Raw genomic sequence first — 57,671 nt, 5'->3', positions numbered from 1 at the left:
TGCATGCTCGACCACCGGCGCATAAGCTTTTACAGCGCCTTCCTTGCCGCCGAATTTGCCTTCCAGATAGGCGCGTCGGTCCATGCCTTCGGCGGGCATATCTGGGTTTAGCTGAAATGGATGCCATTCAATTGTGAACGGGTGATCCGGAAACTGTTCCAGCGCCTTATCCAGATTTGTCTTACCGATGTAGCACCACGGGCAGATCGGGTCTGAAATGATATCAAGTTTGACCATAGGCGGTCTCCCATTCGTCGCGCAGCACTTTGCGCATAAGTTTGTTGTTGGCCCCCCGAGGGAGTGTGTCGCGGGCTACCAGAAGGCGCGGCGTCTTGTAGGCGGCCAATCGCGCGGCGGTAAACGCGCGAAGTTCATCTTCGTCTATCACGTCCGTGGCTACGTAAAACCCCGCTATGATAAAAACACCTGTGCGTACCTGCACAGCACAGGCTGCGGCTTCGATGATAAGGGGATGTGCGGTCAGCGCGTCTTCGACTTCGATGGGGCTGACACGGTAGCCGCCGGCGTTCATCATATCATCGGCGCGCCCGGCATAAGTGATGGCGCCCTTGGCGTCCATCGTCGCCTGATCACCGGTCAGGAACCAATCGCCTTGATAGCGCGCGGTGGTCTCTTTGGGTTTATCTAAATACCCCAGCATCAGGCCGGGGTCGGACTTGTGCACGGCGATAGTACCGACCATGCCGCGAGGGACGGGCCCTTCAGGCCCCATCAGGGCAACATTACGTCCCGGTTGGACAAATCCAGCCGCACCCTGCGGTGCCGGAGTTTCGGGTGACGCAGAGATAAATGTCGAACATTCGGACATACCGAAGGCTTCGAATACGGGAGTTCCGGTTTTTTCTTGCCAATCATCGCGGACAGAGGAGGCCATGGTTTCGCCCGCTGAAAGGCCGTGACGCAGATGCGGAAGGGCCCCCACATCGGCACGCAAAAGTCTGCGATAGACGCCCGGTGCCGCGGCAAAAAGTGTAGCCTGATACTCTTTCATCAAGGCAGAAAGGTGATCTGGCGTCACATCTTGCCCTGGGATCAAAGCAGTTGCACCGATGGACCAGGGGTCCATCAGCCCGGTGCCCAACGTATAGGTCCAGTTGAATGCGCCCGCATGCAGCATCCGATCTGTTTCGTGCAACCCATACCAGCCGTCCAACATCATCTGGCGCGCCCAGATCGCGCGATGTGCGTGGACAACCGGAGTCGGGCGACCGCTCGTCCCCGACGTGTAGATGATGTACGCGGGTCGGTCGGGATCGCCGATCACAAAATCGGTCGGGTTCAACGTCCAGAACTTGCGAAGTTGTTCGTTGACCGTGTGTTTTTGGCGGAGTTCCAAGGCAGGCTGTATGGTCTGAGTAACCTCCTCGTACTCGCGTTCCGACAAGGCGCTCGATAGCGACACCGGGATGATCCCAGCAGCAATTGCGCCAAGAAATGCGATTGGAAATTCCGGCGTATTGCCAAGCTGTAATATGACCCGCTCACCAGGGTCCAACCTGTCCAACAACGCTGTCGCTGTCCCTAGTACCGCACGTTTCAGAAACTGATAGCTGAAGCTCTCACAATCGCCGCGCGCATGAACAATCTGCAGCGCGGTTTTTTCGCCCAAACGATCCGCGTGAGACAGCACATAGGCTGCCATGTTGAAATCGTCCGGCGCAGGCGGAAACCCGTCTGATTGTACAAGCGACTGCATCGTTCACCGCTACCGACACGGCACCTAGGTTGCAAGATGTCCGCAGGCTGCTTATGACAAAGCTATGGCAGACAGCGACCCCAAAAACCTTATTCGCATCGCTCACGAAAGCGGCGAACCCGGCGTCGCGCAGCCGCTTGATCTGGGTGCGCGCGTGCGTGAATTGCGCAAAGCGCGCAGTTGGACTTTGGAACAAGCCGCACAACAGGCCGGGTTGGCCCGCTCGACACTGTCGAAGATCGAGAACGGTCAAATGTCGCCAACGTATGACGCCCTCAAAAAACTTGCCGTGGGGTTGGAAATCTCTGTTCCGCAACTCTTTACACCGCCCTCAAAGGGGCAGGTGAATGGTCGTATGGCTGTGACCCGGAACGGCGAAGAGGCCGAGAAGGTGACGACAACCTACGAACATGCGCTTTTGGCCGAGACATTGACCACGAAGAAGATGCTGCCTTACCGCACCCGCGTCCGCGCGCGGAACGTCGAGGATTTCGATGGCTGGGTCCGCCACGACGGCGAAGAATTTCTTTATGTGCTGACCGGTCAGATCCGACTTTATACGGAGTTCTACGAACCCGTAGACCTCAAGCGTGGTGACAGCACCTACTATGACGCAGCGATGGGGCACAATGTGGTCTCGATCAGCGCTGAAGACGCGACGATCCTTTGGGTCACATCGCTGAGTTAGCCCTGCGGAAATAACCGCGGCAGAATCAATGCCGCTACGCCGACACCGACAATCTGCATGGCCACGAACATTGGAACATGAGCCGGATTGATACCCGCAAACGTATCACTGAACCCACGTGCAATCGTGACCGCAGGGTTGGCAAAGCTGGTTGAGGACGTGAACCAATAGGCACCTGTGATGTAAAGCGCGACAAGGCTTGGAACGGCGTCAGGGCGGCCTTTCAATCCGCCAAAGATGACAAAGAGCAGCCCAAATGTGGCCAACACTTCCGAGAACCACTGCCCCACACCGGTGCGGTCTGTTGTCGAAGCCTGTAGAATGCTCAGATCAAACATCACGTGGGTGGCCCAAACACCGAGGATGCCGCCGATAATCTGCACGATCACATAGGACGCCGCATCTTGGAGGCCAATCTTTTTGCGTAGCAAGAAGGCCAACGTCACAGCCGGATTGAAATGAGCACCCGATAAGGGACCTAGCGTGGTGATGATCACATAAAGAATGCAGCCTGTCGCTATCGCATTGGCAAGCAAGGCAATCGCGACATTCCCATCCGACAACGTCGCGCCCATGATGCCAGAGCCCACCACGCCGATCAGCAAAAACGCCGTTCCCAGACCCTCGGCCAATAGTCTCTGCATTTTTACACTCAATCCGATCAGGCCAACGGTGTTTACTCTTCATACCACCAAACATCTGGCTGCCAACCGGGCCAATCGCCGAAAATCGGGATGTAGTCCGGGTGTTTAAGTTCCCGAGCCTGCGCGATGCGACTGATGTTCCACTGATAGATTGGGATAACATAGCGGCCTGCGGTTAGCACGCGGTCCAACGCCTTAACTGCGGCAACAAAATCGTCCTGACTTTCCGAGGTCAGCAAACGTCCAATCATCGCATCCACGGCGGCGGATTGAACCCCCATCAGGTTGCGGCCTCCGACCTCATTGGCGCGTTCCGAACCATAATAGTTGTACTGCTCATTGCCGGGCGACAGCGATACGCCGCGCCGATAGTAGACCAAATCAAAATCATAGGCGTCGGTGCGTTCTTTGAACTGCGCACTATCGGCGACAGTCATTACAGCTGTTACTCCGATCCGGGCAAGTGATTCCGTGTAGAGATCTATGATCGACTGCATCTCGGTCGCGCCCTGATCCAGCAGGATTTCAAGCTTGAAATCATTGCCATCGGCATCGCGCATCACGCCATCCTGCACGGTCCAACCAGCGGCTTCGAACATCTCGAATGCGACAGCACTGCCAGCACGGTTGCGCTCTGACCCGTCACTGACAGGCAGCGCATAACCTTCGAGCGTGCCGGGGACCAGTTCATCGGCGAATGGTTCAAGAAATTCCGCAACGCGCCCTGTTGCTGGCCCGGCATCCATCCCCAGCGGGGAGTTTGACCAGTAAGACGTGATACGCGGCTGGGCAGAGCCTGTCATGGTTTCGTTAATGAACTCGAAATTAAACGCGTGGATCAATGCGTCCCGCACCCGCCAGTCTGCGAGATGCGCACGGCGGGTGTTCATCGCGAAACCTGTCATGCCAGACGGGCGTTGGTGTGCGATCTCTTCTTTGACGATTTCACCGCTTTGGACCGCAGGGAAATCATAGCGGGTATCCCAGCGCACGACGTTGAATTCGCGCGTGGCGTTGACTTCCCCTACTTTGAACGCCTCGAAGGCGGCGGTTTCATCGCCAAAAAACTCAAGCCGCACTTCGTCAAGATTGCCGGTGCCGACACGGAAAGGGACATCAGCGCCCCAATAGTCAGGGTTGCGGCGCAGCGAGACAAAGCGACCCGGTTCGAAATCATCAATGACGTAGGGTGCTGATGTGATCGGTACGATCTCGGTCGTGCTTTCTGCGAAGTCGACGCCATCCCATTGGGCCTTTTTCAGAATAGGACGCAAACCGGCCAACAAAGCCAACTCGCGATCTTCGACGTTAAAGGTGAAGCGAACCGCTCGGTCGCCTGTCTGTTCCAGGCTTTCAACCTTGGACCAGAAACCCAGATAGCGGGGATGGCCAATGGTGCCCAAAGTTTCGTAGGACCATATCACATCTTCGATGGTCACAGGGCTACCATCCGAAAAAGTCGCATCCTCGCGCAGCGTAAATTCGACCCAACCGCGGTCCGGTCCCGTCTCAATCGATCTCGGCCAAAACGCCATAAAGTGAGAATGGTTCGTCCAATGAGCGGCCCATAAAGCTCTCGCCGACGAAAAATCTCAGCTGCCACGGAACCGACCCTTTGCGGATGAACGGGTTGAGGCTGTCAAAGCTACCGACCTCTGCTGTGACGATCCGGCCGCCTTTGGGCGCGTCCGGGTTGGCGTAGGGCAGGGACACAAAATCGGGTGGTAGGGCGGGGTCGCCATACATAGCTATGCCATGCTGGGGTTCGGCCTGCACGAACGCTCCTGTAAAAACCAGTGCCAACGCGGTTGTGATTATGCGTGTTCTTCTGCCGACCGGACGTGTCATTTTGATGCCCCTTTTTCTGCTCAGGTCATTATTATGACCAAACCGTAAAGAGGGTTACCAACCTTTTCAAACTTTTAGCTTGGAGGCGGGCGAGGGATTGCTTATAACAGGGGCACTGCTCGATAGGTTTCTTGCCTGTATGAAACCTGCCTCAATAACTTTACGCCCGCCTTGTGCGGGCGTTTTTTTTATGGCTCACGGACGCGTCGTCTGGTTTTTGCAGTTGCAGCATATAAGGTGAGTCGCAACGCAAGAGAATCGGAGCCAAACCATGTCCCTGTCAGGAAAAACCGCCGTTATCACCGGATCAAACTCAGGCATCGGCCTTGGGGTTGCCCGCGAATTGGCCAAGGCAGGTGCGAATGTGGTGCTGAATTCATTCACGGACCGCGACGAAGATCACGCGCTCGCAGCTGAAATCACCAAAGAGACCGGGGTTGAAGCGAAATATGTCGCCGCTGATATGTCCAAAGGTGATGATTGCCGTCGCCTGATCGCAGATGCGGGGCGTTGCGATATTCTGGTGAATAACGCCGGTATTCAGCATGTCGCCCCCGTACAGGATTTTCCGACCGGCAAATGGGACGCAATCATCGCAATCAACCTGACGTCAGCATTTCATACAACAGCGGCAGCTATTACCGGCATGCGCGCGCACGGTTATGGGCGTATTGTCAATATTGCCTCGGCGCATGGGCTCACCGCATCGCCCTACAAATCCGCCTATGTCGCAGCCAAACATGGCATCGTAGGCCTGACCAAAACCATCGGTCTGGAAACGGCCCAAGAGCCAATCACCTGCAATGCCGTCTGCCCCGGCTATGTGCTGACGCCACTGGTTGAGGCCCAGATCCCGGACACGATGAAAGAATACAACATGTCCCGCGAGGACGTGATCAAGAATGTCATGCTGGAACGCCAGCCATCCAAAGAGTTCGCAACGGTCGAGCAATTGGGCGGTACGGTCGCCTTTCTGGCCTCTGATGCAGCGGCGCAGATCACCGGGACGACGATCAGCGTTGATGGCGGTTGGACCGCACTATGAAAAAGATCAACCTCGCGCTGCAAGGGGCGGGGCGCATGGCGCCTTTACCTGGGGTGTGCTGTGCCGGTTGCTGCATGAGGATGATATCGAGATTGCCGCGATTTCAGGCACCTCGGCAGGGGCGTTGAACGCAGCGGCGCTCAAATCAGGCTGGGTGGCCAATGGCCGGGATGGAGCGATCGAGAACCTCGAATGGCTATGGGGTCAAATCGGCGGCGTGACCGACCCCAAGTTTGCCCCATGGATCAGTGCCGCGGCCCCAACAGCCGAGATTTGGGCAAAAGCGTTGAAGTATTCGCCTGCCTACACGGCCTTTGACATGACCACGCGGATGTTTTCGCCCTATGTCTATGGCCCGGCGATGCAGAACCCTTTGGCCAGCATCGTGCAGAAATTCCATTATGATGAAGTCTGCGCGCACGACGGGCCCGCGCTGCATATCTGCGCGACCAATGTTCGGTCCGGCAAAATCCGCGTGTTTACCGGTGATGAGATCATGCCAAAGGTCATCATGGCCTCGGCCTGTTTGCCCAGCCTGTTTCAGGCGGTGGAGTTTGAGGACCCCAAGACCGGCAAGGTCGAGGCGTTCTGGGATGGTGGATACACAGGCAACCCCGCCCTTTACCCATTGTTTGCCAATGAGTTACCGGACGATCTTCTGATCGTGAATATCAATCCGCTCTACCGTGAAGAACTGCCCATTGACAGTCAGTCTATCGAGAACCGGGTGAATGAGATCAGCTTCAACAGCTCGCTCCTGCGTGAGCTACGCGCGATTGAGTTTGTCAAACGGCTGCTTGCTGACGGTTCAATCAAACGCGGCACGATGAAAGATGTGCTGGTGCATATGATCGCGGATGATGCGTTGATGAATGACCTCAACGTCGCGACCAAGACGATCCCGACCGCTGTTATTATCCGACGTCTGAAAGAAGCGGGCGAGGCCGCCTGTGATACATTCTTGAAAAACCACAAACAGGACATCGGCAAGCGCAGTTCGGTTAACCTGACCGAGATGTTCAGCTAAGTAGCTTGACCGCAAGCGCCCACATCACAAGGCCGATCAGCACATCCAGAATACGCCATGCCCGTGCCGATTGCATAACCGGCGCAAGTAATCGCGCACCGTAACCGAGGCTGAAGAAGAAAACGAAGGATGACGTCACAGCGCCAATTCCAAATGCGGTTTTCTCAACCGGATCAACATATTGCGTCGAAACAGCACCAACGAGGCCAAGCGTGTCGAGATACACATGGGGGTTCAGCCAGGTAAATGCAGCGCCCGTCGCAAGCGTGGCCAACAACCCCGCGCTCTTGCCTGCCAGTTGCATGGCATACGCGCCTTGCCACGCCGCCCAAAGACGCAAGGCCCCATAAACAGTCAGGAATGCGGCACCGCCCCAGGCCATGATCTGCGGCAACATCGGATAAAGCGTTACGATATAGCCGAACCCAAGCACACCAGCGGTGATCAGCAGGGCGTCGGATGTTGCGCAAAGCAGACATAGCCAAAAGACATGCGTACGCATCAAACCCTGCCGCAAGACAAAGGCGTTTTGGGCACCAATGGCGAGGATCAGCGCAAACGCCGTGGCAAAACCGGTCAGTGCTGGGGTAATCATGTGCTATTCAGTTGGGTTTGTTACTTCCACGCCGTCTTTGCCGTTGGGATAGACAAGACCTGCCGAGATCACAAGCTTGGCCGCGTCCTCAACCGTCATGTCCAGCGGCATCACATCGCGCTGTGGCAGAAACAACAGGAACCCCGATGTGGGGTTCGGCGTAGTGGGCAGGAAGACGGTGACAAAGGGTTCACCATCATTCAGCTTGGCGTCAATCTCGCCCTTGGCGTTGATCGAGATAAAGGCGATCGCCCAGATGCCCTTACGCGGATATTCGACCAGACAAGCCTTATCAAAGGATGTTTCGCGTTGGGAAAAAACCGTTTCGGCGATTTGTTTGGCAGCATTATAGATCGAGCGTACAACGGGTGTTCGGTCGACAAGCCGCTCACCTATGCCCAGAAAAGACCTCCCAATCAGGCCTTTACCGACCCAACCGACCAGCATTGTGAAGATCAGGAAGATGACAACGCCGACACCACGGACATTGACTTCGATCTCATTGCCCGGCTCGCGCCCAAGCAGATCGTTCAGCAAGGCGGTCGGCTGATACGCATCGGGGATAAATGGCCAGACCCAGCTATCCACCCAGCCAACGACGGTCCAGATTAGCCAGATCGTCAGCCCAATAGGCGCGACAATAATCAGGCCTGCCAGAAAGTTACCACGCAATCGTGCGATGATACCTGGCTTGGTCCGTCGCTTGCTGTCGTCTGGTTTTGGGTCGATCATCATACTAATTTCACCGCTTGCATGGAGCACACTTATGTCTTGGTATGGACCGCAGCAAGCTATCTTGCGGAGATCGCGGGCTATTTTCCCATTGCGATGGCGATTTGAGCACCCAAACGGGCGTTATTGCGCACAAGTGCGATATTTGCGGTCAGTGATCGACCATCGGTCAGCTCAAAAATGCGTCCCAATAAGAATGGCGTCACGGCTTTGGCGCTAATCCCTTGAGTTTCGGCCTCTTGCAAAGCCTGATCGATGACGGGTTTGAGATCTTCTGCCGTTATCTGCGCATATGCAGGGATTGGGTTGGCAACCAGCTGGCCGCCTTGCAGCCCCATGGCCGTGCGTATGTGCTGCGCCTTGGCGATATCGGCAGCATCATCCATCCGCAAAGGGGATGGCATATGAGAGGTAGCCGACCAAAACGCAGGCAGAACATCCTGCCTATAGGCAATCACCGGGACGCCCAGCGTTTCCAACACTTCGAACGTCTTGGGCAAATCAAGAATTGCCTTTGCCCCCGCGCTGACGACTGTTACGGGCGTCTGGGCCAGTTCCCGCAAATCGGCAGAGATATCAAAGCTGTCCTCGGCACCCCGATGCACGCCACCAATGCCACCGGTGGCAAAGACATGAATGCCCGCCAGATGAGCTGCGATCATCGTTGCGGCCACGGTCGCTGCCCCGGTGCCGCCTGTTGCAATGCAGGCTGCCATGTCAGCCCGCGACAGTTTGGCTACGTTTTGGGCCTGACCGAGGGCCTCAAGTTGATCCGCCTCCAGCCCGATATGCAGCACGCCATACAGAACAGCGATGGTCGCCGGAGTTGCCCCTGCGCCGCGCACATCCTCTTCGACCAATCGCGCTGTCTCCACATTCTGCGGGAACGGCATGCCATGGGTGATAATCGTGCTTTCAAGCGCTACGATGGGCGCCCCTGCATCCCGGGCTCTAGCAACCTCGGCGCTGTAGTGGATGGGGATCATAGGGGCGTCTCTCCTGAAACATAGGTGGCGGCAGCATTCAGCGCGCGTGTCAGGGCGGCTTCGCGGTCCATTCCCTCGGCTTCTGATGCGATATGGGCAGCCATGAACGTGTCACCAGCCCCAGTTACGCGTGTGACCATCACCGCTGGCGGGATTTGTGTGATGATATCTGCGGCCGTGCCCTCTGATGCTGATTTTCCGCCATCGGTCACCAGCACGCGATGCGCGCCCCGCGTGATGAGTGCTGCGGCGGCTGTACCAGAATCCGGGAACGTGGTCTGACATAACAATCCGGCCTCTTCGAGGTTGACATAAAGCGTCGCTGACGGATGCCCCAGAAGGGCCAAAAGCCGTTCGGCCTTGCCCGGTGATGCGGGTGCCACGCGTAAATCAGCCGCTGCAAAAAGGGGCGAGGTCGCAATTGTCTGCAACAGCTCCTCGGTCAGGTTCCCGTCCAGCGCCACCGGTCCGGCAAAAGGCGCGGCCCGCGACCCCAAGCTGCCATCACCAAGGGCACGTAAAATCTTCTCTCCTGCGGCTTCGAGTGAATGCGCATCCGCAATTGCAGCCACAAGTCCATTTGCGCCTTCCACTGCCATATAGACATCAGTCGGCAAATCCTCTGACCGGTAAACATGCGCGCAGATCATACCCATGCGCAGGGCTTCGCCAATCAGCTCTTCGCCTTCGGTGTCTTGCCCGATTGCTGTGAGCAAGGCAGGGGTCATGCCAAAACGGCGCAGGGTCATCGCGATGTTCATGGCAACACCACCCGGTAGCCGGGTGATGCGACCCGGCACATCAGAACCAACGCGCATATGACTGGCAGAACGTCCGATGACGTCCCATAGAACGGAGCCGATGCAGATAATATCAGGTTGCTTGGTCATGTGCGCCTTCTGACCCAGCAAAAAGGCAAGGGCAAGTCTTAGTCGGGCACCGCAAAGGTCAGATTGGCCCAGAGCGTTTCCCAAGCGGCACCTGACCGCGCGGCAAGACGTTCACTTGGCACACGCAGGACCACCGCATCAACCATATAGGCGTGACCCGCTTTGACCGGGAACGTGGCGATCCCGTCCGCATCCGTCCGGTAAAGCGAGATCGTAACGCGGCTGTCGGGTGCCTTTTCGAAGACCTCGACTTGCGTATCGGGGCGCAAACCATTGCGGTAATACACCTGTACGCGCACACCATCTGTCAGATCATCTGTGTAAGGATTGGTCAGGGCGACAATCTCAGTCTCCAGCCCGACGCGTCGATCAGCGCCCTCGCTGTTGCCCACGCCAAACAGGGCCTTCGAATGGCGCGAATACACTTCGGAAAAGCCGTTCAGGATGATGCCGCGCGCTTCGTGTTGGCTGCGCACATCGCCAAAATCCTTATGATCAACAAACCTTTGAAAACGCTCCCAATCCTCATAGGTGACTGTAGAATGCTTCGCTTGATAGGCGGCGATGTTCAGCCCTTCAGTCACCGCTTCCTGTTGCAAGGCAGGCAGATCGCCGGGGCGCCCCTCAACGCGGGCGGCCTCTGTGCCTGCAAACAACACGAAATTCACAAACCGCTGTGGCAGAAACGCAAGTTTTGCCCCTGCAAACTCCTCCCCATTGACAATGTTTGCCTCCAAGTTAGTGTCCGCATCAACTTGGTATGCGGTCGGTTCAATCCAGAATTCATGGGCTGCAACAGGTGCCGCAATAAGGCTGAAAACGAGGGCGATGACGCGCATGAAAACTTCCTTCTTTGTTAGTGCAAGGGTGGCCTTTCTACGGGTCTTGTCAAGCGCGATGCTGCTGTGGGTCACGACCCTGTCAACAGCACAGGCCCATGAGGTGTTGCCTTCAATCGCGGACATGCGTGTCGTTGATGGCGATGTGACATTTGAGGTGCGCGCAAACCTTGAAAGCTTTGTTGCGGGCATCAACCTGTCCGAGACCGCAGATACAAATGAAAGCGCCCAAGCTGTCACCTATGATGAATTGCGAGCACTGCCGCCGGAGACACTGGCCGCGCAATTTGAGGCGTTTTGGCCGCAGATGGCGCAGGGGATCACGCTGACCGCAGATGGTACGTCGCTGGCGCCTGCACTGACATCGGTGAGTGTCGATCCGGTCGGCGATGTTGAGGTTGTACGCTCTTCACTCTTCATGTTCTCTGCCGTTTTGCCCGATGGAGCGGAGAATCTGCAAATGGGCTGGGCCTCTGAGTTTGGCGTTCTGGTTTTGCGCCAGATGGACGTGCCCGCACCTTATGACGGCTATCTTGAAGCCGGTGCCCTGTCTGATCCGTTCCCACTTGCTGGTGGGGGGCAGGCCACTGGGATGGAAACCTTTATTGACTACATCCCGGTGGGTTTCGATCACATTGTACCCAAAGGGCTCGATCACATTCTCTTTGTGCTTGGCTTGTTTTTTCTGGCCGCACGGTTGCGGCCACTGATTGTGCAGGTGTCGCTTTTCACGGTCGCGCACACGATCACGCTGGCGCTTGCCGCACTTGGTTATACCCAATTCGTCGATGATTTCACGCAAGCGCGCTTTGGTATCGCGTTCATTGATATTGTTGAGCCGCTAATCGCGCTGTCTATCGCTTACGTCGCCATCGAGAACATCTTTATGCGGCGGATCAGCCCGTGGCGCCCTTTTGTGATCTTCATTTTTGGCCTGCTTCACGGACTGGGTTTTGCCTCTGTGCTGGCCGAATTCGGATTGCCGGATGAGACATTTGTTGCAGCCTTGATTGGCTTTAACGTCGGGGTGGAAGTCGGCCAATTGGCTGTGATCGCGGTGATGTTCCTGTTTGTCTGGCAGGCTTTGCGGATTGACCGTGGTGAAAACGAAGTTGCACGCGGCATGGCGATGTATGGCGTCTTGTTCCTTGTTGGGCTTGGCCTGTTGGTGATGAATGCCGATGGGGTTTCGGGCCTGCTCGCCGCACCGCTCGGTGTGTTGGAAAATCCAGGTCTTTTACTTGCAGTCACGATGCCCGCAATGGCGCTTCTTTGCATCGCGTCGATCCAGCTACGCTATAACGATGATGCCTATCGCGATATCGTTGCTGTGCCAGCGTCGGTCTTTATTGCAGCCATTGGTGTGTATTGGTTCATCGAACGCGCATTCCTTTAAAACACTGGTTTGCGGCTGATTGGCCGCGCCGGTTTTTATCCGAGCAAAAAAACGGGGGTGCGGCGCCCCAAAGGCTTGCGCGATGCGCAAACCCCCGCTAAGAGGCGCGTACTAAATCCCGCAGGTGGGGGCGGGTGTGTTGGGGAGAAATCCCAAGACATCCACCGGTTGGCAAAACGCTGATCCCCCGCTGAGGCTTGAAACCGGAAAAGGAAAACGACATGGCTCTACCCGAGTTCACCATGCGTCAGCTGCTTGAAGCAGGCGTACACTTTGGCCACCAGACAGCGCGCTGGAACCCAAAGATGGATCAATACATTTACGGCTCCCGCAACGGCATCCACATCATGGACCTGACACAGACGGTTCCGATGCTGGACCAGGCCCTGCAGGTCATCCGTGACACCGTGGCCAAAGGCGGCCGCGTGCTGTTTGTCGGCACCAAGCGCCAGGCAGCCAAGCCGATCATGGACGCGGCCGAGAAATCCGCGCAGTTCTACATGAACCACCGCTGGTTGGGCGGCACACTGACAAACTGGCAAACAGTTTCGCAGTCGATCAACCGCCTGAAAGCAATTGATGAAGCGTCCGCTAACGGATTTGCTGGCCTGACCAAGAAAGAACGTCTTGGCATGGAGCGTGAGCAGGGCAAACTGCAGGCGTCTTTGGGCGGCATCCGCGAAATGGGCGGTGTGCCTGACCTGCTGTTCGTCATCGATTGCAATAAAGAAGACCTGGCTATCGCAGAAGCCAACAAACTGGGCATTCCGGTTGTGGCGATTGTTGACACCAACTGCTCACCTGCTGGCGTTGACTATGTCATCCCTGGCAACGACGACGCCGCACGCGCCATCGCGCTGTACACCGACCTGGCCGCCCGCGCAGCCCTTGACGGTATGACCGCTCAGATGGGCGCCGCAGGCATCGACATGGGCGAGATGGAAGAACTGGCAGAAGAAGTTGTAGCAGAAGCCGCCGCCGCCGAAGCTGAAGCTGCACCAGCTGAATAAGCGTCACAAAACTGTAGGGCAGGGGCGCTACGCCCCGCCTGAAACCCAAAATACCTCCAAAGGAGAAGTAACATGGCAATCACCGCTGCAATGGTGAAAGAGCTGCGCGATAGCACAGGCGCAGGCATGATGGACGCCAAGAAGGCGCTGACAGAAAACGACGGCGACATGGAAGCCGCTGTTGACTGGCTGCGCACCAAGGGTCTAGCAAAGGCTGCAAAGAAGTCCGGTCGTACAGCGGCAGAGGGCCTCGTGGCCGTTGCTGTCAAAGACGGCAAAGGTGTCGCGGTTGAAGTCAACTCTGAAACCGACTTTGTTGCGAAGAACGCTGACTTCCAGAAGATGGTTGCGGGTATCGCTGACGTTGCCTTGGGCACATCTGACATCGACGGTTTGAAAGCCGCTGACATGAACGGCAAGTCCGTTGAGCAGACAGTGACTGACGCTGTTGCGGTGATTGGTGAGAACATGTCCGTGCGTCGCATGGCAGCGCTGGAAGGGGCATCCGTTGTGAACTACGTGCACAACGCAGCAGCCCCCGGTATGGGCAACATCGGTGTTCTGGTTGCTATGACCGGCGACAACGAAGCCTTTGGCCGTCAGGTTGCAATGCACATCGCTGCCGCAAACCCTGCATCCTTGTCCGAAGCGGACCTCGACCCAGCCGTGGTCGAGAAGGAAAAGCAGGTTCAGATGGATATCGCCCGTGAAAGCGGCAAGCCAGAAGCCGTGATCGAAAAGATGATCGTTGGCCGCATGAAGAAATACATGGCCGAAGTCACATTGCTGAACCAGCAGTTCGTCGTGAACCCAGATCTGACAGTGGCCAAAGCTGCTGAAGAAGCTGGCGTTGAAATCACAGGCTACACACGTTTGGCCGTGGGCGAAGGCATCGAAAAAGTTGAAGAAGACTTTGCCGCAGAAGTGGCCAAGCTAAACGGCTAAGCCCCTTCCAACCAATGATGGCGGCCTGTTGCACACGCGACAGGCCGTTTTCATTTGGACGGCAAAACAACCAAGAACGAAAAACGGCCCGCATATTATACACACGCGCGGGCCGTTTTCCCTTTCAGGGGAGAAAAGGAACGACACCGAACCGGGAAGATGGTTGATGCCGCTACGATGGGCATGCCGGTCCAATTTCGGGACGAGGATCCGACACGTATCGTTTGTGCTGACGTGACAAGCAAACCTGCCACGCCAACTTCCGGTTGCCCGGACAAGGTCACAGAGCCTTGAAATTACAAGGAATACTAACCCCACGTTCCCAGGCCATAAGGCCACCACTCACGGAACATGGACAAAGTGGCATTTTACCCAACGTCATGAAAGTATGGGAAACCTGACCATTTGGAAAAATTTCAGTAAATATTACCTGACGTCTCACGCAATATGATTGCTTAGATCGCGTCCTGATCCATTACAAACATCTGGTTATAGAACGCCGCTTTCAATACAGCCTGTGCTGTGGTCTCGACATCCAATGCCTCACGGGCCAGCCTGAGGTGTTTTTCGACTGTGGCCGCGGTCAAATCCAGGAGTAGGGCGATATCCTGCGTGGTTTTCCCATCGCCAACCCATTGCAGCACCTCGCGTTGGCGCTTGGTCAGGCTACGCTCGCCCGAATAGGGCAGGGTCAGTAGTTTCAGGTGCATGACGTTGTTTAACACGATGATCTCCTCACCGTGCTTAGCCCAGGTCTGCTCGACCGCATCTTGCGTGAGCCCTGCCTGTGCCGTCAGTGCAATCGCCCCTTTTGTGCGTTCCGAGATTGATCGAAAACTTACGGTGTATCCTGCGGTCACATCCATCGACTTGTTGAATTCCATCACACGCCGTTCGCTGGCGGTCAGGTTGTCAACGCGGTTCATGTCCATCATCCAACGCCAGCTACAGGCCCCGTTATTTGCCAGCGCCCACCGCAGCATAGGGGCATGATAATAATACCCCTCATCAAAGAAAACCTTCATATATTCAGGGCTTTGCGTGGACAAAAGTACCCAATCTTGCGGATCACCAAGGCCTGTTGACGTGCGGTAGCGGGTAAAGCCATACATCAGACGATCAAACCCATAGGTCTCCATCTGGCGGGTATGGACATTCCACAGTTCCTCAACGGTACTGGCATTAGTCAGTCTCTCAAGATGGGACACCAGCGCGGTCATTTCGCCTCTCCGATGTAAGACAGGATCGCATCAATCGCGAGGGGATAGCCCGCAGCACCAAAACCGCAGATCTGACCGACAGCAACAGGGGCGATGTAGGATGTCTGCCGGAATACTTCCCGGGCGTGGATGTTCGACAAATGCAGTTCGACGACTGGCACCATGATGCTGGATATAGCATCCATCAGCGCGACAGACGTATGCGTATAGGCACCTGCGTTCAGGATGATGCCTGCGTGCGTACCGCGTGCGGCATGCAACATATCAATCAGCTCACCCTCGTGGTTGCTTTGGGCGAACGTGACATCAACCCCCAGTGCCGCCGCCTTGGTCTGACAAAGGGCCTCAATATCCGCAAGGGTTGTTGGCCCATAGACTTCGGGCTGGCGTGTCCCCAGCAAATTCAGGTTGGGGCCGTTCAAAATGAGTATCGAGCAAGTCATGGCCTGTCTCTAACAGCTTTAACCAGCTGGTCAAAATGGATTATGAGGCGGATGCGATGCGGAGTGTTGCAGGGTCCAATAGCGTAACATGTTTGTTGGTTTGCAAGCGCGCGATATCATCAGCGTAAAGCCGGTTCAGATGCGCGCGCTCCCAGGCATCCCAGGGATCAAAACGTCCGTTCTCAGCACTACGGGGGTAGCGGTTCTGAATGTCGATGCGCTGTTCGACAAGGCTGGGCAGGCCTTCGGTCAGCGCCAACAGCTCAAGCTGCTCCATCGCGCGAGCCGAGGCTGACGGTCTTTGGCTGTCATCCCTTGGAGAGTCGAATTTTTGAACATCAATGGTGTTGCCAACCAGTTGTTGCAAGAGGGCAGGTGCCATATCGCTATGGGCGACAAAATCTTCAAAACGCCAGACGTAGATATGCGCGTCCGGAAAGTGCTTGGTCACCACGTTGATCACACCGTTCCAGCCCGGCATGTGATTGAAAACACGCCGAGCACATATTTCGCGAAGATACGAGTGGTGGCCCGGCGGGCTTTAAAGATCGGCAGTACTCGACATAGGCTGCAGCAAAGAAGTCTGCGTAATTTCGTACGGCAAAGTAAATTTCTTTCACTGGAAAGGGGAGCTCTCGGGCGAAGGCAGAGATGAACTCTTGCCTGAATTCATAAAGCCGACCGAATTTGACGCAGTTGCCGCAATGGCCAGCAAAGTTTTCATCGGACAGGATCAGACGATCAGGTGGCATTTCATGAATAGGTGCAAAGTATTCTGTCTTCATCCTTTTCAAAGTGTCGTCATCAATAGGTGTCGGACGCGGCAGACCCAATCGCCAAATGGCGTTTCTTTGGCAGGGTTCCGTAAACTGCTTTCGCAGTTTACGATGCGGCAGATAGAGCACCCCACCTTTTTGTAGTTTCCCATTGTTGCGCTGCAGTAACTTTTGCAAAAAAGTCGAACCGGTCTTGTGAAAACCCCCATGCAGAACGGTATATGGTTCAGCCATTTTTCTGCTTCTCAAGCCATGCCGCGCCGTTATCTATGCTCGCGATCTGTGCCCGAAATTCTGGCCAGCCTTCACGCTCTTTCAATTCCTGTATCTTGGCGATATGCCATTCGCAGGCTTTCGCATATAGACCCGCCAATACAGGATCAGCGATCAGACGGCCGAACTCTGCCTTTGCGGTAAGCAAATGCGAAAGGATCGAGTCGTCATATTCGTAGTTGGCGTTCATGGCCTGCCAGTAATCAATGCCCTGATCGTCCTCGGTATGGTTGGTGCGCCCGCGATCGCGTTTGACAAGGAAGCTATCAATCGAACGTACAGCGTAGTGATGCAAGCGCGCAAACTTGTGTGAGAATTTATGATGCGCAGACCAGCCCCCGCGCAGGTATCGCGGTGGCATATTTTGCCCACCGGCATCGACCCATTTCAAATCTTTTGGATCCTCGGCGATCAGCGGACGGTGGATCTTGATGCGTGTGAATTTTTCGTTGTTACACATGATTGTTTTCAAACCAGATGAACGCTGATTGGGAAACTTATTCTCTGGTGCTGCCCAGAGAAACTGTTCAGTCACAAACCCTGGCTTGAATTCCTGTTGTTGCCCGTTTCCGAAAAGCTTCCAGCAGAAAGATATCGCATCCACATCACCGACGGCCTCCATCAAATCAGACAAGTGGCCATTGCCTGTCCTGATGACCAAGAACTCGTCGACATCCGCACACATCAACCAATCGGCTTCTTGGGTTTTGTCATGCCATTGCGTATTACGCAGTGCGTTACGTTGCGGGCTGATACCCGGCCGTCTGAGCGTGTTGACGACATGTGTGGCAACGCCGAGCTCTTCTAGACGCATAATGATTTCATCGGTGCCATCATCACAGTCATTTGTGTAGACTGTAAAACCGTTGAAACCGATTGCACGATGATATGCGATCCATTCAAGAATAAACGGACCTTCGTTTTTCATTGTTGTGACGATCGTATACTTTTGATCAGCCATCGTATGCCTCTTCAGCGACCGCGCGGGCCCGTTTGAGCTGGCGGAAATTTCGCATGGCCCTGTTGGCCATCTCATCCCGCCCGCGTTGGGTGTAGTATTCAGCAAGGCCACCAACATACCAACGCAGTTCACGGCGCCTGCGATAGTGTTGATAGAACATCTGGGGTGTAAGTTCGCCCAAAATCCCTTCCGTCATAACCGGTTTCAGTGCTTCAATCTTTCGAAGAAAGACGGCAGATTTATGATTGGAAAACCAGCATTTATAACCGGTTACATTCGGGCCTTCCAACCGTTCATAGTGAAGCCGATCAGGCGCAAAGTAGGGATCATAAAATACGCTCACAGGGCCAGCCTGTTCCAAGGCGTCTCGCGCGTCACTCAGCGGCAGGGTCCAGTCCTGTCGCCGTCCTATCCAATAGCGATCTTCCCAAGGCACCAGCGCAGGATCAAGTGTTGACTGGGGGTTAAAGGCCAGCACATGCGCACCAGGCACCAGCGACGCAAAAACAAGCGCTGCAAAAGCACCCATGGAGGATCCCGCAAAAACTACGCGCTCAAAGGAGTCAAAAAAGCCGTCATCGCGCAGCCTCTGCATACGTGCGATCAGATCAGCATCCCGGTACCACATCTTGCCATAGGCCATGACACCGAGGTGCGATACAGACAAATCACGTGCAAACTTAAATGCCCAGGGCACACGCGCGGGATCGCGGTCTTTGAGGTTTGAAAGATTGTCAAAGGACACAAACAATACCGGGCGCGGGCGCCGGACAAACATGAGCGAGTGCCGCATGGTCTTTTCGAGAAATCCTTCGCCCATGCTCACGGGGGAGAGTTCGGGAAACCAAAGCGGTTCGGGCATTGTCGGCACGACGTCTTCGCTGGGCGTTTCCAGTTCGGTGTCATCATCTTCCATTTGGGCCGCCATTCCCTTCGGACGTCAGTTCTTTGTATTCGTGGCCTCTGTGATGGCTTGATTGGCCTGATCATTCAAGTGCGTTGGTCGAGATATCAGGTCTTGGGCCGCTGTGCGGAGCGTGTTAGAAGCTGGCAAATCACAAATCGGGATCCAACCTGTGGCGATAGATAGTGCATTCGGGATTCAACTGATCCAAACAAGACATCTGGTTTGTGACAAATCTTCGGCCGTGATGCTGGGGCGGCAATCGTTGAACGTGAGACGCGGTCATCGGGCCTATTTCCGGCGGGCGTTGCGTGCGGCGGACCTTCACCCGAAATACAGCCATTACATGCAAGAGGACGGCTATGCCGAGACGTTCTTTGCACGCATTGGTTACCCGCCGGTCAAGTCGATGGATGCGTCCGCCTATGAAGGTAGCGACATCACTCACGATCTCAATGATCCACTGCCGGACGATCTGCGCGGCCGCTTTGATGTGATCATCGACGGCGGCACAATCGAGCATGTCTTCCACACGCCACAGGCATTGGACAATGTGTTTCATATGCTTAAGGACGACGGAATATTCATCTCGATCAATGGTATGACAGGTTGGGCAGGGCATGGGTTCTACCAATTTAGCCCCGAGCTAGTCTGGCGGTATTGGCAAGACACACGACGTTGCGCGGTGGAAACCTGTGCCGCCGTTTCGATTGATCCGTCGCAGCCGACAATACATGTGGCTGACACCGGCAAACGTGGTGCCCGTTTCCGATCCAAGCGGCTGACGGGGCGTTGGTATCTGTACTATGTTGTCCGAAAGCTGTCGACGGCAAACGACATCCCACAAGTGACCAAGGTACAGCAGGGCGACTACGCTGCCACATGGAGCAACTTGGAAAACACACAGGCACAAGGGGCCAAAAATTGACCAATCTCACCGATCTTGCTGACAAATACGGGTCAGACAAAGGCTCAAAAAAACACCGGTATACAGAGCTTTACCACATGTTGTTCCAGCCATTTGTGAACCGTAAGATCAACTTCATGGAAATGGGTCTGCTGATCGGTGGACCTGAACATGGCATTGATGCCGATCGCAAAACCACCGATTTGCCATCCATCCGTATGTGGCTGGAGTATTTCGCGAAGGCACAGATCACCGGCCTCGATATCTCGGATTTTTCGTGGTTTGAACACGAGCGGTTTTCCTTCGTACGCTGTGACATGGACACACGCGATGCAATCGCAGAAGCAACGGCCGACCTGCCTGAGATGGACATTATCATCGATGACGCATCGCATGCGTCGCACCATCAACAGAACGCTTTCCTCACCCTATTCCCAAAACTGCGACCTGGCGGGCTATACATTATCGAAGACCTGCGCTGGCAGCCGCCGGCTTTATGAGCGGGCAGGGATCACCAAGACGGCCGCCCTGTTCCAGTCATTCCAGCAAACCCGCGAATTCGCTCATGTCGATGCGGATGTTGCAGAGGAATTTAACGGTCTAAGGCCGGACATGTCCGGGTGCTTTGTGTTTCAAGTTAGATATCAAAAGCAGCGGCGCGATCAGGTGGTTGTTGTGCATAAACGATAGGGGCGCTCAGCGTACAATTCCGTCCGTCCGAAACCTTATCATCCGAACTGCTTCGGCGTCGTGACCAAATACCCACCGATAGGTGCTGCGTATCCCCTCTAACCACTTGCGGCGCGCCTCGATCAATTGATCATTTTCAGCAGACGATACTTTCTTTGCGGCGCCTAAAAACGCGACGCCCATCAGTGAGGGGTCGGCCCGCAATAGCAGAAGGTTCATTGCATGGCCCGCCCTACGAAACTTGGTATCAAATGAGGAAAAAAGCTGGATCATCCGTCGGCTGTTGTATGGTGAGGTATAAAAGCTTTGCGAAACCGCACACATCCAGCTTGTCAGGTCGGGACCATTTACCGCCTCAACCAAAAGCAGATCCAAAGCGCGCTGTCGCGCGTTTGTAGGTAACTCATCGTAGATTGCAGATACCCGCATTTTAAAGTCGGCCCGAAGTGCCTCATCTTCCAGATCATTCAACTGGAGCAGATTCATGAAATGAGCTGCAATTGTATCGGCCGTCCAGTGGGCACTGTCCGCGTTGTTGACAAACAGCCCGCGCAGAATTGGGATCTGCTGTCCACGTAAAACGACTGAATCCCGCTTTACCCTTGTGTAGGTCCCATTAAGAAGAAAGTTATGAGGCTGGCCCATACCGCCATTGGCTATTTTGCATCGGCTTTCTATGTATTTGGGGCTATCAATACCGGGAAATCGACGGGTGCGCAGCGTATTATGTACCTCTAGCCCAATCGATTTCATGCCGCATATTTGATTTGCTACGGCAGCATCGGTGATATTGATCTTAGTTGTCACATGGGTATGGATTTGACTAATACCATGTAAGGTCACGTCGTCGGCTAGAGCAACGATCGAACGGCTGTCAAACCCACCAGACAAGGGTACGGCGACGCTATTCTCGGCAGCCATACGATTGATGATCTGACGTGTGGCCAGAATAATCTCGTCCAAAGCAGCGGCGTATTGAGGCGGATCCAAGTGGAAAATGTCATCCTCGCGGGGCCAGAACCGTTTGGTTTCAAAGGTATCAAGGTCGAGATAATGATTTGGATTCAATCTGCTGACCGCATGGTCCGATGTATAATCTAACGCAAAGACACCCGGCTTTGCAGCCGCAAGACCGTCAGCGTCAGCAGGCCGAGGAATACATAAATTGACTGAAGTAGCGGCGATCTTGGATTCAGCGCAATAATTTGCACCAATCATCCCCGAAGCATCAGTGTAAAAACGGTGGTCATCCCCCAGGGTGACAATAACGCCAAAGCGTCCCGAAAGATGGGTCAAACGGCTTTCAAAGACCGATGCGGCATCGTTAGCCTGGCTGTCAAAACGGTCTCTGAGGAAAGTGTCGACAGGTTGTCCATCATGGGGGGCAGAAACGCCGAAAATTAAGCCGAAAAGACGGCCTCGCGCGTCATGCAATTCTAAGCAACCGAGCGCTTCGCCAGTCTGCAAAACTACAGGGCCGAGTGTATGAGTGGTAAAGCCCGCCAAGTCCAATTCTGATGAGGAGATCGTGTACTGGTACCGAAACACATCTTCGAACGACATTTCGTTTTCTTTGCAAAGAGCGACCGCAATTGGCGTCATGAGTAAACCGTGCCTATGAAATCAACGGTCAAGTGAGGCATCTTTGATCAGGATGTCACACAACTCGGGAAAGCTGATGCCCGCGTATGCAGCTTGTTCACCTGCGTTTGAGTTCGGGCGCAAACCTGGTTGGGTATTTGTTTCAAGCGCGAAAATCCCATCTTCACCCTTGCTCTCATCCCAGCGGAAATCTGTTCGGCTTATGCCGCGACAACCGATCACATCATGGGCAAGTTGGGCTAACTCGCAGCACCTGTCGTAGATGTCCTTGGGAAGTCTCGCCGGTAGAATACGATTGGACGCACTTAGTGCATACTTTGAGTTGAAATCATACCACTTACCAATGTCGAATTCGGAGACACCCAAAACACGATCACCAAGGACTGTAGCGGTCAATTCATGGCCGGGTATGAATTCTTCGACCATAAAATTGCCCCGATCAGTTTCGGAGATATCGGCGGGCATGTCACCCACATCTACAAGATAGTACCCGCCCAAGCTTGATCCTTCGTTATGTGGCTTCACAATGTACGGTCGAGGTATGACATGCTCGGCCATGATGTCTTTGCGGTTTACCATTATACTGGCGGGGGAGGGGACACCTGCGGCCGCATAAGCCAATTTACATCTTTGCTTGTCCATCGCTAGTGCAGAAGCCAATACACCAGAGTGCGTATATGGAATACGCAGCCATTCAAGCAGGCCTTGAAGGCAGCCATCTTCACCCCATCGGCCATGAAGGGCATTAAAAACCGCATCAGGTTTTTGCTCTGCCAACACATAAGTGAGATCAGTTGCGGCATCCACTTCATACGCATCGTAGCCCAATGATTGCAGCGCTTCAGTACACGATTTGCCTGCAGCCAGCGAGATATCGCGTTCTAAGGACATTCCACCAGATAAAACAGCTACTTTCATAGACCTATCTTTCAATACTACGCGTCAAATGTGGCTCCAGGGGCCACACTATGCCACCGGCATACATTGCGGTGTGAGCGAAGAAAAGCGGTAACGCCAATCGATTTACAACGCGGGAACCGCCTGAACGCATCGTGCAAGCGAAACAGTTGACGACGACGCATTTGGTTTGCAGTTGTACGGCGGGCCAGCTTTCTATAGCAGCAAAACGAGAAAAGACAGAGAATGATTAATACCACCATGTCAAAGCTTCCAACAATCGGTGCACTTTGGATCGGCGGGTCACTAACATGGCTTGAGCAGCTTTGTCTGAAATCTTTTGTCGCGCACGGCCACGAAGTGCTGCTGTTTACCTATGGTGATGTCAAAAACGTACCCGATGGTGTCAAAATACAGGATGGGCGCGCGATTTTGGAGACCAACAACTTCGTGACCCATAACCGGTCGCAAAGCGTGGCACTGTTTTCCGATCTGTTCCGTTTTCATATGATCAAAGCTATCCCCGATATCGTTTACATTGATACGGATGTGTTCTGCATCAAACCACTCGATTTTGCCGATCCATTTATTTTTGGCTACGAGAAATACCGCAATCCTAAAGCATGGCGTATCAATGGCGCCATCCTACGCTTGCCGCCTGAATCGCTGATCCTTCGTAAGATGCTCGACTTTATGACGGATGAATATCCACAGCCCAGTTGGCTTCTTGGCAAGTTTCAGGCAGAAATGAAGGCGCGCGCCGCAGCGGGTGATCCGATGCATGTGGGCGAGCTGCCATGGGGTGTCTGGGGTCCGTTGGGGATCAGTGCGTTTGCGCGCGAGACCGGTGAGTATACACACGCCAAAGGGCTGGACGTGCTGTATCCCGTCCCATTCCATGAACGCCGCGTTCTTTTCAGGCGTCCGCTACTGACACAGCAGTACCTGACCGAGAATAGTCATACGATCCACATGTGGGCGCCGATCAAAAAGTTCTCGGCAGCGCGTATGGAAGGGCTGTGTCCGCCATATAGCTATATTGGTCATCAACTCACGAAGTACGGAATTGATCCAGCAAAGGCGCCGGTGCCTAAAACGAAAAGACGCGAAGTTACATTCGATTAATCTACGCGTTACATCAAGCAGCTTAATATTACATAATATTGATTATGCGAATACTGTAGAACTCCGGGGCACATTCTAAACTGGGTTGCGAAATTTCCCCTATCTTGCTGGAAAGCAAGGAGAATGAAAGATGGCGCATAGAGAGCTTAACCTGCATGAAAGCCGCGCGATAGAAGATATGTTGAATGCCAAGATCGCTGTACGTGAGATTGCAGCGGAGATCGGTAGGCATGTTTCGACGGTGTATCGCGAGATCAAGCGCAATCACTACGACGACAATGAGCTGCCGGAGCTGAACGGATACTACGGCATGGTTGCTCAACGCGCCGCGACCCAAAGACGCGCGCGGCGGCGCAAACTGGTGCGCCTCGTCAGTCTGCGTAAAGCGGTGATCAAACAGCTCAAGGAAGGTTGGTCGCCAGAGCAGAAGGGCCTCTATGCCATCCGTTGATCTGCCAATTCGGCAAAGCCCGCCACGACCCGCAACCCCCACTTATCCTTTGGAACCACGATCTTGGTCTCAAAGAATTCGGGCAATTCCAAGATCGGCACACCGGTCAACCCGTCGTCTGGAAACCCACTGTCGGCGAGAAAGATGCCGACGCCGACGCCATGAAGGATTGCCTCTTTCATGACCGGGAACGTCGTGGTGCGCATGCGGCGTGGAAAGGTGATCGCGTGATCTTTGAGCTTTCGCGCAACGAACCTGGCGGTGTACGAGCCTTCTTCGGGGATGAGTACGGTCTCCTCGGCGAGATCGCGCAAAGAGATGCATTGCTGTTGTGCAAACCGATGATTGTCGGGCACATAGGCAACATAACGGGCCGTTGTTACCGAACGGCTTACGCAGTCACCCATGCGGTCAGGCTCGGTTACTACCGCAACATCGACTTGCCGACCGCGCAATAAAGCCATTGCCTGAGTCCAATCATACAAAGCAAAATCCACCTCAATATTAGGATAGGTTTTTTGGAACGCGGCGATCAGTGGCAACGCCGGGCGCGGCGCGTTGGCGATGACCGCCAAATGCCCTCGTTCCAGCGCTGCGTAGCCCTCAAGTTTCTCCTTTATCAGGCCGTCCAATGTGACTTGCCGGTCGGCAAGATCATAGAGTTCGCGTCCCGCACGGGTCAGTGACAGGCCGTCCGAGCCGCGCTGAAGCAATTTCATGCCGACGGTCTGCTCAAGCTTTGCGACATGCTGCGTGACCGCAGACTGGCTCACACCAAGTCTGTCGGCGGCGCGTGAAAAGCTCCCTTCCCGGACAACATGCGCAAAAGCGGAGAACTGGTTGTGGCTGGTTTTCATGGGCCTGCACGACAATGGTCACTGATATGGTGATCTCTACCAGCCATTAGTTTCACTTATATGACGTTACACAACTGACAAAGGCCAGGGCTAACGTGACCCATGACTCAAATCTGGGGGCGACCATGGCGGAGCTCAGGCTCGAACATATCGATAAGCGCTTTGATGCAACACGCGTGTTGAATAGCGTCGATTTAGCAATCGCCCCCGGGGAGTTTTTAACCCTGGTCGGGCCGTCGGGTTGCGGAAAATCTACCTTGCTGCGCATTCTGGCAGGCCTGGAAGCACCAACTGCTGGACAGGTTGTGATTGGTGGGCAGGATGTCACCCAGACACGGCCATCACAACGCAACTTGGCAATGGTGTTTCAAAACTACGCGCTATACCCGCATTTGAGTGTGGCCGAGAATATGCTCACACCGCTGAAGCTGCGCGATTTGAACGCCGTCGAGCGCTTGCCTGTGGTTGGCCCCCTGCTCTCTCGCGCCAAACGTGCAGAGCTTGCGGGTCAGGTCCAGACCGTCGCCGAAACCCTCCAAGTAACCCAGCTTCTGGACCGCAAACCGGGTCAGCTTTCGGGCGGCCAACGTCAGCGGGTGGCACTTGGTCGGGCCATGGTCCGCCGCCCCGTGGCTTTCCTTATGGACGAGCCGTTGTCCAACCTTGATGCGGCGCTGCGTGTTCACATGCGCGCTGAACTGACGGAATTGCATCGCCGCCTTGGCACAACGTTTGTCTATGTGACACACGACCAGGCGGAGGCCCTCACAATGTCAACGCGTGTGGCGGTGATGATGGATGGTGACTTGCTCCAAGTTGGCACCCCTGATGCGGTTTACGCGGACCCGGATTGTCTTAAAGTCGCTTCCTTTATCGGGTCACCGAAGATCAACGTCTTACCAGGAGAAATTGACGCGTCGGGATATGTCGCGCTGTTGGGGCAAAAGATCGATCTGAAAGCGGTTGCGCCCGGCCCGGTTCAGGTCGGCATTCGGCCCGAACACCTGCAACTTGTCGGGGGCGATGATGCGTTGACGACAGGCACTGTTGCCTACCGCGAGAATCTGGGATCGGATGTCTATTTGCACGTCAACATTGACGATGCGACATATCGCGTCATCGTTCGCGCCACACCAGCACAGGCCGTGGGTCTTACGTTGGGAGCCACAGTTACGATTGGCTTCAACGCCCAAGCAGCGCTCTTATTCGACAGCGATGGCATGCGGGTTAAGGCCACCTCAAGCGTTAGCGGGACCGTCGCAGCATGAGCACGCGATCCGCCTCTACGGGCGCACGGACCAACGTTCACTGGTGGTTCGTTGCGCCAGCTTTGTTGCTGATGCTGGTTATCTTGGTCCTGCCCATCCTGGTGGCTTTTGGGCTGAGCCTCACCGACTACGCGCTTGGCAACCGGAGCGCCAATTTTGTCGGCTTCGAGAATTACGAAGATATCTTCACCCGGTCCACTTACGAGCGGATGTTCAAGGCCAGTTTCCTGTATGTCGCGCTTACAGTACCAGCGTCGGTCGGACTTGGCCTCGGTGCTGCATTGCTGATCAATTCAGTGTCGCGCTTCGGCGACTTGTACAAGACGATCTACTTTCTGCCTGTCATGGCCGCGTTGCTTGCCATGGCGATCGCATGGGAGTTTGCGCTGAATCCATCCGTCGGGGTGGTGAACATCATCCTTGAGGCGGGTTGCGGCTCGTGGTTGGAACGATGGTACTGGTATGCAAACGGTTGCGCCGAAAGCTTCCCTCTTTGGCTGGGAGACCGCGATTATGCGATCTGGACCCTTTCGTTTATTGGCATTTGGCAAGGCTTTGGCTTTACGATGGTGCTCTATCTGGCGGGGCTGACGGGGATCCCCCGCGAATTGTATCACGCCGCCGAGATTGACGGCGCGACCAGTGGCTGGGAACGGTTCCGGCTGGTCACTTGGCCGATGTTGGGGCCCACCACCGTTTTCGTGGTCACCATTTCGATGATCCGCTCCTTCCAGGTGTTTGACACCGTCGAAGCGCTGACACGAGGTGGCCCATCCAAATCCACCTATGTGATGCTCTACGCCATCTACGAAAAGGCCATCCAGCAGAACCTGATGGGGATCGGCGCAGCCATCACCGTCGTGTTCCTTGGCTTCGTTCTCATTCTTACGATGATCCAGCGCTATCTGGTCGAACGACGGGTACATTACACATGACGACTGACACACTATCCTCACCCGCGCGCCCTGCCCGCCAAATGCGCGTCGGATCAGATGGCATGCGCTTTTCAACGGCTGAGACAATCAAGCATGTGGTCCTTATTTTGGGGGCACTGATCGTGCTGATGCCATTTTATGTGATGGTCTCATATTCGTTGAAGTCGCCAGCAGAAATCATGTCAACGTCTTTGGTTTTCTTGGGTGATCAAACGCCGTTCCTTGATCAGTTTTGCGTTAAAGCTGGCAACCCCGAAGCCGACTGCATGCGATCCGCCATCGAGTATAACTACGTGACAGCTTTCACCGAAGCACCGCTTTGGCGCTACGTGCTCAACGGCATCATCGTTACCGTGTCGATCTTTCTGATCCAGGTCGTGATCGCGCTGCCTTGCGCCTACGCGCTTGCAAAGCTTCGCTTCTGGGGTCGCGACGTTATCTTTGCGATGGTTCTGTTTTGCCTCCTGATCCCGGTCCATGCGATCGCGCTGCCGCTTTACATCATGCTCGCTGAAGTCGGGCTCACCAACTCTTATGCGGCGCTGGTCATCCCGTGGACGATTTCGGTGTTCGGTATCTTCTTGATGCGCCAATTCTTCATGACCGTGCCCGATGATCTTATTGATGCGGCCCGCATGGACGGCATGAGCGAGTTTTCTATTGTCTGGAAGGTCATGTTGCCGACTGCCATTCCGGCACTTCTGGCATTTGGCATCTTTTCCGTGGTCGCGCACTGGAATGACTACTTCTGGCCACGCATCGTCATTACCGGAGACCGCGATCTGTTTACGCCGCCACTGGGCCTGCGTGAGTTCCGCGCTTATGGCGTTGATGGCAATGACTTTGGCCCTATGATGGCAACCGCCACCGTCATCGTCACACCACTGATTGTGGCGTTTCTTCTCGCTCAGCGCCGTTTCATCGAGGGCATTACGCTCAGTGGGATGAAGTAAATGCTGCATCAAAGACGTGCGCCGCCTGAAGCACAAATCCACAGGCGGCGCAGTTACCGAGTTTCCCTTCTTTGAAGGGATCAAGAAGGGACGCGTTCAACTTTGCAAACCGAAACGCGTCCCACAGCAACTAAGAGGACTATCCCATGAAACGCTTGCTTACCACAACATCCATTGCGCTGGCCTGTGCCACGATAACGACGCCAGCCGCTTTTGCCCAAGACACCGTCGAAATCGAGGTCGGCTATCCCTACTCCGCACTTTTCGACGTGACCTTCGAACGCATCATGCCGCTTTTTGAAGCCGCGCATCCAGACATCTCGGTTTCTTTCCGCGCGACCTACGAGCATTACGAGGATGGCACCAACACCATTCTGCGTGAGGCTGTTGCAGGCGAACTGCCCGATGTGACGCTGCAAGGCCTCAACCGTCAGCAAATCCTTGTGGACCGCGGGATTGCTGGCTCAATGGAGCCGTTTATCACCCAAGAGGCCGACTTCACACGCGACGGCTACCACGAAGCGATGCTGGCGCTGGGCACGTTTGGCGAAGACGTGCACGGCCTGCCATTCGCCGTGTCGCTGCCGGTTGGGTACTACAACATGGACCTGATGGCGCGCATTGGGGTCACTGAGCGCGATCAGCTTCCCAAGACATGGGCCGAGGTCACTGACATGTGCGGCCAACTGCGCGACGCTGGCGTTGAAAACCCGCTCTTTTGGGGGTGGAACATCACCGGCAATTGGTTTCTGCAAGCGCTCATGTGGAGCCAGGACCAGCCGATCCTGGAAGGAAATGATTTTAATCTCGACATGCCCGAAGGCCTTGTCGCGCTGGAGACGATGAACGACTTGTTCGATGGCTGTAACATGCAGAATCTATCGGTTGGTGAGGCTGGAACACCGTTCGCGGCTGGTGATGTGGCGATGTACTACTGGTCAACCTCTTCGGTCGGCTCGATTGAGCGGTCCAAAGGCGACTTCACGCTGATGACGAACGAGTATCCCGGCATTGACGGATCGCCCAAAGGGCTGCTAGGCTGGCGGCCTTGCGGCCATGCTGACGTCGACTGGATCTGAGGAAGAGATGCAGGCCGCTTGGACCTTCATCAAGTTCATCACGTCGGGTCAAGGCGCTGCGGCAGTGGCTGAAACGACGGGTTACATGCCGCCCAACAGGGCTGCAAATGACCTGTTGGCCGATTTCTACGTCAACAACCCCAACAAAGAAACCGCCGTACGTCAGGCAGGATTGCTGCGCGATTGGATCGCCTATCCGGGCGACAATGGTCTGGCAATTACGCAGGTGATTTACGACGGCATGGAAGGCATCGTCACCGGTGACTTTGAGGACATGGCTGAGCTTCAGCAAGAGCTGACTGAAGAAGTTCAGGACCTGATGCCCAACTAATCGAACCCTGTCCCAAACCCTCCCGGCCAAATGGTCCGGGAGGGTGTTTTTAAAACTTTCTTTTGATTGGTCCGCTATGAAGCTCCTCCAGTTCACCGATATTCACCTTACAACGCCGGGCCAAACGATTGCCGATCGCGACCCAAATGCGAACTTTGAACGCGCCTTGAACCATGCGCTGTCCCATCACAGCGACGCAGAAGCTGTTGTCATTACGGGCGATTTGTCCGACTGGGGCGAAAGGGACGACTATGTCCGCCTCAAAGCGCGTCTGAAAACGGTGCCGATGCCGGTTCATCTGTGCATCGGCAATCACGACGACCGGTCTGTTCTATTGTCAGTTTTTCCAGAGCTGGCAGATGAAAACGGCCATGTCCAGGGGATCTTTCCGCTCTCGCAAGGCGTTGGGATCACCATCGATACATGGGGCCCCGAAACCCACGCTGGTCACTTTTGCGATGTGCGTGCGCGCTGGCTGGACAAGCAGCTATCGTGTGCCGAAGGCCCGGTTTACCTGTTCATGCATCATAATCCGGTTCCCATGGGGATCGAACCCATGGACAGGATCATGCAGCGCGACGCAGATCTCCTGGCGAGAACCTTGAAACCGCACGCAGGCAAGATCCAACATCTCTTTCATGGACACTGTCATTTGCCGCTGTCCGGTTCATTTTGCGGAATTCCATTCTCCGCACCGCGCGGCACGAACCACGCCGGTTGGCCCGACTTTGCTGCAACTAAGGTGTTTTCATCAAGCGACCTGCCTGAATCCTATGCAGTGGCTCAACTGTTTAAGCATGGCGTCATGGTCCATATGGTCGAATATGGCTATGCAGGGGACATCCGGAGCGAAGGATCTCCCGACTACGCGCAATGGGATCGACTGACGATGGTAAGGTAGCTGAACGCCAACACGGCATGAAGCATCCTGCGAACCAGCCCCCTGCCCCATGGTTGGTCCTGTATTGCATCGGTTCTTATTTTTCCCCTTGATAACTTTGCGATCAAGGCCTGCTGAGCGGAGCCTTTGCGTATTCATTGATGAGTGTCCTCTTATCAAGGGGTTCAGGGGCCGGAACAAGGCCTGCCAGTCTCACGAAAGCCTGCTATCGGCGCTACAAGACCGTTCGACCATAACGCGGATTTTGATAAGACTGGGCGCTGGCCGAACGACGCACCGGATGTGTCGGCTGTGATGTTCCTGTGACAAACCCCGCAATCTGGCGGGTTTTTCGTTTCAGGCGAAGGCGATTGTTACTATGTAACAAAGCGAAATGAGAGTTAGGACAAATCAAATGCCCATAGCGACCACAATTTTGAACGGCTTCCTTGGTGCAGGCAAAACAACGTTGATGCAGAGCCTTCTGGTCCAGTCACGGGACCTGAAGAATGTGACGTTGGGTGTCATCGTCAACGAAATGAGCACGTTGGATGTGGATGGCTCCGTGCTCGACACCAGCGAGGTTATTTCGCGCAAGAGCCCGCATTTTGCGTCTATTCCCGGAAAAAGTATCAGCAGCGATGAGGGGCTCTACCAATTTCGTCAAGCGGTCGAAAGAGTTCTTGCCGATGAAGAGGTGACACATCTGCTAATTGAAACCTCTGGGAGCACCCACCCTTGGCCCCTGCTGGAGGCCATTCGCAGCCTACCTCAGCTCCGGTTGCACGGGTTCTTATCGGTTGTCGATACCGTGGTTCTCCAGCAAGATCATGATCTTGGACGGGCCATTCATCCGGTGGCCAGCGAAAACCTGGCAGCGAAGCGGCGCGGCGTTGCAAATTTGCTGGCCGAGCAGGTGATGTTCGCAAACCGCTTGTTACTCAGCAAATCTGACAAGGTTTCTGGCGATGTGCTCAGACAGGTGGCTGAGGCGGTGCACCCGCTGAACCCGCATGCGGACATTTTGGCGATGCAATGGGGGAATCTGAGCCTTGAGAAAGTGCTGTCCATGCCACTTTACGACTATGAACGGGTGAAGGCTTTTGGAAAAGAGTTGACCAAATGGGAGGCGGACAACAACGCAGCCCCCATGGCGCAGCCCGAAACATATCAGATTGGTAGCCGTGTACTGCGCGACCCCCGCCCGTTTCATCCGCAGCGGCTGTATGACATTTATACCAAGGCTCTTGGGATTGGCATCTATCGGAGCAAGGGCTTCTTCTGGTTGCCAACGCGAGACGACCTGATGCTGCTTTGGAACCAGACCGGCGGCAGCGTCGGGCTTGAAATCGTGAACTACTGGAAAGTCAGCACGCTTGAGGATGATAGTTTAAACCTCTCTGACTGGGAAAAGGAGGCAATGCGCGCCAAACTGACCGAAGCGCATGCAGACTTCGGCGACCGGCGCTGCCAGCTTACGGTGATTGGTGATGAATTGGAGCTCGATAAATTTGTCGAAGCTTTGCAAGACTGCTTTTGCACCGATGATGAGATCGCGGCCTGGAAAGCTGGCGAAGACTTTGCTGACCCTTGGCCAAAAACCGTCGCGACCTTGCGTGCGCAATAGATCTTACCCTTAGACCAGTTCTTTTACGGCCTGTTCAAATATGGCCACTGGGCGCACCTGATGCGCATTGCCCCGACGATCCATAGACTTTCGGGTCTGTCAGGCCGAAAACGTCGGGAAAGGCCTGACACAGCAGCCGGGTTTCTTGTTGCCAATCGCGAAAGCTCTGCCCGATCTGGCCCCGCTCAAACATCCAATTGCCGTTGGACGGATCGTCCTATGTCCGGGTCCGGTTGGGGCGGAATATCACTGGCGCGGGTTGGTGGCGAAGAAATGTAACTCTTTGGGTTGCAAGTCTCGCCCAAGTATATGTAATAATATAACATCCGATTCAAGCAGGAGTTTTCCATGCCAGACCAACGCCTTCCCGTCACCGTTCTTTCCGGCTTCCTTGGGGCAGGAAAAACCACCCTTTTGAACCGCATTCTGAACAATCGCGAGGGCCGTCGCGTTGCCGTGATCGTCAACGACATGTCCGAAGTGAATATTGATGCGGACCTTGTGCGTGCTGACACAGAACTAAGTCGCACTGATGAAACTCTTGTTGAAATGTCCAACGGTTGTATTTGTTGCACGCTACGCGATGACCTTCTTGAAGAGGTACGCCGCCTTGCTGGAGAAGGACGCTTTGATTATCTGCTGATTGAGTCCACCGGTATCTCCGAGCCTTTGCCCGTCGCCGCGACCTTCGATTTCCGTGATGAGCACGGCGAAAGCCTATCGGATGTGTCACGCCTTGATACGATGGTCACGGTTGTCGATGCGGTGAACCTCACAGCGGATTACTCCAGTCAGGACTTCCTGAGCGACCGCGGCGAGACGCTGGGTGAAGAAGATGAACGCACGCTGGTCAATCTCCTCGTCGAACAGATTGAGTTTGCCGACCTCGTGGTCCTCAACAAGGTGACAGATGCGGGGCGCGATAAGGTCAATGTGGCGCGGCAGATCATTCGGTCTTTGAATGCCGATGCCAAGATCATAGAAACCGATCATTCGAATGTCCCAAGCGATGCGATCCTTGACACCGGGCTTTTCGATTTCGAAAAGGCCCATGAGCATCCGATGTGGGCCAAAGAGCTTTATGGCTTTGCTGACCACGTACCCGAAACCGAAGAATACGGCGTCGCGAGCTTTGTCTATCGCGCCCGCCAGCCATTTGAGCCCGAGAAAATCCTGAGCGTTCTCAAAAGCGAATTACCAGGAGTGATCCGGGCAAAGGGTCATTTCTGGATCGCGACACGCCCCGGTTGGGTGGCGGAGTTTTCGCTTGCTGGAACCCTATCCTCAATTCAACCGCTGGGAACATGGTGGGCTTCCGTTCCCCAAGAGCGTTGGCCGACCCATGAAAGTGCACGCGCATATATGGCCGAGAACTGGCAAGAGCCGTGGGGAGACCGCCGTCAAGAATTGGTTTTCATTGGTGCCGGGATTGATTGGACAGCTTTGAAGGCATCGCTCGATTCCTGCCTTGTGCCAGAACATTTGGCACCCGGCCCGGGCGCCCTTCCCGATTTTCCTGACCCATTCCCCATCTGGCGACGCGCCGAGGCGGCAGCATGACGCTGCATCAAAGTCTGGTTCGGGAACAAAGCGTCGGTGTCAGCCTGACAACGACACCAAAAGGTCTGGCGTCGATCAAGGATCCGCTGTGCTCTGCCGCGATCTGGAAACGCAAGCCCTTGCCAGGTTTTCAGAAATGGATTGATGAGCGCGACCCAGCCGATTTCCCGCGGGCACGGATCATGTTGCGCTCAGAAATGGTGCGCGACGCAATGACCGACCTTTCGGATGCCTGCGGACTGCCTGATTGCGCAGAGCGCACGTTACTGATTGATGATATAGCGGCTCTTGCGGACATGTTCTCCAGCATCATGAAAAGCCGCTATCTTAGATTGCGCCTTGATGTCATCGAAACCAACGCCTGTCGCAAGTTTCATATCGACGGTATCACCGCCCGTCTGATTTGTACGTATCGTGGCCACGCAACGCAGTACGGCAATGGTGCGATGGGGGATAGCCCGGCAGATATCCACGAAGTGCCGACCGGTTCTCCCATGATCTTGCGCGGCACGGCTTGGCCAAGTGCTGCCAGAATTGGTCTGTTGCACAGATCACCGCCAATCGAAGGAACAGGAGAGACACGCCTCGTCCTTGTTCTGGACCCCATTACAGATATCGAAGCAGATCGACACAGCCAGACTTAGCGACACCAATCTCTTTGCTCACTCGGGCCAGTATCCAGAAGGTCTTTTCTTCATGTGTTGAACTGCGAATGTCCAGTATTGGGGCCAATGTGCAAAACCGTGATAGATCGAGTCAAAAAAGCGGCGCGGTTTGCTACAGCTTTAGCGCCATATGGCCAACACCCAAGCGGATGCATTCCACCGGCGCGAAGGAATTGTCATAGTTGAGCGCAAAGAAAACGGTGTAGATAGCACTCCGGAAAAGCCGATGGCGTGGCATCGCGCCTTTTCCGCGCGGCGTATACCGTCGAGGTATGCTGGTAACTTCAATTAGAGCCGTTTCCAAAGCGTCGTACAGAGGGGAGGTATGCGCGCCTCGATGGCTTGCATTGCATCCACAATCAAATCCTCCCGCCATCTGCGCCCGGCGATCTGTACGCCAATCGGGCTTGGGCCATCTGCCGTATCCGCAACATGCGTTGGCAGATTGCTTAAGCAGGCAGGCCAATGAAACTCATGATGAAGGACCAATGTGATTGACCCAGAACATCCCTCACGCCATCGGGTCCAGCTGTATCACGTCCTGGTGCAAAGAACGGCCGTAGCAAAAACGGGGTCAAAACCAATGGATAGTCCTCCAGGAAAAGCGCCCATTGTCGCGCGTAATAGGTGCGCTTTGCCAACATCCTTACAAACGCGTCGCCGTCATATGGCGGGAACTGGCAGTAGTACTCATCGAATATTGCATTGATGTCTTTCGACCCAAGGGCGCGAATATCAGGACCAAGCAGGTCTCTGACCTCACTCAACAGCGCCTGATAGCCAACCTGCCCAGTTTCCCAGGCAAGCGGCGGCTCAGCAGCTTCGACAGCATATCCCGCGTCGGCTAGCGCCAATGCTGCGTTGTCGAGTGCTGTTGCAACGGCGGGATGCAGACCAAAGCCGAAATCGTCGCGGGCCACCGCCACCCGAATAGGGGACGCAAGCGGCGCGCCACGCCACGGCATTGGGACGTGAAACGGGTCTCGAGCATCGGACATGATCATCGCTGGCATCGACAATTGCAGATCGGATGCATTCCGCGCGATCACGCCCTGTACCGACATGGATTGCGCCAAAAGGCCCCGCTCAGACGTTTGGCTGGGGTTGAAAGCTGGTACGCGCCCCAAACCCGGTTTGACCGTCACAGCCCCGTTTGCGGATGCAGGAAACCGAAGGGATCCGCCAATGTCGTTTCCGTGTGCAAGCGCGCCAATCCCGGACATCACAGCTGCACCCGCCCCGCCCGAAGAGCCACCCGCAGAGATATGCGATCCCCAAGGGTTGTGCGTCCGACCGTAAAGCGCGTTATCTGTGTCCGCCCGGAATGAGAACTCAGGTGTGTTTGTGCGACCAATTACAACAGCGCCCGCTGCCTTCAAGTTCCTGACGACCGGCGCGTCTTCGGGTGCGATCATATCTTTGAGGGCCGCGACACCGTTGGATGTCGCATGACCTTTCTGATCGACATTGATCTTTATCGTGACAGAAACACCATGCAGCAACCCTTTGGGTGCCTTGCTGGTATCTAATGCCGCCGCCTCCGCCAGCGCCTCCTCCGCCAAGCTTTCGACGACTGCATTTAGCGCTGGATTGATCTCCTCCATTCGCGCAATCGCGGATTCGGTGACTTCAACGGCGCTTAGCGACCCACTCCGTGTTGCCAGCGCAATGTCGCCTGCACTCCATCGCCAAAGATCAGGTTTTTCCGTCATGCTGGCACACTCACTTTTCGTTACGCCCGATAGGGTAAACCGCTGCAAGATCTAAGCAATTGTCGAACATCAAAGATCCTTTGGCCTGGTTTCAAGGCGGGCGACTTTTGCAATCCTGGTGCAATGTAGCCGACCTATCACAGTAACTTTGACATAATTCAGAATTTCGATCACCCCCACCTTCCGGTACCGCATCATTTGGCGGGCATGCAGTCCAGCGTCTTTCGCCATGCGGCAGCCCGCATGAAACCCGAAGGACCGGCGAGGGTCGCGCGTCACTTTAGGGCGCTAAGCAATCCCTCCACTATCGTAACTTAAGGAGTTGCGAGAGGCATTTCTCTCGCTTAGCCTCAACGCATAGGATTACCCAGCAATGCGTCTTTTTTGATCGCACATCCAATACCCCATCGCCCAAACCCAATTCCGATTTTATCGTTGATCCATTGGGAGGACAAACAAAATGAAGACACGCGCTGCTATCGCTTGGGGACCCAACCTGCCCCTGGAGATTGAGGACATTGATCTGGAAGGGCCGAAAGACGGTGAGGTCCTTGTTCGTATTGTCACCACGAGTCTGTGTCACACGGATGTCTTTACGTTGTCCGGCGATGACCCAGAAGGGTTGTTCCCATGCATTTTGGGACATGAAGGCTGCGGTGTGGTTGAGGAGATCGGCAAAGGAGTGACCTCAGTCAAACCCGGTGATCACGTTATCCCGCTCTATGTGCCCGAAGACCCCGACTGTCCCTACATCAAATCTGGTAAAACGAACCTATGTCAAACGATCCGCGCGACCCAAGGGGCCGGTCTTATGCCGGACGGCACGTCGCGTTTCTCATACAAGGGCAAGCAGATCTTGCACTATATGGGTACCAGCACGTTCAGCGAATACACTGTTCTGCCGGAAATCTCGGTCGCTAAAATATCCAAGGAAGCGCCCTTGTCCAAGGCGTCTGTAATGGGCTGTGCGGTGCCGACGGGCATTGGCGCTGTGCGCAACACTGCAAAAGTCGAACCTGGCTCGACGGTTGCGGTCTTTGGCCTGGGTGCTGTGGGGATGGCTGTCATTCAAGGTGCGGTTCTAAAGGGCGCATCGCGCATCATCGGGGTCGATGTGAACCAGAATAAATTCCCGCTCGCCAAGTCGCTCGGGGCTACCGAATGCGTGAATCCCAAAGATCATTCGGCACCGATCCATGACGTTTTGATCGAGATGACGAACGGAGGATTGGACTATACCTTCGAAGCCGTCGGCAATGTGGAACTTATGCGGTCGGCGCTTGAAGCCTGCCACAAGGGATGGGGGGAATGCACGGTCATCGGCGTCAGCTTGCGCGGGCCAGGAAATATCCACCCGACCTTTCCAACTTGTGACAGGTCGCGTGTGGCGGGGAACGGCGTTTGGCGGCGTATTAGGCCGCAGTCAACTGCCCGGCATGGTGAACGAATGGTTGCGCGGTGATTTTGATGTGGACCCCTACATCACACACCACATGCATCATGAACAGATCAACACAGCCTTCGACCTGCTAAAGGCAGGCGCGTCCATACGCTCGGTGATCCATTTCCAACCGGAACAAACGATGACAGTAAACTCTTTGCCCGGGAAGATCGTTCCGGCTTGACCCTGATATCTGATGGCCCCGTGCAGTCGTTCTGCGCTGGGCCAGAAAAGCAGAAACGCTATTGCGCTGCGCCTGTCTGGCCGACGCTTACGGCGTGATGTTCATTGCAAGCCTTTGATCACCCCTCAACGGGCGGAAACCACGTGAGCGAAGAGTGGTGTAGCGAAATCAATACCCGCCCATCCAGTTTGTGGTAGGCAAACGTATAGTCGGCGCGCGTTGCGTTCCCTGCACCATCCACAAAAGTGTAGTGTCCCATATCTTTGTATCCCAGTCCGCCCGCTTTCAGAATTGGGCCAACAGCGCTCTGGAAGTCGACCTTCTGCCATCCGCGCTTTAGAAATCCGCTATCTTGCGGATAGTCAGGGTCGCCCCCGACAAAGTAGGCGCGCGCGCCCTTTTCATCGAGTCGGATGACGTCGGCAAGGGTGGGTTTGAATAGAAGCGGTTCGTCCGGGTCACCAAAATCATAGAGACCAAGCAAGCCGTCTACGTCTTGATCGGTTACGCATTTCGCCCAAGAGCGTTGTGCAGTGACAACTTCGGCTTTCGTCATTGGTTCAAAATTGCGGTCGGTCATCTTTGTTTGGTCTCATTGATAAGTTTGGTTTTCCTCGCACCGCACATAACGTAACACTTCAAGTTTCGAAACGTTTCTTTCCTGGCTAGCAGCATGTTCAAATGTGAGTAAACAAGGCGAATGTGCAATGATAGACATACAAGACCTGTTAACCAATTATGCATAGTTTGCAAACAGCTTGAAGGTAAGGACGTAAAAGTGATCCATGCGACTCTTCCCGACGACGCGACTCGCGCCGTCTGAGGATGTGACGGCCGCCTGACATTCGCAAGAACCGCGCAAAACAAACCACAACGGCGGTTGTGGACAGTGTGTTGTCCATTTGTCTCCGCCCTGCCCGATGGCGCGACTGTCGAACTGATTGGCCGCGACGACCCGCGCTTGAACAGATCAGGCACAACGTTGCGCGCCTTCTGGCGAGGCTGTCCAGAGCCGCTGGCCCGGCACCAAGACGGCCATTGGTCCGGCGATCGAACACGGTTTCTGCTTCGCGTTTGCCACGCAGGTCGCCCTAGACATAAGAAGCCATGTACAACGGCTTCATATGCTCTCGAAATACTTTGGGCCTATTCACTGACTAGATCCAGGGCAGTCGCAATGGTTCCATTTTGATTTTTGGGGTACACAATTGAAGTACATGTTTATCAAAAATATCGAAAGGTCGAACTAGTGCCTGATAGATTGGTCCTTGTATATTCCGCAGCTGATCTTGGTATCACTGGGGCGAACTATAACTTCGGCTCCATCGCAACCGGAGGGACATTCACCGCTTCTGCTACAGCGGCGCCGACTGCTGCGACCATCACAGATACAGATTCTGAGGATACGGTTTTCAATGACGGCGTGCCCGGTAACTTTGCCGGGGCACCGACGCAACAACTATTGAATGGAACGGTTGACGGAATCGTCTACACAAATGCACCAAGTAACCCGGAAAACGAATTTGAGGTCTTTGACTCCACTGGCACCTCGGTAGGCTTCATTTATGATCTTCACAATGCCAACTCCGCCTCCTTTGGTTCATTGCAGGGTTACGTCACTACATTCGAGATTGTCCCTGGTGAGACATATACCGTTGGTCCTCCCGATGGTTTGGGTAACGTCGACTACGATAGCCTTCTAATTTGCTTTGTCACAGGGACACGCATCGAAACGGTCGCGGGCCCTGTTGAGGTTCAAAACCTGAGCACAGGTGACTTGGTTGTGACCAAACACCATGGTGTGAAACCTATTCTCTGGATTGGCAAACGGAAATTAAGTGCCAATGACCTCAGTGAGAACCCCAAGTTGCGGCCAGTTCGCATTGGTGCCTCTTCCCTGGGAAAGGATTTGCCAGAGCGTGATCTTTTGGTCTCAAGGCAACACCGAATGCTCATTTCTTCAAATGTGGTGGAACGGATGTTCGAACAGGAGAGTGTTCTGATTGCTGCCATTAAGTTAGTTCAACTACCCGGTATAGAGGTATGCGATGACGTGACAGAAGTCGAATACGTCCATCTATTGCTAGACCGACATGAGGTGATTTTTGCCGAAGGCGCGCCCACTGAAAGTCTGTATACCGGCAAAGAAGCACTAAAGTCGATTTCATTGGAAGCAAGGGAGGAAGTTCTCGCTCTGTTCCCAGAACTTGCAAAAGCAGATTACGATCCGACACCGGTTTCGATGATCCCCGAAAACAGCCGCCAGCGCAGACTTGTTGATCGCTTGGCAAAGAACAAGAAAATGCCACTTGCAAACCACCTGAATGTTGTCAGGTAAGGTGCATGCGGTTGGAACGGACACTCAAGAAGGATTCAGATCAACATGCACTCGATCAACTGACCAGCCAAGTTTTCGCCAAGTCCAAGATGATCTTCAACAATGATGGTTTGTGAATGTGACAGTCGAACAGACACGTCGCCATTCACTTGCTGAAGGATGTTTTCTGCCGCCCAGTCTGTCAGGTTTGACACGGTCGCCAAGACATCGAATTCTGTCAAATCCAGTATATCCTGACCAGTACCTGACGTCCGAAAATCCGCAATTCTGTCCACGAAGAATCTTGACTCGGTCTTGAAAACAAACGTGTCAGCGCCCGTGCCGCCGATCAGTTCATTTAACCCCGAGCCACCACATAGCGTGTCAGCGCCAGCGCCCCCCAGCAGTACGTCATTTCCTGCGCCGCCATCCAACGTGTCATTGCCCCATGACCCATCCAAAGAATCTGCGCCGCCATCACCATGCAAGACATCGGCGTCGGCGCCGCCGTTGAGCGTGTCACCTCCTGTTCCACCGTGCAGCGTGTCGGACCCATTCCCACCCCGCAGATCATCCATACCTGCGCCACCGTACAAAGTGTCGTCGCCCTGTTGGCCGATCAGTTCATCATTGCCACTTCCACCACTGATAGTATCTTGTCCGTGACCACCACTAAGATAGTCAGCTCCGCCATCTCCAGACAGCGTATCATTGCCCTCGCCCCCAAACAGCCGATCATTTCCCGTTCCGCCGAAGAGAAGATCGTCATCGGACCGGCCATAAAGGGTGTCTGTACCGCTGCCTCCATAGAGGGTGTCATTGCCTGCCGCGCCACCAAGAACATCGTCTCCCGTGCCGCCCCTGACCACATCATCGCCCCCACCAGCCCAGACGCGATCGGCACCGATGCCGCCTTCGATGGTGTCATTTCCGGCACCACCATAGAGCATGTCGTCTCCGCCATCTCCAAAGAGTGTGTCATTCCCGGATGATCCATAAAGCCGATCATTGCCTTCCGACCCCGACAATATGTCATCGTCGTTCCCACCATGCAGTACGTCAGAGCCGGTTCCACCGGTCAACTCATCGGACCCGGCTCCGCCATACAACCGGTCTATGCCATCGTTTCCTGAAAGGTCATCGTTTCCCTGGCCACCAAACAACGCATCATCTGCACCGCCGCCCGATATGTTGTCGTCATCGCTTGCGCCGAACAGACGGTCCTGACCTGAACCACCAAACATCGTGTCGTTCCCGGTGCCGCCGTAGAGCAAATCATTGCCACCATCGCCAGACATTTCGTCGTTGCCAGCGCCGCCCCACAACCGGTCATTGATACCCCCGCCAGACCCGCCACCGCTTCCGCTGGTGTCTCCGCCAGAGAGGATGTCATCCCCTGCCCCGCCATAGAGCCTGTCCTGACCAGCTTCGCCCATCAGCATGTCTGACCCTGCGCCACCTCTCAGGCGGTCGCTGCCGGACGCGCCGTAGATCGTATCATCGCCGCGTTGGCCATAGACATTGTCAGCGCTGTTGCCAGCCAGAATTTGATCATTACCGGCTTTTCCGAGGATGTGATCTGAACCGCCGCCACCGTTGATTTGATCAGCGTCTGGGGTTCCAAAAATACGTCTTACCATTGTTCTACCGTTTCTTTGCAGATGTTTAAACTATTGAACTCATTTTAAAGTTAGGGATTTTTCGGTGTGACGCATGGAAGAAAAGGCATAGCCTTGGACGTTTTCGGATAGGTCAAATACTCCAAAGGATAGGTGCTGGCCAATGTCAGGCCACGCGGATCGGTTTGTCGGGTACAATGTCCTGCCGTATGACACGTTCGAGGTCTTCACCCCTCGTATCAACCAGAATGCTCAGCATCGATTCCAACGTGAAATAGGCGCGCAACACACGAAAAATTAGATATTCAGGTAGCGCGAGCACACCTTTGGGCACACCATTCAACAGCGACGCAACGATAGCCATGATGGCAGGTGCGCCGGTTGTCACAGCGACAATGGACTGCCAGACAATCGGGCTGTCGGGGTTGAAACCGAGCCCCAGTTCCAAAGCACCGAATATGATCAGCGGGACAAGCATGGCCCGCCGGGCAGAGTTCACAAGCATGTAGGGCAGAATGACCTTGCCTCGCAGCGTTTTGTTCGGACCAAAAATCAGGTCCCGGCAGCGTGATGAGATATGATAGATCGACCGAAACCACCGCATCCGCTGCTCTCGCATGTGACTGTAGGACGACGGCACTTCAGAGATATATCTGATCTTGGGATCGACGACGGAGTGAAACCCCAGCTCGCCGATGCGCAGTGAAATGTCGGTATCCTCACCGTTCATCCCTTCGACGAACCCACCCAGATGGCGCGGATGATGCGTGCGGTAGACCACGAACATTCCAGGAATGCCGACGACGCCATTTACGGCCCCCATAGCCACCGAATAAAACCCATGCTTGACGAGAACCTCCAACAAGCGTGCCCGGTCGAACAAGGCACCGCCCGGCGGAACCGGCACGCCGCCCACAACGCCGACATATGGGTCAGTGAAATAGGGCATGGCGCGGCTGAAATTGTCTTCGCCGACCAGCGTATCTGCGTCAACGCGGACGAGGAACTCTGTCTCACAGGCGTCCAGTCCTGCATTCAGCGCATTGGATTTTCCCGGCTTTGGCACGTTTATCACACGGCCTTTGGCGGCCTTGCATGCGTCCAATGTCTCGCGCGCGATGTCTTCGGTGTCATCGGTCGAATTGTTGTTCATGATCAGAATGTAAACGTCACCGCCGTAGTGCTTCGCGGCCCGGTCCATCGCGTTGATCGTTTCTTTGATGATGTAGGATTCATTGTGGGCTTAAGACGATGACTGAGACGGGCGGATTGAACTTAGGTTTTGGGCCATCAGCACGTCATAGACTGCAAGCAGATAAAGCTGTCCAAATAGAACCGGCAGGAACAGGAATACTCCCGGACCGATGCCACCCAGTAAGGTCCAATGCCGTAGCAATAGAACAAGATTCAGATCCATCCCACCGACCCAGATCGCGATGATGGCGGCGGTCACGATACTGATGCCAAGTCGCAGAAAAGCCCTCATCTGACTGACAGGCACATGTTCGACGCGGATGCGGGCGGGCATGAAACCGCGTTCCAACAGCTTGAAAGAATAGATTGCAAAGCCGAATAGCCCAGATGCAATCGCACTGAAATGCAATGACAAAGATCGCCCGATCATGTTTTCGGCGACTGCATTGGCTACATCAAAAGCAGCGCACCCCACCAGAAACGTCAACACCATGTCCAAACCAAACAACACGCGCCCGCGCCCGGCGGCCGAGCTGAAGGCTGCAAATGAAATGAAGAACGATATCAGAAAGATACGGACCGCAATCGCATGGTGGCCTTCATGCGGCGAGAACACATAGTCGTGGTTGGGGAATAGCTGCGCTGCCAAATCTGTATTGACTGACCAGAGTTGCCCCGCAGCCAGGCCAGTGAAGCAAATCAGCATCTTCGGGCCCTGCCAGTGCGAAACGGAACCGGCGAACCGTTTTGGCGCGCTGTCTACGGAGATGTAATTGATCTGCTCGCGCTTGTCCTCGCCCGTACTCATCGCGCCACCTCGGTCACGTCCATGGCATCGGGAGTGACCAGAACCGCCAGACCGCGACGCGGTAGCTGGGCGCCCGGTTCCAGGCGGTTGACATGCGGCCGTTGGGTAACCGTATCCAGAGTGACCAACCAGATTGGGCCGGTCTGATCCAATGGAAAACCGGGGGATTGCGGCGGTATGACCACGACTTTGGCAATGTCGGGATCAGGCTTGAGCGTCACCGACGTGGGTACCAATTGGGCCAGCAGGCTGCTGACCGCATCAGCGTCTGCCGCGCTCAGTACGCCTGCAACCCCAAGCCCCAGTACGCCCGCCTCAGAAATCGCGTGACGAATTTCTGTAAGCTGATCAGAGTAATTGGCATCTCCTGCCAGCAGATGGGTCGTCGGCAACATTTCTGCAATCAACACAGGCCCTTGGTCGCAGCGGCCAGTATCGCGTCGCGTGGTACTGGCCACAATCTCGATGATGTTGGACGCGCTTTGCAGCTCTGCCGGTAGTGGGATCAGCCTAGTATATGTGGTCTGCGCACCGTCAAAAATTTCCTGATGGAGCAGACGGTTATTCAGCGTAGCTGTCAGCAACCAATGTGTGCCAGGCAATTGGCGGCCAAAGACCATATCCAAATCCAGATTGGCTGGCAGCTTCAGGCCGTCTTCGCGATGCAGATCATATCTGTAGCGCCAACTGGTTTCGTGATGGAACCGACGCAGTCCCGCATTTGCCCCTGCTTGCGCAAGAGATCGCGGCCAGGATGCGGGGTCCTGATCCTCTTGCTCAGAAAACATCGGCAAAATTGCACGCAATTGCGTTGTCGTGAGCGCATTTGCGGAACTGTTCAGCACGACGGTTTCAACGTCGTGTTGCTTAAACTGGGTGGCCAGTGCCAGACGCCGCACGCGCTCCTGACTGTCCAGCCAATCTGGCCACGCAACCCTGACGATCCGGCCCCAAGCATTTACCCTATCGCGCGCAGTCTCTAGCGGACGGTCAAGGGTCAGAAAAACGGCGCTGGTCGTTTCTATCTCGACGATGGCCGCGAGACCATCATCTCTGCTACACTGAGAGTCAGGACCCTCACCTTGCAGTGAAATAGAAACAACCAGCTCCTCCCTGACAAAATCCGTCGGTGAAAGCGGAATTTGCAGGGAACGCGCAACCTCACCTGGAAGCAGCAACACCTCGCCCCTTTTTCATTGTCGATGGACACCCGCAGCGCGCCTTCGACCCCGTCCAGGACTTGAGATGTAACATTGATTTGGAGGTATCCAGATGTGGGGCGCGCATCCAATGGCATCCTGAACACCACGCTGTGATATGCAGGTAAACCAGACAGTATGATAGGATGGGTCGCGTTGGATCGCTTTATTGTGGCTGTGTATTGATCATTCACAGGGATCGCGGTGCGGCTTTCAAACGTCAGCTGCGCATCAGCAGTTAGGCTGCGAAGATAGTTTTCTCCCTTTTCCAAAATATTTATTGTTGAAAGCAGCAGGGCCACAGCTGCCAGAAGAAATCCCATTAGCCCAATGCCAATCATACGCATGTTTTTCACCGATATCTTTAGAACGTGCCAAGCAAGAGTGCGCCGGACCCACCTCCACGCGGATCCGGCGCTGCTGACGAGGAGGGTCAAGCAGCTCTGGGTTTTTCCGTATCAACCACGCCAGGACGTTGATTGTCAGTCCATGTCGAGGTGCATGGGATCATCTTACGGATGCAGCGATGTGCATATTTCACGGCAACTTGCTGGGTTTCCTCCATGAGGCCCTCAGCAAGCGTGATCGGCTCCAGCCCAAGCGAAATGAACGTTTTGTTTGAGACCCGCAGGCCGTTCTCCGCAGCTTCGTTCCGCGGGTTGTCCACATAGGCGACCTTGGCACCGGAGTTTTCCGCAACAAGCTTGGCCAATGACCGCACCGTATGCGTCTCGGTCATCTGATTAAGGATCGCGACCTTATCACCCGAGGCTGGCGGGTTTTCGACGGCCATAGCCAAGCATTTCACTGTGTCCTGAATATGGATGAACGCCCGGGTCTGTCCGCCGGTCCCATGCACTGTGAGCGGGTGGCCCACAACTGCCTGCATCAAGAAGCGGTTCAAAACCGTGCCATAATCACCATCATAATCGAACCGATTGATCAGCCGCTCATCAAGCTTCGTCTCTTCCGTTTGGGTGCCCCAGACGATGCCCTGATGCAGGTCTGTGATCCTTAGCCCATCGTTTTTAGCATAGTACTGGAACAGAAGCTGATCCATCGATTTGGTCATGTGATAGATGCTGCCCGGATTGGTTGGGTAGAGGATATCACGCTGATAGATTTTGTTTTCACTTGGCACATAGATCGGCAGATAGCCTTCTGGAATCTCGATGCCATCGTCGTCATAACCATAGACACCCATTGTCCCCAGATGCACGAAATGCGGGCTCAGGCCCAACTCAACTGAGGCAGCCAGCAGGTTGTGCGTGCCTGAAATGTTGTTGTCGACGGTGTAGCGTTTTTCGCCAATCCCCTTCATGGAATAGGGCGCTGCACGCTGTTCACCAAAATGAATGATCGTGTCGGGCTTGATCGTCGATAGCAGGTCAGTGACTTGATCAAACTCTTGCGCAACATCAATGTTTTCAAAGGCAATCTTAAGGCCTGTTTTTTCATTCCATGCTGCAAGGCGATCCCGCATTGTTGCGATCGGTGTCAGACTGTCTGCGCCTAGCTTTGCATCAATTGTGCGGCGTGCAAGGTTATCAACGATGGTGATCTTGTGGCCGAGCTTTGACAGATGTAGCGCTGTCGGCCAGCCGCAAAAACCATCTCCACCGACGATGACAATTTCCTTTTCGTTATTCATGATGCTTATTCCTTTGTTTGGGCCCCTCCAGGCGACCCAGGTTGCGTACAAGCAAAGGTTTACGTCCATCCGACGGACCGTGGGTTAGGCCGTCGGGATAGGGCAGAGGGCATTGGGATGGGGTATCTATCCTGATGGATAGGTCGGCAGTTCTAAAGAGGTACCGGATCAGGCGTTCTGCGACGCTCGGGCGAATATCCCCTTTGCCGCGTCGGCACCAAGTGCGATTTGCGACGCATATTGATGAAGATCAATACTGTCCTGCGCACGCGCGTGCCGTTCCAACTCGGCCAACAGATTTTCGAGTTCTGTCTGCCCCAACATGGCCGCAGCGCCCTTGGCGTGGTGCACTGCATCGGCCATCGCGCTGCCAGATAAGGATTCATTACACATGCCATCAATCAACGTCTGCAACTCCGCCAGAAAACGGTCACAGATATTGCGCAGTTTGTCAGCGCCAAGGACATCCCGCAGTTCCTGCAATGCATCGTCTGATGGTGCGGTCAAAGGCAGATGCACTGCATGAGCGACATCCGCCATGATGCGCTGCAATGCATCAATACGAATAGGTTTTGTGTGAAATCTGTTCATGCCTGCCTTTTCGGCATCTTCACGATACTCTTCGCTTCCATGTGCCGTCAGGCCAACGATGTGGGTTAACTTGTTCGGACCATCCTTGCTGCGTATCCTCCGGGTTGCCTCGACCCCATCCATAACCGGCATGCTGATATCCATAAAGACGATGTCAAATGGTGTGTCTGCTAGTTTATCCAGGCTTTCCGCACCATTCACCGCCACGTCCACATGATGGCCCAGCCCCACCAGCATATCATTAAGCACATGGCGATTAATGTCGTTGTCTTCGACAACCAGTACGCGGCAGGATAAGTTCACGCGCGTAGGCACCGCATCTTCGGGTCGCTCACGCAATTCAGCAGCCCGGCTCAATGGCACATTAAGGATGAAGGTGGACCCTTTGCCCGCCTCACTGTCCAAAACGATATCCCCGCCCAATTGTCGCGCAATTCGGCGCGAAATCGAAAGGCCAAGACCATCGCCACGTGTTTGACGCCCTTTGCCATGGGCCAAAGCAATGAAGTCTTCAAAGACCCGCTCGTGGTGCTCAGCCGGGATCCCTGCCCCCGTATCGGCTACGGCGAATTTCAAGGATGATGTTTTGGGCCCGTGAATACCGCTTACCCTCAGCTTGACACCACCACTGTCGGTGAACTTGATCGCATTGCCAACAAGATTGGTAAGGATCTGCCTGAGGCGAGTGCTATCGCCCCAAAACCCCATTCGCATCGTGGCGTCGATATCAAGTGTAAGAGACAACCCCTTTTCGGCGGCAAGCGGTGACAGCACATCAACCAGAGATTGGACCAACTCAGGCAAGTCAAATTGCTGTTGGGTCAGTTGCAGCGTCCCTGTTTCGATCCGGGTGATATCCAGAGCCTCATTGACATGTTCCAACAGAATTTCGCTCGAGGCGGTTGCGACCTTTGTGTAGTGGTCCTGTTTGGGTGACAGTTTCGTTGTGCGCAGCAGATCGAGCACCCCCATGATCCCATTCAATGGCGTGCGCATTTCGTGGCTCATCACCGTCAGAAACTGCGATTTTGCTTTGTCTGTCCGTTCGGCTCGGTCGCGCGCATCGATGAGTTTTTGTTCGTCAATCTTGCGCGCACTGATGTCGCGAATATAGGCAATGAATTTCGTGCCATCACTGTCCACAATTGAGGTGATGTTCAGTTCAACCGGAAATTCTTCACCAGTTTTGCGCAGCGCGGCCAATTCAAACCGGCCCTTATCAACAACGCGGGGTTCGCCTGTTTCAAGGTAGCGTTTCATCCCATTATGATGTGCATCGCGCATACGAGGGGGGATAAAGGTTTGTTCCATTGTCCGACCGATGATCTCGGCCCTTTTCCAGCCAAAAACCTCTTCAGCTGCGGCATTGAACTCAATGATTTCGCCGGTTTCGTCCGCTGTCACAATTGCGTCCAGCGATGCTGCGACGGTTGACGCTAGAAGCTTGGAAGATGTTTGCAGTTCAGTGTCGCGGCGGGCAGCGCGGGACAACATGCGATCCAGAAGGAACAAGAGCCCGCCCATCATCAGCAAAAGCCCAACGGCAATGCTGCCCGTGCGTCTGAGTTGCTGCGCAAAAGTTGCCCGCCGGGCCTCGGCATCGGCTGCGGCCACGGCAATACCTAAAAGCGCCGTTTGACGTACATGGGGGCGCACGCCGCGAACCATATCGCGAAGCTCTTGCAAATCGGCCTTGCGCAATGACTCGGGCTGATCGGAGATCGTAATCGCCCCATCCACAAAGTCATTGATCTGCAAGATCAGATCAGACGCGCGACCGTCCTGACTGAAGATGACGGCGGCACTACCAGAATTGATAATGCTCGCTCGGCTGATCACGATATCGACGCGCAGTTGAATATCTTCTGATGAAAACTGCGGGTCTGACAAGCCATCGGCCAGAGCCGCATCAAGATTGGCCAGTTCGGTATCGAGTTGCGAAATGCTCCACTGGGTGTTGTCGGTTGCAGCAGTCGAAAGATCGCGAAGTTGCGCCAATAGGTTTGTCACCATCAGCGTAAGCAGCAGGCACAGCAAGCCGACACCTGCCAATATGGCGATCCGATATCGATTCATTCCGGCCGTCCTGCCTCCGCTCCTGTCGGAGGTCAGCATAGGGTGGCCGGTTGCGTCAATCTACAACCTTCAAGCGATTGAGCTGCCAGATGCTGCGGGCGTAATTTGTCTCGGTACTATACTTCGGATCACTATCATACGGAAACACCACCCAATAAGGGCCTTTGTCCCGCACGGACATTGTTTCGCCATTCATCCGGGTCGCCAGTATCGGTGCTGCGTCTTCCAGATCAGCCAAGGGCATTGTGACGGCATAGTCATTCAACGCCACCATCTCCAACGACTGCCCACTGACCTCTAGATATGCAAGCAACGCTTTTAGCGAAACGCCCGAGAACGCGACACTGCCATCCGTCCAAATCGTCGTCGTCGTGAAACTGACCTGATCAAGCGTATCTAGTGTTTCCAGGCTGATTTCTACCGTGGATTGGTCTGACCCAGACGTTGTCACTTGGAGCGGCAGCACGTTCTGAGCGAACGCCGGTGTCATCATGCTCAAAACCAAAGCAAATGCACCGCACAGCAGTCTGTTAGGAAATACAGATTTCATAGTTTGATCCTTCTCAAGTCTGCAACTCATCTACCGCAATGGTTGAATGTTTGTTTAGGTCATAGGGATAGGTACCTACCCTATGGTATAGGTCTGCCATATTTTTGATCTCTTTTGGGTTGTAGCCGCCGTTGGGAAACAAGGATTATTGATGCGATGCCAAACATACTCATAGCCGATGACCACGACCTTGTTCGCGATACAATCGCGGCCTATCTGGAAACTGTCGAAGGCTTCAAAGTTCTGACAGCGCCAAACTTGCAAACTGCACTGGGTCAAATGGACGGTATCGACTCAATAGACCTTCTTATTCTGGACTATCATATGCCCGGCATGAACGGGCTGGACGGGTTGAAGCGTGCCCTCAAAGCCTATCCCGCGACCAAGGTCGCGATAATGTCTGGTGTCGCCAATCGTGAGGTTGCCAACCGCGCGATGGCGCAAGGCGCGCATGGGTTCATCCCCAAGTCACTTTCACCTGCGTCACTTGTGAACGCGATCAAGTTTGTCTTGTCAGGTGAGCGCTATTTGCCATTCGATTTCGGGACGTCCCAAGCCGCCCCAGCATCCGCCAGCAGTGCGTCAGATCTGTCCGAACGCGAAATGCAAACCTTGGAACAATTGTGTATCGGCCTGTCAAACAAAGAGATTGCCCGAAACCTCGGCATTCAGGAAGTCACCGTCAAGCTGCACGTCAAGAACCTGTTAGCAAAACTGGGTGTCTCAAACAGAACACAGGCGGCACTGTTGGCAAAAGAACGTCACCTCTGCTGAGATTGTGACGTCTCATCGAATTTCTTGCAATTTCAAGACAGCACTCAACGTTTTCTTTGGATCGCGTGTGATGAGGGCACGCGGCTGGACTTGCCAGCTCGAACTTTCATCTCATGGCATAGTTTTGGACAAGCCGTCCCGTGCAGCAGCATCGGCGGCATCCGCCAGCATCTGTGCCTTTAGTCCGTCTTCGCCCGTTGGCGTCACAGGCGTGCCTGCCTCCAGCGCCGCAACGAAGTGTTCCATCTCAGCCCGGTAGGCAGCAGCGTAACGTTCCAGAAAGAACGGCTGGGTCGCCGCCTTGCGCATACCATCTGCATTTGCGACTTCAACTGTGTGCTCTAACATGTTGTCTGCACGTAACATTCCGGCGCTGCCATGCACTTCGATGCGTTGATCATAGCCATAGGTCGCACGGCGTGAGTTTGATATCTGGCACAGCTTGCCGCTGGCTGTCTTGAGGGTCACGACAGCCGTGTCAAAATCACCCGCCTGCCCGATCTCGGGATCAACCAGACAAGATGCGGCGGCCGTCAGCTCGACCGGGTCTTCACCCAGCAAAAAACGCGCCATGTCTAAATCGTGGATCATCATGTCGCGGAAAATGCCGCCCGAGGTCTTTACATAGCCAATGGGCGGTGGTGCTGGATCACGGGACAGTATTGTTACAAGTTCAACATTTCCTATGACTTGGTCGACGATTTGGCGTTGCAGATGTGCAAAATTGGGATCAAAGCGCCGGTTAAAGGCCGTCATAAATGGCACGCCCGCCTTCGCGACGACGGCAAGACAATCGTGAATGCGGTCCACCGATAGATCAATGGGTTTTTCGCAGAAGATGGCTTTGCCCGCAGCTGCAGCCGCATGGATCAGATCGTAATGCGTGGTCGTTGGCGTCCCGATGATCACCGCATCAATGCCGGGATCGTTGAGCATTGCCTCGGCGTCCATGATCTTGGCACCAGTGGATGCCGCCAAAGCCGCTGCCGCGTCAGGCATTGCATCTGCCACCGCAGCAGCACGCGCGTTTGTCATGCCACGAAGGGTTGCGCCATGCACCTGCCCGATGCGTCCACAACCCAAAATACCAATGTTAATCAATGCTCTAACCTTTCAGATTGCGTAGCACTGTGCGGGCAGCCGCCATCACAGGATCATGTGTTTCTTTCAGCATACTAACCCGATCAAACCGTTCCGGATCGCGATTGACCGCCTCCCGCATCGCCGCTCCAAAGGCCATCCGCAGCTCGGTTCCAATGTTGAATTTGCAGATATTTGTATTCTGCGCCAATGCCTTACGCTGTGCAATGGGCACACCTGAACCACCGTGAATAACCAAAGGAACAGATGTTGCCGCCTGGATGGCGGCAATGCGTGGTTCATCCAAACCACCCTCTTTATCCTGCTGCAAGTGGACGTTACCGACAGAGATAGCCATGGCGTCGACACCCGTTTCGGCTGCAAACTGGGCCGCTTCTGTCGGGTCTGTTCCGGCGGAGTCCTCGCCACCAGAATATCCCACGAAGCCGATTTCGCCCTCACATGAAATCCCTGAATTATGCGCCATTTCAGCAATTTGGCGTGTTTTTTTAATGTTATCTATCAACGGTTTACGTGATCCATCAAACATCAGAGACGTAAAGCCGGAATCCAATGCCTCAGAACACTCATCATAGGTGTACCCATGATCCAGATGTGCCACGACAGGCACTGCCGCCTCTTCGGCCAGATGGCGGAACATCTTGCCTAGCACCGGCAAGGGCGTATGCGCCCGGCATCCCGGCCCGGCCTGCAGGATCACTGGGCAGTTTTCGGCTTCAGCGGCGGCCACATAGGCGCGCATGTCTTCCCATCCAAGGCACACCAACCCGCCCACAGCATAGCCCTGCTGCAACGCCGGTTGCAGCACATCTTTCAGCGTCACAAGGCTCATTTGAACTTGGCAATCATGTCTTTGATGCCCGGGATCGTTTCGATCTGATAGGCATGGGATGGCTGAAAATACTGGATCAGACTACGCTGCGACAGACCGCCCAGAATGGTGAAATAATACATCTGATAGCCGGGCAGGACCGCACAAGGGTGATAACCGCTATCGAGGCAAATCGTCGACCCATCGACAATGTGATAGGCATCGCCTGCCTTCCCATCCTCGCGTTGCAACATCTGCACACCGGAGCCATGGTTCGGTTTGAAGCGGAAGTTATAGGTCTCATCATGGCGCGTTTCATCGGGCAAACGATCGGTGTCGTGTTTGTGAGATGGGAAACCGGACCAACCGCCCTCGCCCACGGTAAACAACTCAGAAACCAGCAAGCGCCCCACCTTGTCGTGGTACTTCGTGCCGAGGATATGCTTGATCTTGCGGTGCGTATTGGTGTCATCAGACCCGTACTGCACCAGATCCAGCTCATCTGAGCGCACGGCGAAGGCATCCAGCACCTTGCCATACCGCGCGCCGCAAACGAACACCTCGGCCTCATCTGAGGTACAGACCATTTCGGCCTTGGCGCCCACCGGCACATAAACACCCTCTGGCTCACCGTCCCAGACGTCTTCAACCCGTTCGCCGACACCGCCCGCCTTGAACCCTTCGATGTCGATATCAACGGTCCCCGTCGCAGGCACAATGCAGGTCTCATACCCCGGCACAGCATATTCAAACGCCTGCCCTTTCTTGAGCTTAACGATGTTGAAGTAGTTCAACGGCACGGTCGGATCATCCACGTCGACGATGGGTTTGTTCTGGTTGTCAAACGGCGGGATGTGCATGGGTTTCTTCCTTCAAGCGTCAGTCGGGCCGGGATGATCGGCCATGAATTGCGTCAGTGTTGGTGTGTCGGCCATCGCAGGCGCGCAGCCGGGGCGGGATACGGTGATGGAGGCGCAGGCAGACCCACGCAGGATGGCATCATGCAAGCTTTGACCTTCGGCGAGCCCCGTTACCATACCCCCCATAAAGCTGTCCCCGGCCCCAGTAGGTTTCAGTGCCTCAACCGGCCAGATGCCGGTGCGGATTTCCTGCCCGTCGGCAAAGGTGACTGCCCCCTTCTCGCCCATCTTATAGACGACAATCGTCGCCGTGTCTGCGGCCAGCGCCTTGGCTTTCGCGAGACCCTTGTCGATGCCGCCCGCCATAAAGCCGAACTCTTCATCGTTGCCAACGATCATATCGGACAGGGCCGCGGCGCGGCTGAGAACTTCCTCGGCCACCTGCGGCGACGGCCACGAATACGGGCGGTAATCGACATCGAAAATGATGGGCAGTCCAGCTGCTTTGGCGCGATCGAACGCGTCAAAGGTGGCGCTGCGCGATGGTTCCGCTGCAAAAACCGTGCCTGCCGTGATCAGCGCGCCAAACTTGCCGTAGTCCACTGCAGCAACATCACCTGCATCCATCTGAAAATCGGCCGCGCCGTTGCGGTAAATCACATTGCGATGGCCCTCGACCCGGCTTTCGTAGAACGCCAGTGAGTTGCGGTATTCACCCCCCACCGGCGTGACATACTCGGTGCCCACGCCATAGCGCTTCAACTGCTGGGTACAGTAACTGCCGATGCTGTCGTCTGAGACACGCGTCACCAGTGAGGCTCGCCCTCCCAGCTTGCAAATCCCAGCAGCGATGTTCGCAGACGATCCCCCAAGGCCGACAGCCACGGTCTCTGCGTCCTCAGTCGCAACGCCTGCATCGGTGTACAGGTCAATCCCTGCCCGCCCTACAACGACAAAGTTATTGGCCTTGATCCCATCCAGCAGCTTGCTCATTTCCGGCCTATCGTGTTGCGGGCCTCAGCCTCATCAAAGGACTGCGGATGAGGGTACTTCAGCCCCATCAACTGACGCAGATCATCGGACGCATTGTCCAGAAACCCGTCCGGTAAGGCAGCATGCATTTCCTCAATCGGGGTCAGCCATTTCGGGGCATAGTTGATCAGAACTGCACTGCGGTCGATATCTGAGGTATTTGGCATCGCGCAGTGCCACGCAGCGCCAAAGAACAAAGCAACATCCCCCGGCTGGCCCAACATCCGCTCAGATTTGCCATAAAAATCATCCGCTTCCGTGGGGTAACGCAGCTCTTTCTGCGATCCCGGCACATAGGCGGTAGCCCCGGTTTCTGCGGTAAACGGGTCCAGCAGGATCGACACCTGCGCGTTCATCGGGAACGACGCATTCAGCCCGATAGGGTGCGTTTCCGCCTTGTACATATCCCAATAGGGGTAGTCGACATGCGGCTCCTGCCCCGGCCCGCCCGGCAGAATGCGGTTGGCCGCGATGGAGCCCATGATGAATTCAGTGCCTAGAAACTTGCGCAGCACTTTCATGATGACAGGATGTGCAGCCATGTCCGCAAATACATCGCCCTTCGCCAAAAGGTTCCAAACCCGGCGTTGCAGGTTCAGACGGCCGTCTTCCTCGGCCTGCCCCTGAAAATGCGTGACCTTGTCGGCCTCTTCGGAATGCGCGTGGATGATTTGACGCGCCTCAGCGATCTGCGCCTCTGAGAATAGCCCGGTCAGCAACACAGCGCCTTTGCCATGCATCAGTTCCTGTGCAATGACCTCAGGATCGGCGGTTTCTGCGGTAAACTTGCGCATCAGACGCCCTTTCGCTGCTTATGACGGGACGATTCCCAATCCTGATGCGCTGCGCGCACCTTGTCAGAGGTTGTGACATGCGGTGTACCAACCTCCCACCATGCGTGGCCCTCTGTCGTCCACCCTTCATAGGGGTCGACCTTCATCGAGATCACATAGGTCTTGTCCGATGCCTTCGCGCGGGCAAAGGCGGCCTCCAGTTCAGCCGGAGAACCGACGGTTTCCGCTTCTGCACCCATGGATTTGGCATGCGCCTCAAAATCAACGCCCGCTTTGTTTGTCGCCGTTGGTGTGTCGGCAATCAGATTGTTGAAACTCTCGTTCCCGGTGTTGTTTTGCAGTTTATTGATGACCGCGAAACCGCCATTGTCCAACACCAATATGATCATCTTTTTTTCTGTAAGAACAGAAGAATAGATATCGGAGTTCATCAACAGATACGATCCATCGCCGGTAAATACGATGGTGTCCTGCTCTGGCTCCATCTGTGCTTGTGCAATCCGCGCACCCCAGCCGCCAGCAATCTCGTAGCCCATGCAGGAAAAGCCAAACTCCACATCAACCGTGCCGATATCGAGCGTCTTCCAGTTCGCTGTCACTTCAGCAGGCAGCCCCCCAGCGGCTGCGACGATGCGGTCGCGCGGATCACACAGGCGATTCACCTCGCCGATGGCTTGGGCATAGGACGCAGGCCCATTGCCGACGCGCGTGTTTTCGGCCACGTAGTCATCCCACTTGGCGCGCTCGCCCTTGGCCTTGGTGGTCCAACCCTGAGGGGCCTGATGGCCTGCTAAATCGGCGGTCAGCGCCACCAATCCAAGACGCGCATCGCCCACGACAGTCGTCGACATATGCTTGGCGGCATCATGCCGCGCCGCATTTAGACCAATGATCTTGGCGTCATGGGCAAAGGCGGTCCATGATCCGGTTGTGAAATCCTGCAAGCGCGTGCCCACGGCGAGGATGACGTCCGCTTCCTCGGCAATGGTGTTCGCCGAATCCGATCCCGTGACGCCAATCGGGCCGATATTCAGCGGATGATCATGCACCATGTTCGCTCGGCCCGCGATGGTTTCAACGACCGGGATGCCGGTCTCTTCCGCAAAGGTCGTCAACTCAGCCACAGCACCCGAATACTGCACGCCGCCACCCGCAATGATCATCGGGCGCTGTGCCTCTTTCAGCAAGGCGACAGCCTGTGCGACCTCATATTCGTCCGGGGCCTGACGTCGCACCCGATGGACACGCTTTTCGAAGAAGCTGACAGGGTAATCGTAGGTCCACCCCTGCACATCTTGCGGCAAGCCAATAAAGGCAGGGCCGCAATCAGCGGGGTCCAGCATCGTTGCAAGCGCCGCAGGCAGCGACTGGATGATTTGTGCAGGATGCGTGATGCGATCCCAATAGCGGCTGACAGCCTTGAACGCGTCGTTCACGCCGAATGTCGGATTCCCGAAATGCTCTAACTGCTGCAACACCGGGTCTGGCAATCGCGTCAGGAACGCATCGCCGCAGAGCATCAGCATCGGCAAGCGGTTGGCATGGGCCAGTGCGGCAGATGTCAAAAGGTTTGCGGTGCCGGGCCCGGCAGAGGCCGTGCAGAACATGAACCGCTGACGCTTGTAGGCTTTGGCATAACCTGCCGCCGCAAACCCCATCCCCTGCTCGTTCTGGCCGCGATAAAGCGGCAGTTCGGCGCGGTGTTCATAGAGCGCCTCGCCCAGACAGGTCACGTTACCATGTCCAAAAATACCAAAGCCGCCGCCGCAGACCCGCGTTTCGACCCCATTGGCGACAATCCATTGATTAGACAGGTAACGAATGATCGCCTGTGCTGTTGTCAGCGTAACGGTTTCGGCGGCTTGCCCCATGATGTATCCCCCGGCAGTACGCACGAATTGTGCTTTGGTCACGATTGGTTGTTGACCTTCGACCTAAAAGAACGATACCAAAATTGCAACCGGTTGCAACCGGTTTTTGGAAGGGACCATCATGACTGAGATTGGTATCGGCATTGTGGGCGGTGGCTACATGGGAAAGGCCCATGCGGTAGCCCATTCCGCAGTCGGCGCAATTTTTAACACCGCCCTGCGACCACGGCTGGAAATGGTCTGCGCCACCAATCAAACCTCTGCCGAGAAATACCGGGCGGCCTATGGATTTGCCCGCGGTACCGCCGACTGGCAGGAAC

At 55.1% G+C, this 57,671-nt stretch carries 47 protein-coding genes and 8 pseudogenes (2 of these 55 cut by a window edge); 23 read left to right on the top strand and 32 right to left on the bottom strand.

The annotated features are described in order from the left end of the window. Together QTO30_RS04685 and QTO30_RS04680 are read right to left on the bottom strand one after the other, a co-directional pair. Positions 1-237, bottom strand: a pseudogene (locus QTO30_RS04685) (DsbA family oxidoreductase); it reaches 410 nt to the left of the window's first position. Next, a complete protein-coding gene (locus QTO30_RS04680) occupies positions 224-1,717 on the bottom strand; it encodes a class I adenylate-forming enzyme family protein (protein ID WP_340422827.1) in 1,494 nt (497 codons plus the stop codon). The pseudogene QTO30_RS04685 and the gene QTO30_RS04680 overlap by 14 nt, the downstream one beginning before the upstream one ends. A gap of 64 nt (positions 1,718-1,781) precedes the next feature. Here QTO30_RS04680 and QTO30_RS04675 point away from each other — a divergent pair, with 64 nt between their 5' ends. Next, positions 1,782-2,405, top strand: a complete 624-nt coding sequence (locus tag QTO30_RS04675) for a helix-turn-helix domain-containing protein (protein ID WP_340422825.1) — start codon at positions 1,782-1,784, stop codon at positions 2,403-2,405. Here QTO30_RS04675 and QTO30_RS04670 read toward each other — a convergent pair. Both QTO30_RS04670 and QTO30_RS04665 read right to left on the bottom strand, forming a co-directional pair. Beyond that, positions 2,402-3,049, bottom strand: coding sequence for an MIP/aquaporin family protein (locus QTO30_RS04670; RefSeq protein ID WP_340422824.1), 648 nt, complete (start codon positions 3,047-3,049; stop codon positions 2,402-2,404). The two genes, QTO30_RS04675 and QTO30_RS04670, sit on opposite strands and share 4 nt — an antisense overlap. A 32-nt stretch (positions 3,050-3,081) precedes the next feature. Beyond that, positions 3,082-4,897, bottom strand: a pseudogene (locus QTO30_RS04665) (extracellular solute-binding protein). Between the two features lie 271 nt (positions 4,898-5,168). On the opposite strand from QTO30_RS04665, the gene QTO30_RS04660 reads away from it, so the two are divergent. Next, positions 5,169-5,942 (top strand): 3-hydroxybutyrate dehydrogenase, encoded by a 774-nt coding sequence (locus QTO30_RS04660; RefSeq protein ID WP_340422822.1) that lies wholly within the window; start codon positions 5,169-5,171, stop codon positions 5,940-5,942. After that, a pseudogene (locus QTO30_RS04655) lies at positions 5,939-6,969 on the top strand (patatin-like phospholipase family protein). The gene QTO30_RS04660 and the pseudogene QTO30_RS04655 overlap by 4 nt, the downstream one beginning before the upstream one ends. On the opposite strand, the gene QTO30_RS04650 reads toward QTO30_RS04655, so the two are convergent. From QTO30_RS04650 to QTO30_RS04630, 5 genes are all read right to left on the bottom strand, one after another. Beyond that, positions 6,962-7,564, bottom strand: a complete 603-nt coding sequence (locus QTO30_RS04650; protein ID WP_340422821.1) for a LysE/ArgO family amino acid transporter — start codon at positions 7,562-7,564, stop codon at positions 6,962-6,964. The pseudogene QTO30_RS04655 and the gene QTO30_RS04650 sit on opposite strands and share 8 nt — an antisense overlap. Before the next feature lie 3 nt (positions 7,565-7,567). Next, positions 7,568-8,296, bottom strand: a complete 729-nt coding sequence (locus tag QTO30_RS04645; protein WP_340425869.1) for a DUF502 domain-containing protein — start codon at positions 8,294-8,296, stop codon at positions 7,568-7,570. Positions 8,297-8,376: 80 nt separating this feature from the next. Continuing rightward, complete coding sequence (locus QTO30_RS04640; protein WP_340422819.1) at positions 8,377-9,282, bottom strand: pseudouridine-5'-phosphate glycosidase; 906 nt, start codon at positions 9,280-9,282, stop codon at positions 8,377-8,379. Then, on the bottom strand, positions 9,279-10,172 hold the full coding sequence (locus QTO30_RS04635) for a PfkB family carbohydrate kinase (RefSeq protein WP_340422818.1): 894 nt from the start codon (positions 10,170-10,172) through the stop codon (positions 9,279-9,281). The genes QTO30_RS04640 and QTO30_RS04635 overlap by 4 nt, the downstream gene beginning before the upstream one ends. Before the next feature lie 38 nt (positions 10,173-10,210). After that, positions 10,211-11,011, bottom strand: a complete 801-nt coding sequence (locus tag QTO30_RS04630; RefSeq protein WP_340422816.1) for a DUF4198 domain-containing protein — start codon at positions 11,009-11,011, stop codon at positions 10,211-10,213. Here QTO30_RS04630 and QTO30_RS04625 point away from each other — a divergent pair. From QTO30_RS04625 to tsf, 3 genes are all read left to right on the top strand, one after another. After that, on the top strand, positions 11,010-12,407 hold the full coding sequence (locus QTO30_RS04625) for a HupE/UreJ family protein (RefSeq protein ID WP_340422814.1): 1,398 nt from the start codon (positions 11,010-11,012) through the stop codon (positions 12,405-12,407). The two genes, QTO30_RS04630 and QTO30_RS04625, sit on opposite strands and share 2 nt — an antisense overlap. A 221-nt stretch (positions 12,408-12,628) precedes the next feature. Then, positions 12,629-13,417, top strand: a complete 789-nt coding sequence (gene rpsB / locus QTO30_RS04620; RefSeq protein ID WP_340422813.1) for a 30S ribosomal protein S2 — start codon at positions 12,629-12,631, stop codon at positions 13,415-13,417. 72 nt (positions 13,418-13,489) lie between these two features. After that, positions 13,490-14,362 (top strand): translation elongation factor Ts, encoded by an 873-nt coding sequence (tsf, locus tag QTO30_RS04615; RefSeq protein ID WP_340422811.1) that lies wholly within the window; start codon positions 13,490-13,492, stop codon positions 14,360-14,362. Between the two features lie 455 nt (positions 14,363-14,817). On the opposite strand, the gene QTO30_RS04610 is transcribed toward tsf, so the two are convergent. The 5 genes from QTO30_RS04610 to QTO30_RS04590 form a co-directional block, all read right to left on the bottom strand. Then, on the bottom strand, positions 14,818-15,582 hold the full coding sequence (locus tag QTO30_RS04610; RefSeq protein WP_340422810.1) for a LuxR family transcriptional regulator: 765 nt from the start codon (positions 15,580-15,582) through the stop codon (positions 14,818-14,820). After that, positions 15,579-16,025: a type II 3-dehydroquinate dehydratase gene (gene aroQ, locus QTO30_RS04605; RefSeq protein ID WP_340422809.1), complete on the bottom strand. Its 447-nt coding sequence runs from the start codon at positions 16,023-16,025 to the stop codon at positions 15,579-15,581. Before aroQ ends, QTO30_RS04610 begins: the two co-directional genes overlap by 4 nt. Positions 16,026-16,065: 40 nt before the next feature. After that, complete coding sequence (locus QTO30_RS04600; RefSeq protein ID WP_340422807.1) at positions 16,066-16,506, bottom strand: hypothetical protein; 441 nt, start codon at positions 16,504-16,506, stop codon at positions 16,066-16,068. A 521-nt stretch (positions 16,507-17,027) separates the two neighbouring features. After that, positions 17,028-18,035 carry a glycosyltransferase family 2 protein gene (locus QTO30_RS04595; RefSeq protein ID WP_340422805.1) on the bottom strand — a complete coding sequence of 336 codons (1,008 nt, stop codon included), beginning with the start codon at positions 18,033-18,035 and terminating at the stop codon, positions 17,028-17,030. Next, on the bottom strand, positions 18,028-18,951 hold the full coding sequence (locus QTO30_RS04590; protein ID WP_340422803.1) for a hypothetical protein: 924 nt from the start codon (positions 18,949-18,951) through the stop codon (positions 18,028-18,030). Before QTO30_RS04590 ends, QTO30_RS04595 begins: the two co-directional genes overlap by 8 nt. A 253-nt stretch (positions 18,952-19,204) precedes the next feature. On the opposite strand from QTO30_RS04590, the gene QTO30_RS04585 reads away from it, so the two are divergent. After that, the gene (locus QTO30_RS04585; RefSeq protein ID WP_340422801.1) at positions 19,205-19,867 is read left to right on the top strand and encodes a class I SAM-dependent methyltransferase; all 663 of its coding nucleotides are present in this window, start codon (positions 19,205-19,207) and stop codon (positions 19,865-19,867) included. Next, complete coding sequence (locus QTO30_RS04580; RefSeq protein WP_340422799.1) at positions 19,864-20,346, top strand: hypothetical protein; 483 nt, start codon at positions 19,864-19,866, stop codon at positions 20,344-20,346. Before QTO30_RS04585 ends, QTO30_RS04580 begins: the two co-directional genes overlap by 4 nt. 196 nt (positions 20,347-20,542) lie before the next feature. Here QTO30_RS04580 and QTO30_RS04575 read toward each other — a convergent pair whose 3' ends face one another. Then, entirely contained in the window at positions 20,543-22,138 is a 1,596-nt protein-coding gene (locus tag QTO30_RS04575; protein WP_340422797.1) for a hypothetical protein, read from the bottom strand. Positions 22,139-22,159: 21 nt separating this feature from the next. After that, positions 22,160-23,056 carry a D-alanine--D-alanine ligase gene (locus QTO30_RS04570; RefSeq protein ID WP_340422796.1) on the bottom strand — a complete coding sequence of 299 codons (897 nt, stop codon included), beginning with the start codon at positions 23,054-23,056 and terminating at the stop codon, positions 22,160-22,162. A gap of 225 nt (positions 23,057-23,281) precedes the next feature. Here QTO30_RS04570 and QTO30_RS04565 point away from each other — a divergent pair, with 225 nt between their 5' ends. Both QTO30_RS04565 and QTO30_RS04560 read left to right on the top strand, forming a co-directional pair. Next, positions 23,282-24,160 (top strand): hypothetical protein, encoded by an 879-nt coding sequence (locus QTO30_RS04565; RefSeq protein WP_340422794.1) that lies wholly within the window; start codon positions 23,282-23,284, stop codon positions 24,158-24,160. A 130-nt stretch (positions 24,161-24,290) separates the two neighbouring features. Beyond that, a pseudogene (locus tag QTO30_RS04560) lies at positions 24,291-24,587 on the top strand (helix-turn-helix domain-containing protein); the annotation flags it as partial. Between the two features lie 8 nt (positions 24,588-24,595). Here the strand turns inward: QTO30_RS04560 and QTO30_RS04555 are convergent. Further along, entirely contained in the window at positions 24,596-25,468 is an 873-nt protein-coding gene (locus QTO30_RS04555; RefSeq protein ID WP_340422791.1) for a LysR family transcriptional regulator, read from the bottom strand. A gap of 95 nt (positions 25,469-25,563) precedes the next feature. Between QTO30_RS04555 and QTO30_RS04550 the strand changes: the two genes are divergently transcribed. From QTO30_RS04550 to QTO30_RS04505, 9 genes and pseudogenes are all read left to right on the top strand, one after another. After that, positions 25,564-26,736 (top strand): ABC transporter ATP-binding protein, encoded by a 1,173-nt coding sequence (locus tag QTO30_RS04550; RefSeq protein ID WP_340422789.1) that lies wholly within the window; start codon positions 25,564-25,566, stop codon positions 26,734-26,736. Continuing rightward, positions 26,733-27,671 carry a carbohydrate ABC transporter permease gene (locus tag QTO30_RS04545; RefSeq protein WP_340422788.1) on the top strand — a complete coding sequence of 313 codons (939 nt, stop codon included), beginning with the start codon at positions 26,733-26,735 and terminating at the stop codon, positions 27,669-27,671. The genes QTO30_RS04550 and QTO30_RS04545 overlap by 4 nt, the downstream gene beginning before the upstream one ends. Positions 27,672-27,733: 62 nt before the next feature. After that, the gene (locus tag QTO30_RS04540; protein WP_340425868.1) at positions 27,734-28,624 is read left to right on the top strand and encodes a carbohydrate ABC transporter permease; all 891 of its coding nucleotides are present in this window, start codon (positions 27,734-27,736) and stop codon (positions 28,622-28,624) included. A gap of 146 nt (positions 28,625-28,770) precedes the next feature. After that, positions 28,771-30,034: pseudogene (locus QTO30_RS04535) on the top strand (extracellular solute-binding protein). A gap of 76 nt (positions 30,035-30,110) precedes the next feature. Then, a complete protein-coding gene (locus QTO30_RS04525) occupies positions 30,111-30,935 on the top strand; it encodes a metallophosphoesterase (protein ID WP_340422784.1) in 825 nt (274 codons plus the stop codon). Positions 30,936-31,329: 394 nt separating this feature from the next. After that, on the top strand, positions 31,330-32,541 hold the full coding sequence (locus QTO30_RS04520) for a CobW family GTP-binding protein (protein ID WP_340422782.1): 1,212 nt from the start codon (positions 31,330-31,332) through the stop codon (positions 32,539-32,541). Between the two features lie 60 nt (positions 32,542-32,601). Further along, positions 32,602-32,820: a hypothetical protein gene (locus QTO30_RS04515; protein ID WP_340422781.1), complete on the top strand. Its 219-nt coding sequence runs from the start codon at positions 32,602-32,604 to the stop codon at positions 32,818-32,820. Positions 32,821-32,889: 69 nt separating this feature from the next. Next, on the top strand, positions 32,890-34,101 hold the full coding sequence (locus QTO30_RS04510) for a GTP-binding protein (protein ID WP_340422779.1): 1,212 nt from the start codon (positions 32,890-32,892) through the stop codon (positions 34,099-34,101). Beyond that, on the top strand, positions 34,098-34,745 hold the full coding sequence (locus tag QTO30_RS04505) for a DUF1826 domain-containing protein (RefSeq protein ID WP_340422777.1): 648 nt from the start codon (positions 34,098-34,100) through the stop codon (positions 34,743-34,745). The genes QTO30_RS04510 and QTO30_RS04505 overlap by 4 nt, the downstream gene beginning before the upstream one ends. Positions 34,746-35,054: 309 nt before the next feature. Here the strand turns inward: QTO30_RS04505 and QTO30_RS04500 are convergent. Next, positions 35,055-36,478: pseudogene (locus QTO30_RS04500) on the bottom strand (amidase). 460 nt (positions 36,479-36,938) lie between these two features. On the opposite strand from QTO30_RS04500, the pseudogene QTO30_RS04495 reads away from it, so the two are divergent. Beyond that, positions 36,939-38,103, top strand: a pseudogene (locus tag QTO30_RS04495) (S-(hydroxymethyl)glutathione dehydrogenase/class III alcohol dehydrogenase). A 118-nt stretch (positions 38,104-38,221) separates the two neighbouring features. Here QTO30_RS04495 and QTO30_RS04490 read toward each other — a convergent pair. Beyond that, entirely contained in the window at positions 38,222-38,683 is a 462-nt protein-coding gene (locus QTO30_RS04490; RefSeq protein ID WP_340422776.1) for a hypothetical protein, read from the bottom strand. A gap of 669 nt (positions 38,684-39,352) precedes the next feature. Between QTO30_RS04490 and QTO30_RS04485 the strand changes: the two genes are divergently transcribed. Continuing rightward, entirely contained in the window at positions 39,353-40,441 is a 1,089-nt protein-coding gene (locus tag QTO30_RS04485; RefSeq protein ID WP_340422775.1) for a Hint domain-containing protein, read from the top strand. 35 nt (positions 40,442-40,476) lie between these two features. On the opposite strand, the gene QTO30_RS04480 is transcribed toward QTO30_RS04485, so the two are convergent. The 7 genes and pseudogenes from QTO30_RS04480 to QTO30_RS04450 all read right to left on the bottom strand — a co-directional run bounded on the left by QTO30_RS04480 (position 40,477) and on the right by QTO30_RS04450 (position 50,108). Then, entirely contained in the window at positions 40,477-42,060 is a 1,584-nt protein-coding gene (locus QTO30_RS04480; RefSeq protein ID WP_340422774.1) for a calcium-binding protein, read from the bottom strand. A 145-nt stretch (positions 42,061-42,205) separates the two neighbouring features. Then, a pseudogene (locus QTO30_RS04475) lies at positions 42,206-43,270 on the bottom strand (glycosyltransferase); the annotation flags it as partial. A gap of 12 nt (positions 43,271-43,282) precedes the next feature. Continuing rightward, positions 43,283-44,041 (bottom strand): hypothetical protein, encoded by a 759-nt coding sequence (locus tag QTO30_RS04470; protein WP_340422772.1) that lies wholly within the window; start codon positions 44,039-44,041, stop codon positions 43,283-43,285. After that, on the bottom strand, positions 44,038-45,219 hold the full coding sequence (locus QTO30_RS04465; protein ID WP_340422770.1) for a hypothetical protein: 1,182 nt from the start codon (positions 45,217-45,219) through the stop codon (positions 44,038-44,040). Before QTO30_RS04465 ends, QTO30_RS04470 begins: the two co-directional genes overlap by 4 nt. A 454-nt stretch (positions 45,220-45,673) precedes the next feature. After that, complete coding sequence (locus QTO30_RS04460; RefSeq protein WP_340422769.1) at positions 45,674-46,891, bottom strand: NAD-dependent epimerase/dehydratase family protein; 1,218 nt, start codon at positions 46,889-46,891, stop codon at positions 45,674-45,676. A gap of 168 nt (positions 46,892-47,059) precedes the next feature. Continuing rightward, entirely contained in the window at positions 47,060-49,558 is a 2,499-nt protein-coding gene (locus QTO30_RS04455; RefSeq protein ID WP_340422768.1) for a hybrid sensor histidine kinase/response regulator, read from the bottom strand. A 55-nt stretch (positions 49,559-49,613) separates the two neighbouring features. Beyond that, positions 49,614-50,108 carry a molybdopterin-dependent oxidoreductase gene (locus QTO30_RS04450; RefSeq protein ID WP_340422767.1) on the bottom strand — a complete coding sequence of 165 codons (495 nt, stop codon included), beginning with the start codon at positions 50,106-50,108 and terminating at the stop codon, positions 49,614-49,616. Positions 50,109-50,264: 156 nt separating this feature from the next. Here QTO30_RS04450 and QTO30_RS04445 point away from each other — a divergent pair, with 156 nt between their 5' ends. Continuing rightward, positions 50,265-50,882: a response regulator transcription factor gene (locus QTO30_RS04445; protein WP_340422766.1), complete on the top strand. Its 618-nt coding sequence runs from the start codon at positions 50,265-50,267 to the stop codon at positions 50,880-50,882. A 111-nt stretch (positions 50,883-50,993) separates the two neighbouring features. Here QTO30_RS04445 and iolG read toward each other — a convergent pair whose 3' ends face one another. The 6 genes from iolG to iolD are packed head-to-tail and all read right to left on the bottom strand — an operon-like array spanning position 50,994 to position 57,351. After that, positions 50,994-51,983 (bottom strand): inositol 2-dehydrogenase, encoded by a 990-nt coding sequence (gene iolG / locus QTO30_RS04440; protein ID WP_340422765.1) that lies wholly within the window; start codon positions 51,981-51,983, stop codon positions 50,994-50,996. 4 nt (positions 51,984-51,987) lie between these two features. Beyond that, entirely contained in the window at positions 51,988-52,815 is an 828-nt protein-coding gene (locus QTO30_RS04435) for a class II fructose-bisphosphate aldolase (protein ID WP_340422763.1), read from the bottom strand. Further along, entirely contained in the window at positions 52,812-53,654 is an 843-nt protein-coding gene (locus QTO30_RS04430) for a 5-deoxy-glucuronate isomerase (protein ID WP_340422762.1), read from the bottom strand. Before QTO30_RS04430 ends, QTO30_RS04435 begins: the two co-directional genes overlap by 4 nt. Positions 53,655-53,666: 12 nt before the next feature. Then, a complete protein-coding gene (gene iolC, locus QTO30_RS04425) occupies positions 53,667-54,647 on the bottom strand; it encodes a 5-dehydro-2-deoxygluconokinase (protein WP_340422761.1) in 981 nt (326 codons plus the stop codon). Continuing rightward, on the bottom strand, positions 54,644-55,480 hold the full coding sequence (locus tag QTO30_RS04420; protein WP_340422760.1) for a phytanoyl-CoA dioxygenase family protein: 837 nt from the start codon (positions 55,478-55,480) through the stop codon (positions 54,644-54,646). Before QTO30_RS04420 ends, iolC begins: the two co-directional genes overlap by 4 nt. Continuing rightward, complete coding sequence (gene iolD / locus QTO30_RS04415; RefSeq protein ID WP_340425867.1) at positions 55,480-57,351, bottom strand: 3D-(3,5/4)-trihydroxycyclohexane-1,2-dione acylhydrolase (decyclizing); 1,872 nt, start codon at positions 57,349-57,351, stop codon at positions 55,480-55,482. Before iolD ends, QTO30_RS04420 begins: the two co-directional genes overlap by 1 nt. A gap of 121 nt (positions 57,352-57,472) precedes the next feature. Here iolD and QTO30_RS04410 point away from each other — a divergent pair, with 121 nt between their 5' ends. Continuing rightward, a protein-coding gene (locus QTO30_RS04410; RefSeq protein WP_340422759.1) for a Gfo/Idh/MocA family protein crosses the window boundary here: on the top strand, positions 57,473-57,671 show its start. It continues 905 nt past the right edge of the window; 199 of the gene's 1,104 nt are visible here — the first part of the coding sequence; its start codon is at positions 57,473-57,475; its stop codon lies beyond the right edge, outside the window.

Origin of the sequence: Yoonia sp. GPGPB17 (assembly GCF_037892195.1) — a bacterium.
Taxonomy (GTDB): domain Bacteria; phylum Pseudomonadota; class Alphaproteobacteria; order Rhodobacterales; family Rhodobacteraceae; genus Yoonia.
The sequence above is the reverse complement of the archived record's forward strand: the minus strand, read 5'-3'. Positions and strand labels throughout refer to the sequence as shown.

What these genes read in the sequence shown, in the direction of transcription:
- QTO30_RS04470 (WP_340422772.1), bottom strand. Translation starts at nt 44,041, where the DNA reads ATGAGTACGGGCGAGGACAAGCGCGAGCAGATCAATTACATCTCCGTA.
- QTO30_RS04505 (WP_340422777.1), top strand. Translation starts at nt 34,098, where the DNA reads ATGACGCTGCATCAAAGTCTGGTTCGGGAACAAAGCGTCGGTGTCAGC.
- QTO30_RS04675 (WP_340422825.1), top strand. Translation starts at nt 1,782, where the DNA reads ATGGCAGACAGCGACCCCAAAAACCTTATTCGCATCGCTCACGAAAGC.
- QTO30_RS04450 (WP_340422767.1), bottom strand. Translation starts at nt 50,108, where the DNA reads ATGAAATCTGTATTTCCTAACAGACTGCTGTGCGGTGCATTTGCTTTG.
- QTO30_RS04595 (WP_340422805.1), bottom strand. Translation starts at nt 18,035, where the DNA reads ATGGCTGATCAAAAGTATACGATCGTCACAACAATGAAAAACGAAGGT.
- QTO30_RS04480 (WP_340422774.1), bottom strand. Translation starts at nt 42,060, where the DNA reads ATGGTAAGACGTATTTTTGGAACCCCAGACGCTGATCAAATCAACGGT.
- QTO30_RS04510 (WP_340422779.1), top strand. Translation starts at nt 32,890, where the DNA reads ATGCCAGACCAACGCCTTCCCGTCACCGTTCTTTCCGGCTTCCTTGGG.
- QTO30_RS04515 (WP_340422781.1), top strand. Translation starts at nt 32,602, where the DNA reads ATGCGCATTGCCCCGACGATCCATAGACTTTCGGGTCTGTCAGGCCGA.
- QTO30_RS04660 (WP_340422822.1), top strand. Translation starts at nt 5,169, where the DNA reads ATGTCCCTGTCAGGAAAAACCGCCGTTATCACCGGATCAAACTCAGGC.
- QTO30_RS04610 (WP_340422810.1), bottom strand. Translation starts at nt 15,582, where the DNA reads ATGACCGCGCTGGTGTCCCATCTTGAGAGACTGACTAATGCCAGTACC.
- QTO30_RS04635 (WP_340422818.1), bottom strand. Translation starts at nt 10,172, where the DNA reads ATGACCAAGCAACCTGATATTATCTGCATCGGCTCCGTTCTATGGGAC.
- QTO30_RS04445 (WP_340422766.1), top strand. Translation starts at nt 50,265, where the DNA reads ATGCCAAACATACTCATAGCCGATGACCACGACCTTGTTCGCGATACA.
- QTO30_RS04600 (WP_340422807.1), bottom strand. Translation starts at nt 16,506, where the DNA reads ATGCCGGGCTGGAACGGTGTGATCAACGTGGTGACCAAGCACTTTCCG.
- QTO30_RS04540 (WP_340425868.1), top strand. Translation starts at nt 27,734, where the DNA reads ATGCGCTTTTCAACGGCTGAGACAATCAAGCATGTGGTCCTTATTTTG.
- QTO30_RS04680 (WP_340422827.1), bottom strand. Translation starts at nt 1,717, where the DNA reads ATGCAGTCGCTTGTACAATCAGACGGGTTTCCGCCTGCGCCGGACGAT.
- QTO30_RS04490 (WP_340422776.1), bottom strand. Translation starts at nt 38,683, where the DNA reads ATGACCGACCGCAATTTTGAACCAATGACGAAAGCCGAAGTTGTCACT.
- iolC (WP_340422761.1), bottom strand. Translation starts at nt 54,647, where the DNA reads ATGAGCAAGCTGCTGGATGGGATCAAGGCCAATAACTTTGTCGTTGTA.
- QTO30_RS04545 (WP_340422788.1), top strand. Translation starts at nt 26,733, where the DNA reads ATGAGCACGCGATCCGCCTCTACGGGCGCACGGACCAACGTTCACTGG.
- iolD (WP_340425867.1), bottom strand. Translation starts at nt 57,351, where the DNA reads ATGGGGCAAGCCGCCGAAACCGTTACGCTGACAACAGCACAGGCGATC.
- QTO30_RS04630 (WP_340422816.1), bottom strand. Translation starts at nt 11,011, where the DNA reads ATGCGCGTCATCGCCCTCGTTTTCAGCCTTATTGCGGCACCTGTTGCA.
- QTO30_RS04570 (WP_340422796.1), bottom strand. Translation starts at nt 23,056, where the DNA reads ATGAAAGTAGCTGTTTTATCTGGTGGAATGTCCTTAGAACGCGATATC.
- QTO30_RS04565 (WP_340422794.1), top strand. Translation starts at nt 23,282, where the DNA reads ATGATTAATACCACCATGTCAAAGCTTCCAACAATCGGTGCACTTTGG.
- QTO30_RS04625 (WP_340422814.1), top strand. Translation starts at nt 11,010, where the DNA reads ATGAAAACTTCCTTCTTTGTTAGTGCAAGGGTGGCCTTTCTACGGGTC.
- QTO30_RS04460 (WP_340422769.1), bottom strand. Translation starts at nt 46,891, where the DNA reads ATGAATAACGAAAAGGAAATTGTCATCGTCGGTGGAGATGGTTTTTGC.
- QTO30_RS04430 (WP_340422762.1), bottom strand. Translation starts at nt 53,654, where the DNA reads ATGCACATCCCGCCGTTTGACAACCAGAACAAACCCATCGTCGACGTG.
- QTO30_RS04645 (WP_340425869.1), bottom strand. Translation starts at nt 8,296, where the DNA reads ATGATCGACCCAAAACCAGACGACAGCAAGCGACGGACCAAGCCAGGT.
- QTO30_RS04525 (WP_340422784.1), top strand. Translation starts at nt 30,111, where the DNA reads ATGAAGCTCCTCCAGTTCACCGATATTCACCTTACAACGCCGGGCCAA.
- QTO30_RS04520 (WP_340422782.1), top strand. Translation starts at nt 31,330, where the DNA reads ATGCCCATAGCGACCACAATTTTGAACGGCTTCCTTGGTGCAGGCAAA.
- QTO30_RS04420 (WP_340422760.1), bottom strand. Translation starts at nt 55,480, where the DNA reads ATGCGCAAGTTTACCGCAGAAACCGCCGATCCTGAGGTCATTGCACAG.
- QTO30_RS04650 (WP_340422821.1), bottom strand. Translation starts at nt 7,564, where the DNA reads ATGATTACCCCAGCACTGACCGGTTTTGCCACGGCGTTTGCGCTGATC.
- QTO30_RS04590 (WP_340422803.1), bottom strand. Translation starts at nt 18,951, where the DNA reads ATGGAAGATGATGACACCGAACTGGAAACGCCCAGCGAAGACGTCGTG.
- rpsB (WP_340422813.1), top strand. Translation starts at nt 12,629, where the DNA reads ATGGCTCTACCCGAGTTCACCATGCGTCAGCTGCTTGAAGCAGGCGTA.
- QTO30_RS04640 (WP_340422819.1), bottom strand. Translation starts at nt 9,282, where the DNA reads ATGATCCCCATCCACTACAGCGCCGAGGTTGCTAGAGCCCGGGATGCA.
- tsf (WP_340422811.1), top strand. Translation starts at nt 13,490, where the DNA reads ATGGCAATCACCGCTGCAATGGTGAAAGAGCTGCGCGATAGCACAGGC.
- QTO30_RS04455 (WP_340422768.1), bottom strand. Translation starts at nt 49,558, where the DNA reads ATGAATCGATATCGGATCGCCATATTGGCAGGTGTCGGCTTGCTGTGC.
- QTO30_RS04670 (WP_340422824.1), bottom strand. Translation starts at nt 3,049, where the DNA reads ATGCAGAGACTATTGGCCGAGGGTCTGGGAACGGCGTTTTTGCTGATC.
- aroQ (WP_340422809.1), bottom strand. Translation starts at nt 16,025, where the DNA reads ATGACTTGCTCGATACTCATTTTGAACGGCCCCAACCTGAATTTGCTG.
- QTO30_RS04575 (WP_340422797.1), bottom strand. Translation starts at nt 22,138, where the DNA reads ATGACGCCAATTGCGGTCGCTCTTTGCAAAGAAAACGAAATGTCGTTC.
- QTO30_RS04555 (WP_340422791.1), bottom strand. Translation starts at nt 25,468, where the DNA reads ATGAAAACCAGCCACAACCAGTTCTCCGCTTTTGCGCATGTTGTCCGG.
- QTO30_RS04435 (WP_340422763.1), bottom strand. Translation starts at nt 52,815, where the DNA reads ATGAGCCTTGTGACGCTGAAAGATGTGCTGCAACCGGCGTTGCAGCAG.